The organism is Billgrantia kenyensis, from assembly GCF_013697085.1.
Lineage (GTDB): Bacteria > Pseudomonadota > Gammaproteobacteria > Pseudomonadales > Halomonadaceae > Halomonas > Halomonas kenyensis.
Map to the genome: position 1 here is coordinate 1 of NZ_JACEFT010000019.1, position 57,671 is coordinate 57,671.

Annotated in this window: 51 protein-coding genes and 1 tRNA gene (1 of these 52 running past the window's edge); 27 read left to right on the top strand and 25 right to left on the bottom strand. The window is 63.4% G+C overall.

Annotated features, from left to right (window positions below; translation table 11 throughout):
- Positions 1–272: 272 nt before the first annotated feature.
- Positions 273–1,298 (top strand): LacI family DNA-binding transcriptional regulator, encoded by a 1,026-nt coding sequence (locus H1D44_RS14210; protein ID WP_181515519.1) that lies wholly within the window; start codon positions 273–275, stop codon positions 1,296–1,298.
- Positions 1,299–1,324: 26 nt separating this feature from the next.
- Positions 1,325–2,338: a sugar kinase gene (locus H1D44_RS14215; RefSeq protein ID WP_181515520.1), complete on the top strand. Its 1,014-nt coding sequence runs from the start codon at positions 1,325–1,327 to the stop codon at positions 2,336–2,338.
- A gap of 62 nt (positions 2,339–2,400) precedes the next feature.
- Here H1D44_RS14215 and uxuA read toward each other — a convergent pair whose 3' ends face one another.
- The 15 genes from uxuA to H1D44_RS14290 all read right to left on the bottom strand — a co-directional run bounded on the left by uxuA (position 2,401) and on the right by H1D44_RS14290 (position 19,529).
- A complete protein-coding gene (uxuA, locus tag H1D44_RS14220) occupies positions 2,401–3,579 on the bottom strand; it encodes a mannonate dehydratase (protein ID WP_181515521.1) in 1,179 nt (392 codons plus the stop codon).
- Between the two features lie 177 nt (positions 3,580–3,756).
- Positions 3,757–5,232 (bottom strand): mannitol dehydrogenase family protein, encoded by a 1,476-nt coding sequence (locus tag H1D44_RS14225; protein ID WP_181515522.1) that lies wholly within the window; start codon positions 5,230–5,232, stop codon positions 3,757–3,759.
- Complete coding sequence (locus H1D44_RS14230; RefSeq protein ID WP_181515523.1) at positions 5,229–6,512, bottom strand: TRAP transporter large permease; 1,284 nt, start codon at positions 6,510–6,512, stop codon at positions 5,229–5,231. The genes H1D44_RS14225 and H1D44_RS14230 overlap by 4 nt, the downstream gene beginning before the upstream one ends.
- The gene (locus H1D44_RS14235; RefSeq protein WP_181515524.1) at positions 6,503–7,117 is read right to left on the bottom strand and encodes a TRAP transporter small permease; all 615 of its coding nucleotides are present in this window, start codon (positions 7,115–7,117) and stop codon (positions 6,503–6,505) included. The genes H1D44_RS14230 and H1D44_RS14235 overlap by 10 nt, the downstream gene beginning before the upstream one ends.
- A gap of 92 nt (positions 7,118–7,209) precedes the next feature.
- Positions 7,210–8,178: a TRAP transporter substrate-binding protein gene (locus tag H1D44_RS14240; RefSeq protein ID WP_181515525.1), complete on the bottom strand. Its 969-nt coding sequence runs from the start codon at positions 8,176–8,178 to the stop codon at positions 7,210–7,212.
- A 97-nt stretch (positions 8,179–8,275) separates the two neighbouring features.
- Positions 8,276–9,307 carry a zinc-binding alcohol dehydrogenase family protein gene (locus tag H1D44_RS14245; protein ID WP_181515526.1) on the bottom strand — a complete coding sequence of 344 codons (1,032 nt, stop codon included), beginning with the start codon at positions 9,305–9,307 and terminating at the stop codon, positions 8,276–8,278.
- A 13-nt stretch (positions 9,308–9,320) separates the two neighbouring features.
- Positions 9,321–10,532: a D-mannonate dehydratase ManD gene (manD, locus tag H1D44_RS14250; RefSeq protein ID WP_181515527.1), complete on the bottom strand. Its 1,212-nt coding sequence runs from the start codon at positions 10,530–10,532 to the stop codon at positions 9,321–9,323.
- A gap of 65 nt (positions 10,533–10,597) precedes the next feature.
- Positions 10,598–12,019, bottom strand: coding sequence for a glucuronate isomerase (gene uxaC, locus H1D44_RS14255; RefSeq protein WP_181515528.1), 1,422 nt, complete (start codon positions 12,017–12,019; stop codon positions 10,598–10,600).
- Positions 12,020–12,043: 24 nt separating this feature from the next.
- The gene (locus H1D44_RS14260) at positions 12,044–13,333 is read right to left on the bottom strand and encodes a TRAP transporter large permease (protein ID WP_181515529.1); all 1,290 of its coding nucleotides are present in this window, start codon (positions 13,331–13,333) and stop codon (positions 12,044–12,046) included.
- Complete coding sequence (locus tag H1D44_RS14265) at positions 13,330–13,821, bottom strand: TRAP transporter small permease (RefSeq protein ID WP_181515530.1); 492 nt, start codon at positions 13,819–13,821, stop codon at positions 13,330–13,332. The genes H1D44_RS14260 and H1D44_RS14265 overlap by 4 nt, the downstream gene beginning before the upstream one ends.
- A 98-nt stretch (positions 13,822–13,919) precedes the next feature.
- A complete protein-coding gene (locus tag H1D44_RS14270; RefSeq protein WP_181515531.1) occupies positions 13,920–14,879 on the bottom strand; it encodes a C4-dicarboxylate TRAP transporter substrate-binding protein in 960 nt (319 codons plus the stop codon).
- A 110-nt stretch (positions 14,880–14,989) separates the two neighbouring features.
- The gene (locus H1D44_RS14275) at positions 14,990–15,721 is read right to left on the bottom strand and encodes a GntR family transcriptional regulator (protein WP_181515532.1); all 732 of its coding nucleotides are present in this window, start codon (positions 15,719–15,721) and stop codon (positions 14,990–14,992) included.
- Between the two features lie 310 nt (positions 15,722–16,031).
- Complete coding sequence (locus H1D44_RS14280; protein WP_181515533.1) at positions 16,032–17,111, bottom strand: NAD(P)-dependent alcohol dehydrogenase; 1,080 nt, start codon at positions 17,109–17,111, stop codon at positions 16,032–16,034.
- A 122-nt stretch (positions 17,112–17,233) separates the two neighbouring features.
- Positions 17,234–17,800 carry an NnrU family protein gene (locus H1D44_RS14285; RefSeq protein ID WP_181515534.1) on the bottom strand — a complete coding sequence of 189 codons (567 nt, stop codon included), beginning with the start codon at positions 17,798–17,800 and terminating at the stop codon, positions 17,234–17,236.
- A 238-nt stretch (positions 17,801–18,038) separates the two neighbouring features.
- On the bottom strand, positions 18,039–19,529 hold the full coding sequence (locus H1D44_RS14290) for an FAD-dependent oxidoreductase (protein WP_181515535.1): 1,491 nt from the start codon (positions 19,527–19,529) through the stop codon (positions 18,039–18,041).
- Positions 19,530–19,760: 231 nt separating this feature from the next.
- Between H1D44_RS14290 and H1D44_RS14295 the strand changes: the two genes are divergently transcribed.
- Complete coding sequence (locus H1D44_RS14295) at positions 19,761–20,252, top strand: YciE/YciF ferroxidase family protein (protein ID WP_181515536.1); 492 nt, start codon at positions 19,761–19,763, stop codon at positions 20,250–20,252.
- A gap of 67 nt (positions 20,253–20,319) precedes the next feature.
- Here H1D44_RS14295 and H1D44_RS14300 read toward each other — a convergent pair whose 3' ends face one another.
- Positions 20,320–21,144 carry a class I SAM-dependent methyltransferase gene (locus H1D44_RS14300; protein ID WP_181515537.1) on the bottom strand — a complete coding sequence of 275 codons (825 nt, stop codon included), beginning with the start codon at positions 21,142–21,144 and terminating at the stop codon, positions 20,320–20,322.
- A 163-nt stretch (positions 21,145–21,307) separates the two neighbouring features.
- Between H1D44_RS14300 and H1D44_RS14305 the strand changes: the two genes are divergently transcribed.
- Positions 21,308–21,553, top strand: coding sequence for a hypothetical protein (locus tag H1D44_RS14305; protein WP_181515538.1), 246 nt, complete (start codon positions 21,308–21,310; stop codon positions 21,551–21,553).
- A 66-nt stretch (positions 21,554–21,619) separates the two neighbouring features.
- Positions 21,620–23,305 (top strand): ExeM/NucH family extracellular endonuclease, encoded by a 1,686-nt coding sequence (locus tag H1D44_RS14310; RefSeq protein ID WP_181515539.1) that lies wholly within the window; start codon positions 21,620–21,622, stop codon positions 23,303–23,305.
- Between the two features lie 367 nt (positions 23,306–23,672).
- Here H1D44_RS14310 and H1D44_RS14315 read toward each other — a convergent pair whose 3' ends face one another.
- The gene (locus H1D44_RS14315) at positions 23,673–23,843 is read right to left on the bottom strand and encodes an AbiEi antitoxin N-terminal domain-containing protein (protein WP_338073467.1); all 171 of its coding nucleotides are present in this window, start codon (positions 23,841–23,843) and stop codon (positions 23,673–23,675) included.
- A 245-nt stretch (positions 23,844–24,088) separates the two neighbouring features.
- Here H1D44_RS14315 and H1D44_RS14320 point away from each other — a divergent pair, with 245 nt between their 5' ends.
- From H1D44_RS14320 to H1D44_RS14330, 3 genes are read left to right on the top strand one after another with little or no spacing between them, the layout of a single operon-like run.
- Positions 24,089–24,616, top strand: coding sequence for a helix-turn-helix domain-containing protein (locus H1D44_RS14320; RefSeq protein WP_181515540.1), 528 nt, complete (start codon positions 24,089–24,091; stop codon positions 24,614–24,616).
- Positions 24,613–25,359: an AzlC family ABC transporter permease gene (locus tag H1D44_RS14325; RefSeq protein ID WP_181515541.1), complete on the top strand. Its 747-nt coding sequence runs from the start codon at positions 24,613–24,615 to the stop codon at positions 25,357–25,359. Before H1D44_RS14320 ends, H1D44_RS14325 begins: the two co-directional genes overlap by 4 nt.
- Positions 25,352–25,690 carry an AzlD domain-containing protein gene (locus H1D44_RS14330; protein WP_181515542.1) on the top strand — a complete coding sequence of 113 codons (339 nt, stop codon included), beginning with the start codon at positions 25,352–25,354 and terminating at the stop codon, positions 25,688–25,690. The genes H1D44_RS14325 and H1D44_RS14330 overlap by 8 nt, the downstream gene beginning before the upstream one ends.
- Before the next feature lie 143 nt (positions 25,691–25,833).
- On the opposite strand, the gene H1D44_RS14335 is transcribed toward H1D44_RS14330, so the two are convergent.
- The 8 genes from H1D44_RS14335 to H1D44_RS14370 form a co-directional block, all read right to left on the bottom strand.
- On the bottom strand, positions 25,834–26,070 hold the full coding sequence (locus tag H1D44_RS14335; protein ID WP_422671670.1) for a hypothetical protein: 237 nt from the start codon (positions 26,068–26,070) through the stop codon (positions 25,834–25,836).
- Positions 26,071–26,690: 620 nt separating this feature from the next.
- A complete protein-coding gene (locus tag H1D44_RS14340) occupies positions 26,691–29,894 on the bottom strand; it encodes a type I restriction endonuclease subunit R (protein ID WP_181515544.1) in 3,204 nt (1,067 codons plus the stop codon).
- Between the two features lie 337 nt (positions 29,895–30,231).
- Entirely contained in the window at positions 30,232–30,972 is a 741-nt protein-coding gene (locus tag H1D44_RS14345) for a DUF3800 domain-containing protein (RefSeq protein ID WP_181515545.1), read from the bottom strand.
- Positions 30,972–31,943, bottom strand: a complete 972-nt coding sequence (locus H1D44_RS14350; protein ID WP_181515546.1) for a GIY-YIG nuclease family protein — start codon at positions 31,941–31,943, stop codon at positions 30,972–30,974. Before H1D44_RS14350 ends, H1D44_RS14345 begins: the two co-directional genes overlap by 1 nt.
- A complete protein-coding gene (locus H1D44_RS14355; RefSeq protein ID WP_220128106.1) occupies positions 31,940–33,301 on the bottom strand; it encodes a restriction endonuclease subunit S in 1,362 nt (453 codons plus the stop codon). Before H1D44_RS14355 ends, H1D44_RS14350 begins: the two co-directional genes overlap by 4 nt.
- 198 nt (positions 33,302–33,499) lie before the next feature.
- Positions 33,500–34,420, bottom strand: a complete 921-nt coding sequence (locus H1D44_RS14360; RefSeq protein ID WP_181515548.1) for an Abi family protein — start codon at positions 34,418–34,420, stop codon at positions 33,500–33,502.
- Positions 34,421–34,576: 156 nt separating this feature from the next.
- Positions 34,577–36,556 carry a type I restriction-modification system subunit M gene (locus H1D44_RS14365; RefSeq protein WP_181515549.1) on the bottom strand — a complete coding sequence of 660 codons (1,980 nt, stop codon included), beginning with the start codon at positions 36,554–36,556 and terminating at the stop codon, positions 34,577–34,579.
- Between the two features lie 144 nt (positions 36,557–36,700).
- Positions 36,701–37,306, bottom strand: coding sequence for a hypothetical protein (locus H1D44_RS14370; protein ID WP_181515550.1), 606 nt, complete (start codon positions 37,304–37,306; stop codon positions 36,701–36,703).
- A gap of 145 nt (positions 37,307–37,451) precedes the next feature.
- On the opposite strand from H1D44_RS14370, the gene H1D44_RS14375 reads away from it, so the two are divergent.
- The 19 genes from H1D44_RS14375 to H1D44_RS14465 form a co-directional block, all read left to right on the top strand.
- Positions 37,452–37,528: transfer RNA gene (locus H1D44_RS14375), tRNA-Ile, on the top strand.
- Between the two features lie 631 nt (positions 37,529–38,159).
- Positions 38,160–39,158, top strand: a complete 999-nt coding sequence (locus H1D44_RS14380; RefSeq protein ID WP_181515551.1) for a TRAP transporter substrate-binding protein — start codon at positions 38,160–38,162, stop codon at positions 39,156–39,158.
- Positions 39,159–39,219: 61 nt separating this feature from the next.
- Positions 39,220–39,732, top strand: coding sequence for a TRAP transporter small permease (locus H1D44_RS14385; protein ID WP_181515552.1), 513 nt, complete (start codon positions 39,220–39,222; stop codon positions 39,730–39,732).
- A gap of 2 nt (positions 39,733–39,734) precedes the next feature.
- Complete coding sequence (locus H1D44_RS14390; RefSeq protein ID WP_181515553.1) at positions 39,735–41,003, top strand: TRAP transporter large permease; 1,269 nt, start codon at positions 39,735–39,737, stop codon at positions 41,001–41,003.
- A gap of 21 nt (positions 41,004–41,024) precedes the next feature.
- A complete protein-coding gene (locus tag H1D44_RS14395; protein WP_181515554.1) occupies positions 41,025–41,798 on the top strand; it encodes an SDR family oxidoreductase in 774 nt (257 codons plus the stop codon).
- Between the two features lie 19 nt (positions 41,799–41,817).
- Positions 41,818–42,753, top strand: coding sequence for a 3-hydroxyacyl-CoA dehydrogenase (locus H1D44_RS14400; RefSeq protein WP_181515555.1), 936 nt, complete (start codon positions 41,818–41,820; stop codon positions 42,751–42,753).
- A gap of 27 nt (positions 42,754–42,780) precedes the next feature.
- Complete coding sequence (gene kce, locus H1D44_RS14405) at positions 42,781–43,713, top strand: 3,5-dioxohexanoate:acetyl-CoA acetone transferase (protein WP_181515556.1); 933 nt, start codon at positions 42,781–42,783, stop codon at positions 43,711–43,713.
- An 87-nt stretch (positions 43,714–43,800) separates the two neighbouring features.
- The gene (locus H1D44_RS14410) at positions 43,801–44,826 is read left to right on the top strand and encodes a LacI family DNA-binding transcriptional regulator (protein ID WP_181515557.1); all 1,026 of its coding nucleotides are present in this window, start codon (positions 43,801–43,803) and stop codon (positions 44,824–44,826) included.
- 512 nt (positions 44,827–45,338) lie between these two features.
- Positions 45,339–46,112, top strand: a complete 774-nt coding sequence (locus H1D44_RS14415) for an ABC transporter ATP-binding protein (RefSeq protein ID WP_181515586.1) — start codon at positions 45,339–45,341, stop codon at positions 46,110–46,112.
- A gap of 46 nt (positions 46,113–46,158) precedes the next feature.
- Positions 46,159–46,923 (top strand): transporter substrate-binding domain-containing protein, encoded by a 765-nt coding sequence (locus H1D44_RS14420; protein WP_220128107.1) that lies wholly within the window; start codon positions 46,159–46,161, stop codon positions 46,921–46,923.
- Between the two features lie 60 nt (positions 46,924–46,983).
- Positions 46,984–47,682: an ABC transporter permease gene (locus H1D44_RS14425; protein WP_181515558.1), complete on the top strand. Its 699-nt coding sequence runs from the start codon at positions 46,984–46,986 to the stop codon at positions 47,680–47,682.
- Positions 47,679–48,359 carry an ABC transporter permease gene (locus H1D44_RS14430; RefSeq protein ID WP_181515559.1) on the top strand — a complete coding sequence of 227 codons (681 nt, stop codon included), beginning with the start codon at positions 47,679–47,681 and terminating at the stop codon, positions 48,357–48,359. Before H1D44_RS14425 ends, H1D44_RS14430 begins: the two co-directional genes overlap by 4 nt.
- 20 nt (positions 48,360–48,379) lie before the next feature.
- The gene (locus tag H1D44_RS14435; RefSeq protein ID WP_181515560.1) at positions 48,380–49,885 is read left to right on the top strand and encodes an aldehyde dehydrogenase family protein; all 1,506 of its coding nucleotides are present in this window, start codon (positions 48,380–48,382) and stop codon (positions 49,883–49,885) included.
- Positions 49,882–51,378, top strand: coding sequence for a M81 family metallopeptidase (locus H1D44_RS14440; RefSeq protein ID WP_181515561.1), 1,497 nt, complete (start codon positions 49,882–49,884; stop codon positions 51,376–51,378). Before H1D44_RS14435 ends, H1D44_RS14440 begins: the two co-directional genes overlap by 4 nt.
- A gap of 15 nt (positions 51,379–51,393) precedes the next feature.
- A complete protein-coding gene (locus H1D44_RS14445; protein WP_181515562.1) occupies positions 51,394–52,779 on the top strand; it encodes an aminotransferase in 1,386 nt (461 codons plus the stop codon).
- A gap of 30 nt (positions 52,780–52,809) precedes the next feature.
- Positions 52,810–54,318 (top strand): M81 family metallopeptidase, encoded by a 1,509-nt coding sequence (locus tag H1D44_RS14450; RefSeq protein WP_181515563.1) that lies wholly within the window; start codon positions 52,810–52,812, stop codon positions 54,316–54,318.
- Positions 54,315–55,181, top strand: a complete 867-nt coding sequence (locus H1D44_RS14455; RefSeq protein ID WP_181515564.1) for an SIS domain-containing protein — start codon at positions 54,315–54,317, stop codon at positions 55,179–55,181. The genes H1D44_RS14450 and H1D44_RS14455 overlap by 4 nt, the downstream gene beginning before the upstream one ends.
- A 9-nt stretch (positions 55,182–55,190) precedes the next feature.
- Complete coding sequence (locus tag H1D44_RS14460; protein WP_238984449.1) at positions 55,191–56,537, top strand: aspartate aminotransferase family protein; 1,347 nt, start codon at positions 55,191–55,193, stop codon at positions 56,535–56,537.
- Between the two features lie 329 nt (positions 56,538–56,866).
- Positions 56,867–57,671 carry the 5' portion of an EAL domain-containing protein gene (locus H1D44_RS14465; protein ID WP_181515565.1) on the top strand. 1,769 nt of this gene lie beyond the right edge of the window, so 805 of the gene's 2,574 nt are visible here — the first part of the coding sequence; its start codon is at positions 56,867–56,869; the stop codon falls past the right edge of the window.

Below are 57,671 nucleotides of genomic sequence, written 5' to 3' on the forward strand. Positions count from 1 at the left end.
CCCTTCGTCGCGCTGATCGCCCTGGCCTGTGTGCTGATGGCCTTCTTCCCGGTGCTGGTCACCGGCCTGCCGGCGGTACTGGTGGGCTACTGAGCCGCCCGCGCCAGCCCTCCGCAGCGCCCGCATCCCCTCGGATGCGGGCGCTTTTCTTTGGAGATATTGGCAGCGTGTGGAGGAAGCTACCTAATGCGGGCTTCGGCGGCACAGCGCCAAGTTGCCGTGGGACGTATTGCAACCTATGATGGGAACGTTCCCATTTCTCGAGACGCACGATGCCCCGTCGCGCCACCATCATCGAGGTCGCCCGTGAAGCCGGCGCTTCCAAGACCAGCGTATCGCGCTACTTTGCTGGCGAGCGCGACAAGCTCTCGCCGGCGCTGTGCGAGCGCATCGCCGCGGCCGCCCTGCGCCTCGATTATCGCCCCAACCAGATGGCCCGGGGTCTCAAGGGGGGCCACTCGCGCCTGATCGGCATGCTGGTGGCGGACATTCGCAACCCCTTCTCGGTGGCGGTGATGCACGGCGTGGAGCGCGCCTGCCGCGAGCAGGGCCTGGCACTGCTGGTATGCAACACCGACAACGACCCCGAGCTGGAGCGCACGCATCTAGCGCTGATGACCTCCTATCAGGTGGAAGGACTGATCATCAACGCGTCCGGCAGCCCCGACGCAGAACTTCAGGCGTTGACCGACCGCGGCCTGCCGCTGGTGCTGCTCGACCGCGAACTGGGCGCCGTGGAGGCCGATCTGGTGGGGCTCGACAACGCCAGGGCTATCGATCTGGCCCTCGACCACCTCGCCGAGCAGGGTTACGGCGAGCTGCTCTATCTCAGCGAGCCCCCCGAGCGGGCCAGCCCACGACGAGAGCGCCTGACGCGCTTTCAAGCGGGCCTGACGGCTCGCCGTCTGACAGGCGAGGCTTACACCATGAGCGGCAGCGACGAGGAGCTGGCGCGAAACATAGAGGCCTTTCTCACGCGTTCAGCCCCCAAGGGCTCGGGTGAGGTGCCGCGCGCCCTACTGTGTGCCAACGGTGCGGTCACCCTGGCCGCCACCCGCGCCCTGCTGCGGCTCGGCGCACGACTCGGCAAGACCGGGCTGATGGGCATCGACGAGCTCGACTGGTGTGCGCTGATCGACCCGGGCATCACCACCCTGGCGCAGCCCACCGAGGCGATTGGCCAGCAGGCCATCGCCAGCCTGCTGGCCAAGCCCGGCAACCAGGCCGACGCCAAGGCCAGGCAGCACCGATTCGAGCCCAGGGTGATAGCGCGGGGCTCCACGCGCCTCTCAGGCTGAACTCCCAAAGAACAAGCGAGATGCCCATGAGCCACTCAAATCCGGTTGCAAACCCTATCTCAAGAAACGCCCCCAGCCCCGAGATCCTCACCTTCGGCGAGGCGATGACCCTATTCGTCGCCGATGCCCCCGGCCACCTGGCTGAGGTGGAGCACTTCCAGCGCCGGATTGCCGGCGCCGACACCAACGTGGCCATCGGCCTCGCCCGGCTGGGTTTCCATGTCGGCTGGCTGAGCCGCGTGGGAGCCGACAGCTTCGGCGACTTCATCCGCCACACCCTGGAAGCCGAAGGGCTGGACTGTCGTCATCTTGGCGTCGACCCCACCCACCCTACCGGCCTGCTGTTCAAGGAACGTGCCCTGGGCGGCGCCGATCCGCGAGTGGAGTACTTCCGCCGTGGCAGTGCCGCCAGCCAGCTCTCGCCCTCCGACGCCGCCGAGGTGGACTTCACCGCCCTGCGCCACCTGCATGCCACCGGCATCCCCCCGGCGCTGTCGCCCAGCGCCCGCGAACTCTCCCGGCACATGCTGACTCAGGCCCGTCAGGTCGGCGCCAGCATCTCGTTCGATCCCAACCTGCGCCCCAGCCTGTGGAAGAGCGAGGCCGAGATGCGCGATACCCTCAACGACCTCGCCAGCCTCTCGGACTGGGTGCTGCCGGGGCTTGCCGAGGGGCGTCTGCTGACCGGTCAGGACACGCCCGAGGCCATCGCCGATTTCTATCTCGAGCGCGGCGCCTCGGCGGTGATCGTCAAGCTCGGCCCGCAAGGCAGCTTCTACCGCGGCAGTCTTGGCGGTGAGCTGGAGTCCTGCAGCGTGCCCGGTTTCGCGGTGGACGAGGTGGTGGATACGGTGGGCGCCGGCGACGGCTTCGCCGTGGGCGTGGTCAGCGCCCTGCTCGACGGTCGCTCCCCACGGGAAGCGGTGCGCCGCGGCAACCTGATCGGCTCGCTGGCGGTACAGGTGATAGGCGACATGGAGGGGCTGCCGAGCCACGAGCAGTTGACTGCACTCGAGGCCGAGCTGGACCAGGGCGCCTGATGGTGCCCTATTGCCCTTGCTGATAAAGCCGACCGGCTACGCTCAGCTCAGACCCGCTACGCTCAACGCAGCAAGCGGCGCACCGCCAACTCCACGCCGCGCAGCTCGGCGAGCCCTTTCATACGGCCATAGAGCGGATAGCCGGGGCGCGTGTCGCGGCGCTGGTCGTCGAGAATATGGTGGCCGTGATCCGGTCGCAGCGGCAGCCGCGGGCCACCTTCGCGCTCGCGGCGCCGCTCTTCCTCTACCAGCGCGGCAATCACCGCCACCATGTCGACGTCGCCGCCCAGGTGATGCGCCTCGTGGAAGGTACGCGGGTCGCCGGCCTCGCGCCGGGTCGAGCGCAGGTGGGCGAAGTAGATGCGCGGACCGAAGCGCTGCGCCATAGCGGCCAGATCGATATCCTCGCGCACGCCGTAGGAGCCGGTGCACAGGGTCAGGCCGTTGGCCTCGCTGGAGGCCACCTCGAGCAGCCACTGGGCATCCTCGGGGGTGGAAACCACCCGCGGCAGACCGAACAGCGGACGCGGCGGGTCGTCGGGATGAATCGCCAGTCGCACACCGGCCTCCTCGGCCACCGGCACGATGGCACGCAGGAAATACCCCAAGTTCTCGCGCAGGCGCTCGGCACCGATGCCGTCGTACTCGGCCAGCACTTCGCGGAACCGGGCCAGGGTATAGTGCTCCTCGGCCCCGGGCAGGCCAGCAATGACGTTGTTGACCAGCCGCTGGCGCGACACCTCGTCTAGCCCCTCCAGGTAGCGCCTGGCCTCGGTTCGTTCGGCCTCGCTGTACTCGGCCTCGGCGCCGGGGCGCTGCAGCAGGTAGAGATCGAAGGCAGCGAAGGCCGTCTGGTCGAAGCGCAGCGCCAGCCCGCCGTCCGCCAGGCGCCAGGCCAGGTCGGTGCGGGTCCAGTCGAGTACCGGCATGAAGTTGTAGCAGACGAGGTCGATGCCGCAGAACGCCAGATTGTGCAGGGTCTCCCCGTAGGCGGCGATGTAGCGCTCGCGCTCGGGCGTGCCCTGCTTGATCGCCTCGTGCACCGGCACGCTCTCCACCACCGACCAGGTCAGCCCCGCGGCCTCGATCTCTGCCTTGCGCTCGGCGATGGCCGCCAGGGGCCAGGCCGTGCCGTTGGGTATCTCGTGCAGCGCCGTGACGATGCCGGTGGCACCGGTCTGGCGAATCTCGTCGAGGGTGATCGGATCACTGGGACCGAACCAGCGCCAGGTTTGTTCCATAACGAACCTCTCCCTATGGAAACACTGCACAAATGCCTATACGAGCGAATCACTGCGTTGCGCGGTGCCGAAGCGTCGGACCGTCGGAATCCTCACATATACCCCATATGTTCCGGTTCCTGTGCTCCGTGCGCCTTGTGCTTCATCTCGCTCGGCGATTTGTTCAGCGTCTCCGTGTCAGGTGGGTGAATCGAGCTGCGCCAGCGCAGCGTCGAGGCCTAGCGTCGTCAGGCAGCGGTAGGCCGCTACCACCGCCGCCGTGAAGCCGGCGTGCTCGGCCAGCGCCGGTGGCACCACGGCGTCGAGCTCGAAAAAGGCCGGCACCAGACCCTCGACATCCTCGCCGTGGGCTTCGTGCAGCAGCCTGAAGGTGCCCGCCATGGGATCGTCGACGGCATGGGCAATGCCGTGCAGGTCGCTCCCGGCGGTATAGCGGATCCACGCCGCCATGCCCAGCGCGGTGCAGGGCACCTGCTCCCCCGCTTCGAGCCGCGCCAGGGCGCCGTGCAGCCAGCGCTGGGGCAGCTTCTGCGAGCCGTCCATGGCGATCTGCTGCAGGCGGTGGCGCAGACTGTCGTTGGCGAAGCGCACCAGCAGGGAGTCCGCGTACGCCGCCAGGTCGGTGCCCTCGGGCATTGCCAGGGTCGGCGCTGCCTCGCACAGCATGTAGCGACGCAGCAGCGCCACCAGATCGTCGCGGCTCACCGCGTCGAACACCGTCTCGATGTCATCCAGCGCGCCCAGGTAAGCGAGCAGCGAGTGGCTGCCGTTGAGCATGCGCAACTTCATGGTCTCGAACGGCGCCACGTCGGCGACCATCTCCACGCCTTCAGCCTCCCAGGCCGGTCGGCCGAGGGGGAAATCGTCCTCCACCACCCACTGCGAAAAGGCCTCGCCCACCACGGCGTTGGGATCCTCGACGCCCAGCTCGGCCAGGCGATCGAAGTCGGCCGCGGTCATGGCTGGCACGATGCGGTCGACCATGCTGCACGGGAACGCCACCTCGCGTTCGATCCAGGCAGCAAGCCCGGCGTCGCGACAGGCAGCGAGCTGCACCACCACCGCCCGCGTGCGCTGGCCGTTGTTCGGCATGTTGTCGCAGCACAGCACCGTGAACGGCGGGACGCCCGCGCTGCGCCGCCGGGCCAAGGCCTCAACCAGAATGCCCGGCGCGGTGCGCGGTGCCTGGGGATGGCCGATATCGTGGGCGATCAGCGGATCGTCGCGCAGCAGGGTGCCCTCGGCAGGGCTCAGGAAGTAGCCCTTCTCGGTCACCGTGAGGGTGACGATACGCGTCTCAGGCGAGGCCATACGCGCCAGCAGCGCCGCGAGATCGCGCCCCCACTCCCCCGCCAGGTCCCGGCCGGTGAACAGCGCCTGCTCGACCACGCCGATCTCGCGCAGTGTGGCGGTATCGCTGTCGGCAAATTCTGCTACATGGTAGCGGCAGCCGGCGTCGCGCAGGGCATCCACCAGCGCCACGCCGCCGCGCAGGTTGGCGCTGCACACACCCCAGGCACCGTCGCCGCTGCGCTGGCGGTAGCGCTCCAGGTAGACCGCCTGGTGAGCGCGGTGGAACGCCCCCAGCCCCAGGTGGACGATGCCGATGCAACCGGTCGGCGCGGCGGCGGGTATGCGTGTCACGTCGTTCATCTTGTCCCCATCAACAGGTCGGGAAGCCACAGCGAAATGGCCGGCGCATAGGCCACCAATAGCAGTACCAGAATGTTGCAGGCCAGAAACGGCAGGATGGCGCGGGCCACGGTGAGCATCTGCAGCTTGCCGATGCCCGAGACCACGAACAGGCACACACCCACCGGCGGCGTGGTCAGGCCGATCATCAGGTTGAGTACCGCCATCACCGCGAAGTGCACCGGGTCCATGCCGATACCGGTGGCCACGCCCAGCAGCGCCGGGAACAGGATGATCAGCGCGGCGATGGTCTCCATGAAGGCGCCGACGAACAGCAGGATCAGGTTGAGGATCAGGATCACCACGATGGGGTTGTCGCTGATCGCCATGATCAGGGCGGCGATGGTCTGGGGGATCTGCTGGCTGGTGAGGATCCAGCCGAACAGGTTGGCCAGGCCCACCAGCAGCAGCAGCGCCGACGAGGTCAGCACGGTGTCGGTGAGAATCGCCGGCAGCTTGCGCCAGGTCAGCCCCTTGTAGACGTACATGCCCACCACCAGCGCATAGAGGCTGGCGACGATGGAAGCCTCGGTAGGCGTGAAGAAGCCGCCGATGATGCCGTAGAGGATGATCACCGTCATCAGCAGCGCCCAGAAGGCGGTACGCCCCTCGCGCAGCAGCTCGCGCAGGGTGGCACGGCGCCCCTTGGGGTAGCCGCGCTTCACCGCCAGCAGATAGACGGTGATCATCATCGCCATGCCTAGCAGCAGGCCGGGTACGGCCCCGGCCAGGAACATGCGCCCCACCGAGACGCCGGCCAGCGAGCCAACGATGATCATCGGCACGCTGGGCGGGATGATCGGACCGATGGTCGACGAGGCGGCGGTAACCGCAGCGGCGAAGGGCTTGTCGTAGCCGGAGCGCGCCATGCCGGGGATCATCACCGAGCCGATGCTGGCGGCATCGGCCACCGCGGTACCCGAGATGCCGCCGAAGATCATCGAGCCGCCCACGTTGGCCAGGCCCAGCCCGCCGCGGATATGGCCGACCACGGCGTTGGAGAAGCGCACGATGTGCTCGGTGATGTTGCCCACGTTCATCAGGTTACCGGCCAGCACGAAGCCGGGAATGCACAGCAGCACGAAGGTATCGATGCCCGAATACATGCGCTGCGGCACGATGGTCAGCGAGATGCCTTCCAGCAGCAGGTAGGCGAGCGACGAGATGCCCAGCGCGAAGGCGATGGGCAGGCCCAGCACCAGCAGCAGCAAGAACACGCCGAACAGCACCATCACTTCCATGACGCGCCCTCCCGGTCACCCTCGGTGGATGGCCGCCACGCCGCCAGCATGCCTTCGCAGAAGCCGATGACGCTGTAGAACAGCACAAGGGCAAACAGCACCACGGTGGAGAAGAAGATGTAGAGCATGGGCAGCCTCAGGGTGGGCGAGGTCTGCCAGGCGCCGTTCTGGGCAAACTGCCACGCCGCCGGCAGCACCATCAGGGCGAAGCCGCCGATCAGCAGGCAGATCAGCGCCTGATAGACGGCGCGTGCACGCAGCCCCAGCAGGTGATGGAAGAGTTCGACGTTGACGTGGCGGTGACGGCGTATTGCCACCCCGGCCGCCAGCGCCACCATGTAGATGAAGAGATAGCGCGACAGCTCCTCGGTCCAGGACAGGGCGAACGGCAGAAACAGCCGGCCCGAAATCTGCAGCAGCACGGTCACGGCGATGCCGATGAGCGCCAGGTTGGCGAAGAGCATGAAGAGACGGTCCATCCAGCCGATGACGCGACCCACAAGCCCCTGGAAACCGGGCACGGCGGACAGCGCATCGAGACTGGCCACGACCTCCTGGCCGTCACCCGCCGCGTCGTCCTCGGCGCGCTGTGGGGAAATATCCATAGGCGTTCCTCGCTGGGGGTTCGCCAAATTCGGGTGGAATGGGCGGGTACGGGCCCCGTGAAAAGTGGGCGGGCCTGGCCCGCCCGGTCGGTTCACAGGTTCTGGATGGCGTCGAACAGCTCAAGCTGCTCGTCATCGAGGGCCGCTTCCACCGCCGGCCGCGCCTTCTCGGCGAAGGCCTCGGTGTCGACCTCGACGAACTCCATGCCGCGCTCCTGCAGGGCCTGCTCCAGGCGCTGCTGATCCTGCTCGAACAGCTCGGCCTGATAGTCCTGCATCTCGCGTGCCGCCTCGCGCACGATCTGCTGCAGCTCCTCCGGCATGCTCTCGAGCCGGTTGCGGCCGATCACCACGTAGATCCAGCTGCGCACGTGGCCGGTCAGGCTCACGTAGTCCTGCACCTCGTTGAAGCTGGCGCTCTCGATCAGGCTGAGCGGGTTCTCCTGGGCCTGAATGGTGTTCTGCTGCAGGGCGGTGAACACCTCGCTGAAGGCCATCGGCGTGGGGCGCGCACCCAGCGCCTCCCAGGTGCTGACGAACAGCGGCACGTTGGGTACCCGCAGGCGAATGCCGTCGAGGTCGTCGGGATGGCGGATCGGTCGGTTGGAGGTCAGCTCCCGCGGACCGCGCTCGAACCAGGCCAGCGGCACCAGGTTGGCGCGCTCGGCGATCTGCGCCTCGATCTGCTCGCCGATCTCGCTCTCCACCGCCTGGCGCAGATGCTCGGCGTCGCGGAAGGCATAGGGCACCGCCATCATCGCCGCCTTGGGCGCCCAGTTCTGCAGGCTCTCGCCGGTGATGGTCATGTCGGCGGTGCCGAGCTGGATACTGTTGATGACGTCCATCTCGTTGCCGAGCTGCTCGTTGGGATAGAGCAGCACCTCGATACGGCCGTCGGAGTTCTCCTCGACCAGCTCCTTGAAGCGTTCGGCGGCCTGATGCCAGATGTTCTGCTCATTGGCCAGGTGACCGAAGCGTAGCGTGACCTCGGCAGCCATAAGGGATTGGCTGCCGATGAGAGCCGCCCCGAGGACGGCGCCGGTGACGAGTCGTTTGAACATGGCGTAACTCCTTCTTCGTACTGGTTGTTATTGCTGTGTTGTTGTTGCTGTTATGAGGCATCGCGAGCTTGCGATGCCGCTGTCGCCGCGAGCTGGCTCAGGCGCCGGTATCGGCACCGATACAGATCAGCACCTTGCGAGCCCTTTCGGGATGGTGATCGAGCATGTGGATGGCACCGGGCATGTCGTCGAAGGGCAGGCGATGACTGACCAGCGCCAGCGGATCGAGACGCCCCGAGGCCATGCGCTCGAGCACCTCCGGAAATTTGCGGTTGTTGAGCCGCGAGCCGACCAGGGTCAGCTCCTTCTTGATCACCTCCAGCTGCACCAGATCGCTGGGGGTGGGATTGAAACCGAGCAGACCGATACGCCCCGCCGGCGAGGCGATGCGCAGCATCTGCGGGAGCAGCGCCGGCACGCAGGCGGCATCGGCGATCAGCGGCATGCCCTCGCCGCCGGTCAGCTCGCGAGCCGCGGCCTCGACATCCTCCTTGCCGTGCCACGTACGCGTGGCGCCGAGCTCCCGGGCCGTGGCCAGACGCTCTTCGATCAGGTCGATGACGGTGATGTCCTCGATGCCCAGGGCGCGAGCCATCTGCAAGATGGTCAGGCCGATCACCCCGGCACCGTAGATCAGCAGGCGGTCGCCGCGCAGCGGCTGCATTCGCTCCAGCACGTTGGCGGCGATGGAATAGGGCTCCACCAGTGCGCCGGCTTCCAGCCCCACGCCCTCGGGCAGCAGGTGGACGTTGGCCGCCGGCACGTTGACCCGCTCTTCGAAGCCGCCGTCGCGGTGCACGCCGATCACCTGCAGCGCGCTGCACACGTTGGGGCGGCCGATGCGGCACGGGTAGCAGCGCCCGCAGCTGACCACCGGATCGATGCACACCCGAGCACCGATCTCGATGCCCTCGACGCCCTCGCCCAGCGCCTCGACCGTGCCGGCGAACTCGTGTCCGGTAATGCGCGGGAAGCGCACGAAGGCGTTGTCGCCGTGGATGATGTGCATGTCGGAACCGCAGATCCCGGCGAAGGCTACCTTTACCAGCACTTCGCCGGCAGCGGCGCGGGGCGCCTTGGTCTCGACGACGGCGTAGTCCAGCGGGGCGTTGACCTGAAAGGCTTTCATCGGTGTGCTCTCCTCACCAGTGCCAGAGCGTGCCGTCTTCCAGCCGGTTGACCGGCAGGCTGGCGCGCTTGTAGGGGTACTGCTTGGCCAGGGCCTCGTCGATGTCGACGCCGTGCCCCGGCGCTTCGCCGACCAGGAAGTGGCCGTCCTCGAAGCGGTAGTCGTGGGGGAAGACGGCGTCGGTCTCCGCGGTGTGGGGCATGTGCTCCTGAATGCCGAAGTTTGGCACCCAGGTGTCGAAGTGGATTGCCGCGCCCAGGCACACCGGCGACAGGTCCGTCGGCCCGTGGAAGCCGGTGCGCACGTGATAGAGCGCGGCCAGGTCGGCGATGCGCCGCACGTGGGTGATACCGCCGCCGTGGGAGAGTGGCGTTCGCACGTAGTCGATCCACTGGTTCTCGAGCAGCTCGCGGTAGTCGTGGATCGAGTTGAACACCTCCCCCACCGCCAGTGGCGTGGTGGTGTGCTGGCGGATCAGACGGAAGCTCTCCTGGTTCTCGGCCGGTACGCAGTCCTCGAGCCAGAACAGGTGATAGGGCTCCACCGCCTTGCCCAGCCTCGCTGCCTCGATGGGGGTGAGGCGGTGGTGCACGTCGTGCAGCACGTGCAGCTCGTCGCCGAAGCGCTCGCGCACCGCGGCGAACAGCTTGGGCACGTGGTTGAGGTACTTCTCGGTGCTCCAGGCGTGCTCGGCGGGCAAGTCGGAGTCCGCCGGCTCGTAGCGCTCGCCCTCGCGCTTGGCCACGCCGTAGATCGTCGGGATGCCGGGCACGCCGGACTGCACGCGCACGGCGCGATAGCCGAGCTTGACGTGCTTCTCCACCTCGGCCAGGCAACCTTCGATGTCCTTGCCGGTGCAGTGGGCGTAGGTCATCACCCGCTCGCGGCTCTTGCCGCCGAGCAGCTGATACAGCGGCATGCCCGCCGCCTTGGCCTTGATGTCCCACAGCGCCAGGTCCACCGCCGACACCGCCGCCATGGTCACCGGCCCCCGACGCCAGTAGGCCCCGCGATAGAGGTAGTGCCAGATATCCTCGATGCGGCTGGCGTCGCGCCCGATCAGGGCCGGCAGCACGTGCTCCTCGAGGTAGGCCACCACCGCCATCTCGCGGCCGTTCAGGGTGGCGTCGCCAATGCCGTAGGTGCCCGACTCGGTGACAATCTTGAGGGTGACGAAGTTGCGCCCCGGCGAGGTGACGATAACGTAGGCGTCGCTGATTTTCATGGTTGTTCCGTCGCAGTCATGGGGATAAGGGCTTCGCATCAGGGGCTTGGCATCAGGGGCTCGGCTCATCGCTCGAAGAGATAGCGCTGCACGTTGTCGTAGCACACCGCCCGCACCAGCTCGCCGATACGGTCGAGATCCTTCGGCAGCTCGCCGCGCTGGATCTGTACCCCGAGCATCTGGCAGAAGATGCGGCGGAAGTAGTCATGGCGGGAGAACGACAGCAGGCTGCGCGAATCGGTGAGCATCCCGACGAAGTGGCGCAGCAGGCCGAAGTTCATCTGGGTGACGAGCTGGCGCTCGATGCCGTCGCGCTGGTCGTTGAACCACCAGGCGGCACCGAACTGCAGCTTGCCGGGAATGCCATCGCTGGCGAACGAACCGACCAGGCTCGCCAGCATCTCGTTGTCGCGGGGGTTGAGGTTGTAGACCACGGTACGCGGCAGCGCCCGCTCGCGGTCCAGCGCATCGAGAGTCGCCGCCAGCGGCTCAGCGTAGGTCACGTCCCCTATCGCATCGAAACCGCTGTTGGCGCCGATCTCGGCCAGGCCGCGCTGGCTCAGGCTGCGCAGCGCACCGAGGTGCAGCTGCATCACCCAGCCGCGGCGGGCGTACTCGCGCCCCAACCACAGCAGCACCGCAGTGGTGAAAGAAGCGCTCTCGTCGCTGCTCAGCGCTCTGCCCTGGCGGCGACGCTCGATCAGCCGGTCGAGTTCGGCCGTGCTCGGTGGCGTGACGAACACCGGCTTTTCCAGGCTGTGGTCGGAAAGGCAGCAGCCGTGGGCGGCGAAGTGCTCGAGGCGCTGGTAGAGCGCCGCCAGCAGGTCGTCGTAGCCGCGGATGGCCACCCCGCTGGCGCGCTCCAGTTCGCCGAGATAGTCGACGAAGCCGGCCTGCTCGATCTTGAGCACGGTATCGGCACGGAAGGTCGGCAACATGGCGGGGGCCGCCCCGCTCTCGGCATGGCGCCGGTGCAGCGCCAGATCGTCCACCGGGTCGTCGGTGGTGCACACGGTGCGAACGGCGAAACGCTCGAGGATGCCCTGGGCGCTCAGCTGTGGCGTGGCCAGGCGCTCGCGAGCGGTGGTCCAGATTTCCTCGGCGGTGGCGGGCGATAGCAGCGTGTTCTCGATGCCCAGCGGATGGCGCAGCTCCAGGTGGGTCCAGTGGTAGAGCGGGTTGCCGAGGCAGTGCGGCACCGTTTCGGCCCAGGCCTGGAAGCGCTCGCGATCGCTCGCCTCGCCGGTGATGCGCCGCTCGTCGATGCCGGCGATGCGCATCGCCCGCCACTTGTAATGGTCGCCCTTGAGCCACAGCTCGGTGAGGTTGTCGAAGCGCAGGTTGCCGGCGATCTCTTGCGGGCTCAGGTGCGAGTGGTAGTCGCAGATCGGCATGGCGGCGGCATGCTCGTGGTAGAGCCGACGCGCCGGCTCGCTCTCGAGCAGAAAATCCGGCCCTATGAAGTCGATGCGATCATTGAAGGTCATGACACGCTCCGTGTTTCAGCTTGCTCAGCCCATCAGCCAGTTGGGCAGGAACAGCACGATGTCGGGGAAGAAGATGATGCTTATCACCACCACGAACACCGCCAGGGCGAAGGGCAGCAGCTCGCGGCTGTAGTCGAAGAAGGAGCAGCGCAGGATGCCGCACACGGTGTACATCGAGATGCCCACCGGCGGGGTCATGCCACCGAAGGTCACCAGGGTCATCATCAGCAGGCCGAAGTGCACCGGGTCGATGCCGGCAGCTTTGATCACCGGCACCAGGATCGGCGTGAGCAGCATCACCACCACGGTGGCCTCGAGCAGCATGCCGAGCAGCACCAGCAGCACGGCCAGGGTCAGCAGCAGCGCGGTGGGACTGGCGAAGACGCCCAGCGTCAGCTCGGCGATGGTCTGCGGCACCCGCTCGAAGGAGACCACGTAGCCGATGATTCCCGAGAACATGATGATCAGCATGATCATGCCGATGTCGCGCACGCTGGCGTGCATCGCCGTGAGTATCTCTTGCAGGCCCATCTCGCGATGGATCACGCAGCCCACCAGCAGCGCATAGGCCACGGCGAAGGCCCCTGCTTCGGTGGGCGTGAACAAGCCGTAGCGAATGCCCACCAGCAGCCACACCGGAAACAGCAGCGCCCAGATACTGCTGCGCGCGGCGGCGAGCACCTCGCGCCCGCTCGGCGGCTTTTCGCGTACCGGCGCGTAGCCGCGCCGCTTGGCAACGAAAAAGGTCGTCACCATCAGCGCCACCATCAGCAGGAAGCCGGGCACCACGCCGGCGATGAACAGCCGGCCGATGGAGACCTCGCCCAGATAGCCGTAGAGGATCAGGCCGATGCTGGGCGGGATGGTGGCGGTGATCAGCCCGCCGATGGCCAGCACTGCGCCGGAAAAACCCGGGGTGTAGCCCTCCTGGATCATGCCCTTCCCCAGCACCCGCGACTGCATGGCGGCGTCGGCCACCGCCGAGCCCGACACGCCGCCCATCAGGGTGCTGAGCACGATGCTGGCCTGGGCCAGGCCGCCGCTCATCCAGCCGGCCAGCAGGGTGGAGAGCCGAATCAGCCGCGGCGTGATGCCGCTGGCGTTCATCAGGTGACCGATGAAGATGAAAAGCGGCACCGCCAGCAGCGGGAACGACTGAGTCGCCGAGACGATGCGCTGAACCCCGATGTTGGTCGGCAGGAAGGTGTCGGGCAGGAAGAAGTAGGTGAACCCGGCGATGCCGATGGCGAAGGCCACGGGCATGCCGATGGCCATCAGCAGCAGCCCCAGGCCCAGCAGCAGCGCGGCCGTCATGAGTGCTTCTCCACGATCTCGCTGTCCGGCGCCAGGCTCATCACGATGCCCTTGGCCGCTACGCGGCGCAGCAGCGAGACGATCATCAGGCTGGCCCCCACCGGCAGCGCCAGGGTGATGTAGCCGTAGCTCAGCCCGGCTACGCCCATCGGGCGCTGCCAGTTGGATAGCGCCAGGGGAAAGCCGTAACGCACCAGCAGGGCCAGAAAGCCCAGCATCAGCACCAGGCACAGTCCGGTGACCAGGCGCTGCAAGGGCAGCGGCAGCCTGATGGCCAGGGCATCGATGCGCACCTGGCCGCCGTGGCGCAGGGTGATGTCGGCACCCAGCACGGCGGTCCAGATAAACAGCAGCTGGGCCAGCTCGGCACCGCCGGCGAAGGGCTGGCCGATGGCGCGCGCCGTGGAGCTCGCCAGCAGCGTGAGGGACGTCGCGCCCAGCAGCACAACGGCGAGCCAGGCCTCGAGTCGGTCGTACCAGTACCACATGTCGAAGGTCCTCGGAGCCGGAGTGCCTCCGGCCGATTCCATGGAACGGCGTGCGAGTCGACCGCCCCTTGCCGCCGAGGCGACAAGGGGCGTCAGGCTCACTCTCCGGCGGTCAGCTGGTCGCGATACTGGCCGTAGCCGAGTTCGTCGTAGACGCCGCCGACGCGCTCGCGGAACAGCTCGACGTCCACCTCGGTAAAGGTCACCCCTTCCGCCTCCATGCGCTCGCGCACGGCGTCCTGAGCATCGGCGGTGGCCTGACTGGCCTCCTCGCCCGCGCGTTGGAGTTCCTCGTCGAGGATGGTGCGCAGCTCCTCGGGCAGCGACTGATACCACTGCTCGGAGGTGGCGATGCCGGTCATCAGGTGGATATGGCCGGTCAGGGCGATGTGGGTGATCACCTCGTGCAAGTTCTGGCCCTCGGCGGCGGTGAGCTGCGCCTCGGCGCCGTCGATCGCGCCGAGCTGCAACGCGGAGTAGACCTCCGACCAGGGCAGCGGCGTGGGGGTGGCGCCCATCGACTCGATGGTACGCAGCCACACCGGCGAGTTGATGGTGCGCACGCGCACGCCACGCAGGTCCTCGGGCGCCTCGACCAGCTTCTTGGTCAGCATGTGACGCGAGCCCTGGAACCAGTTGTAGTTGAGCAGGCGCAGGCCGCTGCTGTCGGCCAGCCCCTCGACCCACTCCTGGTAGAGCTCGGAGGAAGTAATCTGGTCGTAGTCGGTGTGATCCTCGACCAGGTAGGGCGCGCTGAGAATGCCCAGCTCCGGCTGGTACTCGGAGAGCCGCCCGGCGTCGATCAGGATGGCGATGTTGGCGCCGCTGCGGATCTGCTCGACCACGTCCTCGTCGGAGCCGAGCTGACTGTTGGGGAAGACGCGTACGGTCAGCTCGCCTTCCGAGCGCTGCGCAATCGCCTCACTGGCACTCTCCATCGCCTGCACGATGGGGTCCTGGGAGCTGAGGGCGGAAGAGAGGTTGAGCTGGTAGGCCGCCTGGGCGGCATTGCCGGCCAGCAGCAGTGCCAGCGCGGGAACGAGGGTCTGGACTTTCATGACGGGCTCCTGAGCCTTGTTATTACTGTGGTCTGGTCGTTTCGTTGGCTGTGTTTGCGTGTCGCAGCGCCGGCCAGGGGCGCTGCCTGTTCATTCCTTTTTCTGCCAGTTCATGTTTCTGCCAAGAGGGCCGCAACGGCGGTCGTCTCGAACATCGTCGGGAAACGCCGCTCCAGCTCAGGCAGGGAGAGCAGGATTTCTCGCTGGTGGGCGGCCATGGCCTGGGCGGCCTGCTCCGGTTGGCGTGCGGCGATGGCCGTTACCACGGCCTGGTGCTGATCGGTGAGCTTGGCGATCGGCGTCGAATCCGGGACGCTCAGATAGCGGACCCGGTCCAACTGCGCCTTGACGTCCTCGATCACCCGCCACGCCATGGTGTTGCCCACCTCGAGCGCCAGGGTGCGGTGAAAGGCTTCATCGAGCAGATAGAAGCGATCGTGGTCGGCGGGGTCGATACAGCCACGCTGGCGCTCGATCAGCTCGTTCAGCTCCCTCAGCACCGGGGCTGCCAGGCCCTTCTCGGCGGCCTCCCGGGCGATCGCCACCTCCACCGCCTCACGCAGGAAGCGCGCTTCCAGTACGGCCTGGCGCGAGATCCGCACCACGTAGGTGCCTCGCTGGGGACGCACTTCCACCAGCCCCGCCTCGGAGAGCCGAATGAAGGCTTCCCGCACCGGCTGGCGGCTGACGGCAAAGGCATCGGCGAGCTCCTTCTCGGACAGCGCCTGGCCGGGCTCCAGCACCATGCGAATGATCGACTGGCGCAATACCTGGTAGAGCCGCTGGCGCACCGAGTCGCTCTCGCGGGTCTCCTGCCATAGCGTTTGTAGGGTCTTGTTCATGGGGGTATCCCGAATCGCGTGCGAAAAGGCGCCACCGCCTCTGACACAACTAGTATGGTAGTCAGGCTAGAAAACAGAAAGCCACGCTCGACTAGACTTTGGTCGAGTTCGATGTTCGATGAGGGAAATGAGGAAGTGCGACAAGAGCACAGGAGCGGCCTTGCGCCACTACTTGCTCCCGCGATTGGCTGTGACCGCGATGCCAGTTGTCGACGGTCTGCTCAACCAGCCGCTGCCCGGCAAGCCGAGCAGCACTCGCACGGCATGGTCGCCTGCCGATCACGAAGGTCCTGCAGCCGGCTACACCGGGTTAGCTGGCCTCGATGGCCACCTTCAAGACGCCATCGCGCTGGTGCGAGAAGAGGTCGTAGGCGGCGACGATGTCTTCCAGCGCATAGCGATGGGTGACCATGGGACCGAGATCAAGGCGCTCGGTCTCGATCACCTGCATGAGTCGCCGCATGCGCTCCTTGCCGCCGGGGCAGAGCGAGGTGACGATCTTGTGATCGCCAAGGCCGGCACAGAAGGCCCCCAGCGGTATGCTGAGATCTTCGGAGTAGACCCCCAGGCTGGAGAGAGTTCCGCCCGGCTTGATGACCCGTAGCGCGGCTTCGAAGGTGGACTGCAGGCCGAGTGCCTCGATGGAGGCGTCCACCCCACGGCCGCCGGTCAGGCGCAGGATTTCCTCGACCACGTCGACCTTGCGGAAATCGAGGGTGATGTCGGCACCCATCTGGCGGGCCATGGCCAGGCGCTCATCGACACCGTCCACGGCAATGATCAAACCGGCGCCGCGCAGCCTGGCCCCGGCCGTGGCGCAAAGACCGATCGGCCCCTGGGCAAACACCGCCACGCTGTCACCGATCTTGATGCCGGCCGACTCGGCGCCGGCAAAGCCGGTGGACATGATGTCGGGGCACATCAGTACCTGCTCGTCGCTGAGGCCATCGGGCACCGGGGCCAGGTTGGCCTGGGCATCGGGAACCAGCAGGTACTCCGCCTGGGCGCCGTCGATGGTATTGCCGAAGCGCCAGCCGCCCATCGGCTTGTAACCGTGGGCATGGTGACCGCCATCCTGGGCGCTGCAGCCGTCCTGACAGGCGTAGGAGGTGAAACTCGGACAGATGGCACCGGCGATGACCCGCTGCCCTTCCTGGTAACCACGTACGTTGGCGCCGAGCTTCTCGATCACGCCGACCGGTTCGTGGCCGATGGTGAGACCACGCTCAACCGGATACTCGCCCTTGAGGATATGCACGTCGGTGCCGCAGATCGTGGTGGTTGTCACACGTACCAGGGCATCGTTGGGGCCGATGTCGGGTATCGGCTTGTCGTCGATCTCGATGCGCCCGGGTTCAACGAAGATGGCGGCTTTCATCATGGCAGGCATGGTCATTCCTCGGGTGGTCGTGGAACCGTCAACAGGTAATCCTTCCAGCTTCGACCAGGAGCGACCATGCTGCCTTGATGTAAATCAACGTCCTTTCCACTCGGACGTGACACGCCTCCGAATTACATGACCGGAACGCCGGTCACCCAGACATGCAGATGGAAGGCGAACAGGTAGTAGGCGATCAGCCCGCCCACCAGGGTGATCGCCGTGCCGGCAGGTCGCGGCGTGACGGCCGGCGCGGGCTGGCGACGCCGGGCGGCGCGGAAGTCGAGGATAGCCCAGAGCAGGAAGGCGCCGAAGAAGACGATATCGCCGAGGCGGCCATTGGCCAGCAGATGGGAGAAGGCCCACAGTTTCACCGCCAGCACCATGGGGTGCCCCAGCCTAGCCTTGATGTGGTTGTTGGGCACGTAGGCCGCCACCAGCAGGATGAAGGCGGGAATCATGAACAGCGCCACGGCATGACGCAGGCCCACCGGGGGAAACCAGACCCAGGTGGGGTCGAGACGCATGCGCCCGTAGCCCCAGATGGCCAGCGCCAGGCCAATGATGGCAACGACTGAGTAGAGCGCCTTCCAACGCATCTCTCCCAGGCGCTGGATCTGCTCGTTGCGCCAGTCTTCGGCAACGATGCGAACCGAGTGAACCCCTAGAAATATCACGAGGCCAAGAATCATCACGAACATGGAAAAGCTTCCTGTGCAGGCTGTATCGGGGCGGCAGGCCGAGGCGCGCCGGCGAGAAACAGTGTGCAGCTTAACCATACTGTCGGTTTACACCAACCACTATGGGTTGACGCAGGCCAGAGCCACCGCCGCCTCGCTTGCATGACGCCCCGCCTGGCCTACCCTCGGAGCCCCTCACGGGCACAGGGACTGCCATGTCGGCTTCCCCTCAGCTCCGCCCCGGGCCCGGTGCAGGGCATCAATCCAGGCCCTTCGGACGCGCCAGCGGGTGATAGGCAGGGCCTTCGATCACTTCCCCCGAGGTATCGAAGCGGCTGCCGTGGCAGGGGCAGTCCCAGGTCGATTCACTGGTGTTCCAGTGCACGATGCACTTCAAGTGCGGGCACACCGCGGAGAGCACCTTGAGCTCGCCCTCAGGCGTACGGTGAATGGCCAGTTTCTCGCCGTCGACGCTGGCGACCCGCCCTTGCCCAGGCTCGATGGCGGCGAAGTCATCGAGTTTCTCGGTGCCCAGGTAGTCCTTGACCATATGCTTGGTGACGATGACGTTCTCCCTGGCGTATTGCATCGCCGACTTGCCGGGCGTGATGCGCCGTGCACCGAAGCGAGCCTGCCAGGGGTTGTCATGGCCCAGAATCTGGTCGGAGATGAGGATGCCCGCCAGCGTGCCCCATACCAGGCCATCGGCGGCAAAGCCGGTAGCCATGTAGAGGTTGTCGTGGCCATGCATTCTACCGATGTAGGGCAGCCCGTCCGGTGAGCTGTACTGCTGGGCGGACCATTGGTGGGTGAACGCCTCCACATCGAAGCGGGACTCGAGGTACTCGCGCAGCATCTGGTAGTGATCGCCATGGTGCTCGCCGGTCTTGTGCTTCTCACCGACGACCACCAGGTAGCGATCCTCGCCGTGGCGATAGCTGCGCAGCGAATGCAAGGGGTCAAGCAGCCAGATGATACCCTCCGGATAATCGCCGCTGCGCAGCCTGGCGCCAAGGGCATATTCCCTCGACACCAGCATCCCCGCCTGAAGCAGGCTGATTCCCTTGGGCGTATGGGTGGCCTGGACGATGTGCTTCGCGGCCACGCAGGCGGTATCGGTCCAGACCAGACCCTTGTCGGCATCGATCTCCCGCACCGGGCTGTGCTGATGAATGACCACCCCCTCACCGAGCAGCGCATTGGCCAGCCCCTGTAGATAGTGCAGCGGGTTGAATTGAGCCTGGTTGGCGATACGGATGCCCCAGCTGTCGAAAGGCAGCCTCGGCCCCTCCGCCATCTCGGCATCGAGCCCGGCGCTGATCAGGGCATCGAGTTCATCGTTGAGGTTGTGCCTGGTGTGCTGACGGTCCTCGGTCAGGAGCCGATAAGCCGGCAGGCGCTGGAAGCGGCAATCGATGCCGAGCCGGTCGACCAGCGCCTCGATATGCGCCACGGCCTTGTCCCTGGCCTGCACCACCTCGGCCGCCACCTTGTCGCCCCACTTCTGCCGCAGCGGGGCCTGCCCCGACGCGAGCGTCGAATAGAGATTGCCGGTGGAGCCCCCCGTGACCCCGGCACCGACCGTCGCGGATTCAAGCACCATGACCTTGAGGCCAGCCTCGCCCAGGGCCAGCGCCGTGGTGAGGCCGGTAATCCCTGCCCCCAGGATGGCCACGTCGACTTCGGTATCCCCGTCCAGGGGCGCATATTCAGCCACCCCACGGCTGCCCAACGTCCATATCGATTCCATAACGACTCCTATCGTCAGCAAGACTGCCTGCCCACACAGTTATAGAAGCCTTGTCGAGCCCGCGCTAACCCTCCCCGGACCGCCACACGGCAGGAGTGCCAGTCCGAACGGGTTTCAAACCCACACAGAACGTCGCCATCCGGCAAAGTATGCGCCAACCCTCGCCTGCTACGTTAGAGAAGCCGTGAAATGAAAGATGGACCTGAAACTTGGCAGAGGAGGAACCTCATCATGGTCATAAAGGACCCTCAGGAGTTGTTCATGCGCCTGCTTTCCGAGGCCAACAACGCCGAAAAGCAGATGACCCGCGCACTGCCCAAGATGGCGCGTGCCGCCCACAACGAAAAGCTGGTCGAGGCCTTCCAGCACCATCTCGAAGAGACCCAGGGTCAGCTGGAGCGCATCGAGCAGGCCGCCGACTCGATTCCCGAGATTCGCATCAAGCGACTCAAGAGTCATGCGATGGAGAGCCTGATTCAGGAAGGGGAAGAGTTGATCGACTCCACCGAGAAGGGCCCGTTGCGCGACGCCGGCCTGATTGCCGCTGCCCAGAAAGTGGAGCATTTCGAGATCGCGGCCTACGGCACCCTGTGCGAACTGGCCGGGCAACTGGGCCACACCAAGGCCAAGGAGATCCTTGCCGAGACGCTGAAGGAAGAGAAGTCGACCGACGACAAGCTGAACAAGCTGGCCAAACAGGACGTGAACAAGCGGGCGGGGTAGCCCGCTCGGTGCCGATGGCAGGCCAAGGCCTGCCATCGGCTCAACTCAACGGAAAACGGCACAGGGCTCAAGCCTGATCCTGAGCGGGATCCTCCATGGCCAGCGCATGGTGCCGCTTGTCGAGGGGCTCGGCAGCGATTACATAGTCGGCACCGCAAGGCAGCCCCGCTTCGCTGCGGGCCAAGGGCAGCGCCTGCTCGCGCAGCGAATCGACGTGCTCACGCATGGCTGCAGCGAGCTTTTCATCCTTGAAGCCGTCGAGCTGGCGCAGGCAAAGGTCCAGCTGGGTATTGACGAAGCGCTCGCGGTAGCGAATCGGGAAATGGCGGATTTCGCAGACCCGGAAACCCGCCACACCCAGCTGTCGCTGGACCCAGTTCGCGGGGTATTCGCGGTAAGGGCGACCGCCGCCGATCAGTAGACAGGCATCGCGCAAGCGTCCGATCCGTTGCACGATACGCCCCTCCTCGGTGCCCGGGTCGTCGAGCACATAGGGCTCGGTGCCCACGATATAGAGCCGGTGCTTGACGTGAGGGCGCACGCGCTGCAGGACCCGCTCCTGCCAGTAGGGGGCGAATCCCTCGATCGCGCCAATGAAATAATCGAGCAACACCGTGTCGAAGCACTCGCCGTAGAGCAGATCATCCGACATCCAGTTGGCCACGATGACCCGATCCTGCTCGCGCAGCCCCTTGCCGGCGGCTTCCCTGGCCACCTTGGCCATCGACCCCGACGCCGTTACCGCCGTCCAGCGCTCCGTGTCCAGCCCGCAGACCCACTGCAGCGAATTACGTCCGGTGCCGGCATCCAGGAAGCTGCCCCAAGGGCGTTCGCCATGAAGAGACTCGATTGCTCGAAAGAGCGGAGAGACGGTTTTTTTGGCAGCGGTCATGTCAGGGCCCTGGTTCCGAGAATGGCCCATTCTACCCATGTGCCCTATCGCCGCCAAAGATGCTATGGCCAGGCCGGGAGGAGCCGCCAGGCTATGCAAATGACTCGCGAAGTTGGCGTCCTGTTGCTAAGGATGAAAGGAGCCCTCTTGTGGAGATCACCCGATGACCCAGCAGGAAAGAACCGTCATGGCCTTCGACGAGCAGGGCCGCGAGTACATGATCGACGTGTTCGTCAGTGTGCGCGACCTCAGTGAAATGCAGCACGCCGGCGCCACGCGAGATACGCCCGCCTTCCGCACCCGCGATGGCCACGAGGCCATCTACCTCGGCAACGGCGAGTTCATGGTCAAGGTGCCGGGAGAAGACGCCGGTGTGACGGTGAGGACCGACGACTCGGAGTTTGTCTAGGCGACCCGGCGTAGCCTTCACCTGCCTGTTATCCTTACGGGGCCCACCCGACACGGTAGCCATTTCATGCCGAAGCCCCGTTTTCTTTCTGCACTCGCCACCTGCCTGCTGGCCCTGCTGCTCTCCCCTGCAGCCACCGCCAGCTGCCCCGACCAGTCCAACGCCGACCTTGCCGCCATCAAGGGGCTTGGCAGCCAGCCGGCGCTGCCCGCCGACCGCGAGGTGATAACCGACGGAGTGGTGACCGGGGCCTTCCTCGGCCGCGACAGGCTCGACGGTTTCTATGTACAGCAGACGACGGACGATGGCCCCGTGGGCCTGTTCGTCTACATGCCCGGGGCCACGGGAAGCGACACCGAGCTCATCGCTCCGGGCGCGCACGTCCAGCTCCACGCCCGCACCGGCGAGTTCCGTGGCCAGGTCCAGCTGCAGCGGGTCGAGCGAGTCGAGCTCTGTGCCAGCGACCGCCTGCCGGCACCGAAGGCGGTGGAGTGGCCGCTCGCGGAGGAGCGGCTGGCACGTCTGGAGGGCGTGCTGCTGACGTTTCCCCAGGCGCTGACCGTGACCGGCAACTACGAGCTGGCCCGCTACGGCAGCCTCAGACTCGCCGCCGAGCGCCTGTTCCGGCCTACCAACGTGGCCGACTCACACCAGGATCGGTCGGTCCTGATACTCGACGACGGCAGCTATCGCGCCTTTCCCGAGCCTATTCCCTACCTCGACGCCGACGGCACACGCCGCGTCGGCAGCCAGGTCGAGGGGCTGACCGGCATACTCACCCATGCCTTCGACGCCTATCGCCTGCACCCCACCACCGAGCCTCACTTCGCGGAGGCCAACCCGCGCCCGGGCGCTCTGTCGCCCCCGGGCGAGCGGCTGCGTGTCGCCACCTTCAACGTCGAGAACTACTTCATCACGCTCGGCCAGCGCGGCGCCGCGGACGCCGACGAACTGGAGCGCCAGCGTGGCAAGCTCGCCGCAGCGGTAGAGGGCCTCCGGGCGGATATCCTGGCCTTGGTGGAAGTGGAGAACGACCCGGAGGCCCTCGCCGACCTGGTCGAGCAGCTCAGCGAGCGCACCGGGATTCGCTATCGCGCAGTGGGCGGCAGCGCCGACCGCGGCAGCGATGCCATCAAGCTTGCGCTGATCTATCGCCCGGATCGGGTCGAGGCGGTCAGCGAGCTACATGCCGACAACGACCGCGTCCACCACCGTCCCCCCCTGGCGGCCTTCTTTCGCAGCGTGAATGGCGGCCCGGCCTTCGGCGTGGCGACCGCCCACTTCAAGGCCAAGACAGGCTGCCCGTCGCAGGGCGACATCGACCGCGGCCAGGGCTGCTGGAACGAGCGCAGGGTAGGACAGGCCGAGGCCATGAACGATTTCCTGGCTCGCCTTGCGGCCGACGCAGGACACGAGCGCCTGCTGCTCACAGGGGACCTCAACGCCTACGGCGCCGAGGACCCGATACTCACCCTGACCGGCGCGGGCCTGGTCGACCTGATGGCTCGCGAGCTGCCGCCGGAGCGCCGCTACACCTATGTGTTCCGCGGCGAGGCGGGCTATCTGGACCACGCCATGGCCAGCCCCGAGCTGGCGGCGGCGGTCGTCGCGGTGCAGCCCTGGCCGATCAATGCCGACGAGCCGGCCTTGCTTGGCTACGACCGGCCGGAGAATGCGGCGCCCCACTTCCGCCCCGATCCCTTCCGCTCCTCGGATCACGACCCCATCGCCGTGGACCTGGAGTGGAGATAGCAGGATCCCGCCCCATGGGCAGCGCCTGACGCTGCCCTCTGCTTGTCCCCGTTGAGCAGCGCCAGTGAGGCGTGCTCAAGCTGGAGCTGACTGCAAAAAATATTTTAGTATACAATTTTATCTGCTGATGCATACATCAAGAATGATAAATACGATACAAATCCAAGAGCCATCGGATGTCCTCATGCCCCAGCAGCACGTCAACACCTCCATTTTCGATTTCCATGGAAAACCGAGCGTAGGCAAGGCGTTAGCTCTATCGCTTCAGCATGTGCTGGCAATGACGCCGGCGTCATCACCCCGCCCATCATCGTGGCGGGGGTGGTGGGCGGCCAGTTCGGCATCGCTGGAATCCTGGGCGCTCAGCTCAGGGCCGGGAGTTTCCCACACGACAGTAGGCACCGTACCCAACGCGCTGCAGCCAGCCACTGCTGGCCAGCTTGCGGGCCTGGTCCAAGGTGATCCCGTGAGAGGCTAGCCACTCGGTCGTCACAACGGCTCCATGCGGAAGCTTTTGCATCAGACGGTTTATTTTCACGCCAAAAATCGGCCCCTTTTTCCGGTTTCATAGACAATAGTAAACCATGAACGGTTTACTTATCTGCTCATAATAGGCCTTAACTGCCTATTCTGTAACATTTTTTAAACCATCTGATGTATCTCTGAATCCGCTGCACACGATCCAAGGGCCTTTGCATCAAGATGTGGCGAGGATGGTAGTTGACAGACGCCTGTTCCTTTTATAGAACGTTCGTTAAAAGGAACAACCTGAGGCCATCCGCTTTGGACAAGCTTTCCCTCGGCACCCTGGGCCAGCATCTGCAGACCCTGCGTCAGGCGCAGGGCTTGTCGCTATCGCAGCTGGCCGCGGCCGCCGGCATCGCCAAGTCGAACCTGTCTCGCCTCGAGCAGGGCAACGGCAATCCCACCCTGGATACCATCTGGCGTCTGGCGGTGCAGTTGAAGGTGCCCTTCGGCACGCTGGTCGCGCCCATCGCCGTGCCCCTGGGCGAGGACGGCGTAGAGGTCCGCCTGCTCGACCAGGGCAAGGACCACCCCCAGGTCGATGCCTACTGGATGCGCTGCGCACCCAATACCTTGCGGCGTGCCGAGCCCCACACCCCCGGCGCCCGTGAAACGCTCACCCTGATCAGCGGTATGCTGGAGGCCGGACCGGAAGGCGACACCCGCACGCTCTCGGCGGGTGAGTCCCTCACCTTCGCCGCGGACGGCCCCCACCTTTACCGCACCGGGGATAGCTGGGCCACGCTGCTGCTCAGCGTCGTCTATCACGAGGAGCAGAGCGCATGAACCTGCAAGCCGCCTCCTCACCCACCCGTGCCTGGCTGACCGGCATGAGCGAGGCCGTCCCGCTGCTCGGCGGCTATGTGCCGGTGGCCATCTCCTTCGGGCTGATCGCCACCCAGGCCGGCTTCAGCGCCTGGGAAGCCGTGGCGATCTCGACGCTGATCTATGCCGGCGCCTCGCAGTTCCTGTTCGTCGGCATGGTAGCCGCCGGCGCGCCGCTATGGCTGGTGGTGGCCATGACGCTGCTGATCAACCTGCGCCATGTGGTCTACGCCCCCAACCTGGCCCCCTGGCTGACGCCCAGCCGCCTGTGGCCCTGGCTGATGCACGGCCTCACCGACCAGATCTTCGCCCTGGCCCACGCCCGCCTGCCGCAGCTGCCCGCTGCCCAGCGCCTCGGCTGGTACACCGGCGCCGCCCTGCTGGCCTGGTTGAGCTGGATCGGCGGCACGGCGCTGGGCGCCCTGGCCGGGGGCGAGCTGGTCGCGCGCTGGGCCCTGATGGGTGAGATCCTGCCCTTCGCCCTGCCCGCGCTCTTCCTGGTGCTGGTGGCGCCGCGCTTCACTTCCCGCCGCTGGAGCCTGGCCCTGGGCCTCACCATTCTCAGCGCCCTGCTGCTGACGCTGCTGGGCCTGACCAACGTGGCGATTCCCCTCGCCGCCGTCTGTGGCGCGCTGTGCTTCCAACTCGTCAAGTTCGGCCAAACAGTGAAGAGAAAAGACGCGCAAGGAGAGCGCCATGAGTAATGCCCTGTGGATCGCCGTGCTCGCCTCGGCGGCAGGTACCCTGCTGATACGCCTGCTTCCGCTGCTGTGGATGCAGCGCCGCCTAGCGCGGCAAGCCAGCGACGACAGCCTCGAGGCCATGCCCCAGTGGCTGGGCCTGCTCGGCCCGGTGATGATCGCTGCCGTGTTCGGCGTGTCGCTGATGCCGGTGACCCCCGATGCCATCTCCTGGTTGGCCACCGCCATCGGCGTTCTCGCGACCCTGGCCGTGTGGTGGTACAAGCGCACCCTGGGCTGGCCGGTGGCCGCCGGCGTGGCGGCCTATGGAATGGTGATGATGCTGCTCGGGTGAGCCCTGTGATTCTTCGCCCTGCCCGCCGACCCTGAGGTGATCGTCCACGGCGTGGTGACCGGTGAGTTTCTCGACTGAGAACGGCTGAAGGGCTTCTACTTGCAGCAAACGACGGAGCATGGCCCCGTCGGCTGGAGTGGCAATCAGCGACGCCGGCGTCCCAGGTCGATGTCATCATGGGTGGTGGCCGCCCCGGCGGCAGCGCCCAGGCCGCCACCGATCACCGCCCCTCTGGTCACGCTGCCGCCTGTCATGGCGGCGGTGCCGGCGCCTGCGGCTGCCCCCAGGCCGGCACCACTCAGCGCTCGCTCGCTAGTGGTGGTACCACAGCCCGCAAGTCCCAGGGCCAGCACACCGGTCAACAGTCCGATAGATAGCATTCTCATGGCATTTCCCTCCCAACAGGGTCAATTACGACCCATCATCCAGTTTGATTTACTTGGCAACCAAGCAACCGCCCGGCTTCGGTATCCCCTCGACGCCTTGGCCGAAGCGCAAGTCGTCGAAACCGCGCAGCGCAGCATCAAATTGCATGTCATGGGGCCACTGGTTGCCGATGCGCTGTATCCCTTTATACCGCCCCGGGAGGAAGAGGGTTCATGGACCGGGCAACGATCCACACTCTTTGAGAATTTCAGGTACTTGAGTATCAAAATGACGACAGCTGATCGCACTCGGTGGCGAGCGGTGAGGTGGTGGCGAAACGGACTAGACGAGTCGACAACCCGCAATTGGACGCTGCATGAACCAGCAATTGGACGCTTACCAAACCAGCAATTGGACGGTGCTGAATACCGGCCACCATTGCGTGAGGTTGAAGGTGCCGGGCTGCTACGTCGTACCCATCGGCATGCTGTAGGGAGAAGAGCCCGGTAAGGCAATCTCAAGCGAGGCCGCGTTGCGCATGCTGACTGGGCAGGAGTCGTTAGCTGCTTCGGTAGCAGAGGATAGAAAATCACTCAGAGAATAATCGCCCTTCATGAACTAGCTGACCGAAACATCATCTCTTTACCTGCTCATTTCGAGCCTTCCTCCCCGCCAGCAGCTTCAGTATCAACAACGCGAACTGCCTCCCCGTCTCCTCATCCTCCAGCAGCGGAATGCTGAGCTTTTCGTGGTCGCTGAGGGCGTCGAGCACGGCGTCGGTGACCTTCTTCGGGAACAGGCCATGCATCACCTGGTCCTCGCTGTGGTTGCGGACCTGGGCCATCACTGCTTCGTCGCGTTCGATGCGGTCGGCAATGCCGTTGGCGAAGTGCAGCTTGTCGTCGTCGCTGACTTCGGCGCCGTAGAGGTCATTGAGCCGGTCGATGATCTCGGCCAGGCGTTGCTTCTCGGGGTCGTGTGGCTTACCGGAGCCCACATCGCTGACGGGCTTGAGCGGGCTACCCTCTGCGACTTCCAGGCGTAGGCGCTTCTCCTCTCGCTTGGTAAGCCGGTAGTGGGTCAGCTCCAACTCGCTGACGTCGATGGCCTCTTCCTCCAGCAACCGGTCGGTGCGCAGCAGCGGGTAGAGGTGGCGGGCATAGACGCATAGCTGCTCCAGCTCGGGGTCGTCGAAGGTGACGATCTGGCTGAGGAACTCGTAGGTGCGCACGAAGCTCTGCAGGTTCTTGCGGAACAGGTCGAGCTCGTCGCGGGTGGTACCGGCGTCCTTGAGCTCCTGCTCGGCACGCTTTAGGCCCTTGTCGTCTCCGTTCTGCTCTGCGGTGTGGCGGGCTTCCTTCCAGGTTTGCAGCTGCTCCAGGGTTAGCTGATAGCGCTGCTTGAAGCGATCCTGGGCGGGTCGGCAGTAATAGCTGAGGCTCGACGCCGGGGCCTTGGGGTCAAAGAAGGCCTTGGCAAAGGCTTCCACCTCGGGCCAGTGGTAGATGCCGCTGACGTCCAAACTGCGCTGCAGATCGTAGACCACGTTGGGATCGGATACGTCGGCCAACTCCGCCCTACGGTAATAAGGCGCGAAGGCGTCGAGAATCTCCTGTCCGTCGTTGTAGAAATCGAGGATGAAGGTCTGCTTGCCGGGGAACAGCCGGTTGAGCCGCGAGAGCGTCTGCACGCAGTCCACGCCCTGAAGCTTCTTGTCCACGTACATAGCGCAGAGCTTGGGCTGATCGAAGCCGGTCTGGAACTTGTTGGCGGCGATCATCACGTTGAAGTCGTCGGTGTCGAACGCCTCGGCGAGGTCGCGTCCCTTGAGCCCGGGGTTAAGCAGGCGGCTGGTCTCGGTGACCTCCTCGGAAATTACCTCATCGGCGGGCACGCTGCCGGAGAAGGCCACCATGGGGTGCACGTCGCCGTAGCCCTGGGCCTGGATGTAGGCCTGCATGGCGAGTTGGTAGCGCACCGCTTCCTGGCGACTTGCGGTGACCACCATGGCCTTGGCCTGGCCATCCAGCAGGTGGCGGACGTTGTCGCGGTAGTGCTCGACGATCACCTCCACCCGCTGGGCGATGTTGTAGGGGTGCAGGCGCACCCACTTGGCCAGGGTGCGCGAGGCCTTCTTGGAGTCGACTTCTTGATCCTCACCCTCGGGATGGGCGAGTTTCCAGGCGGTACTGTAGGTGACGTAGTTCTTGAGCACGTCGAGGATGAAGCCCTCCTCGATGGCCTGGCGCATGGAGTAGAGGTGGAAAGGCTCGGGCTTGTTGTCGGCGCTGGCCGGGAGGTCCGGATTCGGCGGGCGACCGAACAGCTCCAGGGTCTTGGCCTTGGGGGTGGCAGTAAAGGCGTAGTAGCTGATGCGCTCGCTGGGGCGCCGTGAGGCCACAGCGGCATCCAACATCACCTCGGCGCTGATTTCGCCTTCATTATCCTCTAGCGCCTCACCAGCCGCCGCCAGCAGCGCCTTGAGCTTGCTGGCCGAGCTGCCGGTCTGCGAGGAGTGAGCTTCGTCGGCAATTACCGCGTAGTTGCCCTCGGCCAATTGAGGTCGCTTGTCCAAGGCGTCGAACAGTGCCGGGAAGGTCTGAATGGTGACGATGATGATGCGGGTGTTGCTGGCCAGCGCCTCGGCGAGCTGTTCGGACTTGCTCTGGTTGCTAATGTCCCGGGTGATCGGGCAGACCACGCCATGGGCGTGCTCGAACTGATAGATGGTGTCCTGCAGCTGACTGTCGAGCACGGTGCGGTCGGTGACTACGATCACCGAATTGAATAGCTTCGTGCCGTCCTCCGCATAGAGGTTGGCCAGCTGGTGTGCAGCCCAGGCGATGGAGTTGGACTTGCCAGAGCCGGCACTGTGCTGCACCAGGTAGCGCCGCCCCGGCCCCTCGGCCAAGGTGGCCTGTACCAGGCGGTTGACCACCTCCCACTGATGATAACGCGGGAAGATCAGCGTCTCCTTGGTGGTACGCCGGCCGTGGAAGTCCTCGACGGTCTTCTGCTCCATATGCAGGAAGCGGCCGAGCACCTTCAGCCAGGCGTCCGGGGCGAACACCTGCTCCCACAGGTAGGCGGTGGCGTAGCGCTGCTCATCATCAGGCGGCGGATTGCCGGCACCGCCCTCCTCCGTGCCACGGTTGAAGGGCAGGAAATAGGTTTCCTTGCCGGCCAGCTTGGTGGTCATTGCCACCTCGGCCTGGCTCACCGCGAAATGCACCAGTGCGCCACGCTTGAAGGTCAGCAGCGGCTCCGGCTTGCGGGTGACGGGATCCTTGATTGGGCGGTCCTGGCGATACTGGCGCTTGGCGTTCTCCACCGTCTGCTTGAATTGGCTCTTGAGCTCGAGCGTCGCGGTGGGGATGCCGTTGACGAACAGCACCAGGTCCAGGCGGGGGTTGTAGCTCTCACCGCCCTTGCCCTTCTCTCGGGCATTGGGCGAGTAGGAGACCTCCGGCACCACCCGCAGGCGGTTGGCGCGGTAGCGTGCCAGGGTATCCGGGTTCATGCCGTGATCAGGCTGGAAACTGCACAGATCGAACTTCACCCCCGGCACCTTGAAGCCGTGGCGCAGCACCTCTAGGGTGCCGGCCCGCTCCAGCTCGCGCACCACCTTCTGAACGAATACCTGCTCGGAGGCCTGGGGGTTAGCCTTGCAGAACTTCTCCCAGCGCTCCGGCCAGGCCTCGCGCACGTAGCCGAGCAAGTCCTCGGTGTAGAGCGCCGAGGCCCGGTCATAGCCGCTGGCCGTACCTGCTTTCCAGCCCCCGGCCACCATGGCCTCGATGATGTCCTGCTGGAAGCGGGCTTCCCTGCTGTCCGCCATGTGTTCCCCTGCGTCTGGCGTAATTATGCGTAACAGCCTAGCGCTTCAGGGATGCAAGGAGAAGGCTACTTAGGCCGGTACCTCGTCCAGGGGGCGCTGCGCCCCCCATCGCCGGAAGAGCCCATTCCCATGCTATCGACGCCCGCTGGATCAGGCAGCAGCGCTGACCAGAAGAAAGTAACCCCCCAAGGGGCGCATCCATGAGAGGCGTGGGGGGTGTTGTTGACCAGCTAGTAGGCTGATTGCCATGGCTTGGCCAATCAGCTAACATACAAGCATGGATTGGGAATGCCCGATCGGCAAGGGGCCTCGGCGAATGCGTCGGGGCCTTTTGTTTTCAGGGATATACCTTCAACCCCCAGCCGCGGACCTGTCCAGCACGGCTACGCCGAAACTTGGCTTCCAAGATCTCGAAAGCCCGATTTGGTTGATCCGGGTTCAGCAGGTGGCGACCGATGGGACGCGCGACCATATCAGCCAGCTGCAAACCAGCCGAGTTCACCTTCTTGTTGGCCATGACGATATCCAGGGTATCTCCCAGCCCCTCTACCCGTGACTGATCCTTGATACGCCGGAATTCCAACTCCAGCGCTTGATCTTCTTGCAGCCCTCTCTGCTCGAAGACGACATGGGTCAGTTGACCTCGCTGCCGAAGCCCTTGCAGCTCCATGAAGACGCGCTCCAATCCGAACTCCATGGCGACATGGTATGGGTTTCCATCCACACCATGTCGCTGGGAGAATGCTTCTTTCATGATGCAAGTGGCCACTAAGATGAAGGGAGCCGTTTCGATGATCCTCGATAACTCCTCCATGAAGCGGTGTCTGACATTCGGGTTAAGAAGAATATCGAAAGGCTTTCTTGCTTTCCGGATCTCCGCCTCGTGGAGGACCACCATGTCATGACCGAAGTAGCGAAACTTCAGCTCCTGTATTTTCGGCACGATCTGTGTCAGGTAAGCTTGTTTGTGGATGATACAAAATGCCAACACGAACACTGGATAATCAGGATTGATGTTCTTCAGCCCATGATCACCACTCTCATCCACGTAAACAATATACTCTCCGAAATCACCCATCATTCAGCTCCATCCCTGCCCTCTTCTCCTTCTCCGCCAGCGGCAGCGGCAGCGCTGACCTGCTGATCCTGCCACTCGCCGTAGGTCATGCCGCTGCCTTCGCCCTTCCATGAGGTCCGTCCGTTGGCACTGCGGCCAGAGATGACCGCGGCGGCGGCACTGGGACTGCTGAAGCTCTGATCCTCGTTGAATACTCTGGGACCATCACCGTTCTCTGCCAGGACCCCGTCTTCGCAGAGCTGATTGTAGAGGCTCTGGTAGCCCCGCTCGGTGCCGACCCAGCGACCCCGAGCCAGGGAGCCCTTGAAGACGTAGAACTCGCCGTCGATCTCCTGGCCGGTGGCGCTGATGCCGTGCCGTGGCACCTCCAGAATGAAGCGGGGCGAGGCCTCTGGAACTGCCGCCGGCGCTGCTTCCGCCACCCGTGAGGGGCGCGAGGTCTCGCGCAGAAAATCGAACCCCAGCACCGGCAGTACGGTACGGATCTGCTCGACGAAGAACGCCATATCGGCGCGGTCCGACTCGGGCAGGTTGATGTAATCATGGGCGGTGCCGTTGATCAGCTTGCAGCGGCCGACCTGGCCGGCGTTCTGGATCAGCAGGCTCTCCAGGTACTTCACATGGGCTTTGGTGAGGTTCTGATCCTTGCTGGTGACCAGGCAGACCTTCTCCCAGAAATCCTTGCCACCCCCCGTGCCTGAAACAACCTCTGGGCGGTTGTGCTGCTTGAGGCGGGTGCCGACGTCGTCGCTCTCGCCTATATAGACCAGCGGGCGCAAGCTGTTCTCGGGGTCGGGACCAACCAGGAAGTAGATCCCGGTGCGGCCGCACTCCGGGCGCTGCACCAGCTCGCTAAGTTTCGTGCGCGGGCCAGTGAGCACGTGACCGGTCCAGTTCATGATCTCGGCGGTCAGCAGGCCGTTGGGCGTGCCGTCCACCAGGAATAGCCGGATGCTGCGTCCTTGCGTCATACCATCTCCGCTCGTGTGGCTTCAGTGGTGGCTGTTGAGCCCGCCGGTGGCTGCCAGCCGCGGACGTCAATCTTGCCGGTAACAGCAGCGGATATCAGGGCGGAGCGGCGTTCTTTTAACAAAGCTATGTTTTCATGGGACTCGACTAATAGCCCATCAACCTGATACGTGTGAGAAACTAGGTGCTTCACGATCTCTGACTGCTCATTTTCCGGGGGGAGATAAAGCCTTAACTGAGTAAAATCGCCACCTGAAAGATGTGTCTGGTTGAAGCCATCATCCTTGAAAAGAAGGCTCGGATGACGATCCAAGAGATAAAATAGGAAAAGGGGAGAAGCAGCGACAGGACGTATCCTGCAAACTCGTTGGTTTACTGCATATAGGTCCGACTGCTCGACAAGGAAAGTTCTGGCTAGAGCCCTTCCATTCGGAAGATCGCTCATCACCATCAGCACATCACCTTTGTTGGCTGGGGTAAGGTTCTTGGTGCACCTTTTCACCGAACTCCCATTTGTTGATACAAAACGTGAATTCACGCAAATATATTCGCCATCGGCATCTACAAATGGCTCATGGGCTTTTCCCTGTGAAAATTCGACAATGTCTCCTAGTCGCTTTAGCTCCCAATGCGCCGGCACCTCGCCCAGCCACTCCACTCCGGAGTCCTTCATCGGTACATCGGGATCCAGCCCCTTGGTGACGGCATGGGAGATCACTGCCTGGCGCTTCTCCTTGAGCAGCTCGATCAGCCGCTGCTGCTCTTCTACCAAGGCGTCGATGCGGGCGGTTTCGTTGTCAAGGAAACTCAATATCTGACGTTGCTCTGCTGTCGGAGGGAGAGGCAACGGACATGACATCACGTTACTGGATGAAATTGAGGCTAGGTTGGTGCTCTGCTTGGAGTACAGATAAAAGTAGGACCGGGCTGCACTGGAGCGAGTGAACATGGACAGCCAGTAGGGCAGCAAGTACTGGTTTGGGCGAATTGCAAAGACATGGTTCTGGTGAAGACAGTCAGCAATTTCCCCCTCCCAGACAGTCCCACGCCCAAGCTTGTCGTTGTCGCCGCCTTCGTTCATCAAAACATCGCCGGGCTGAAGGCGATAACGCTCAACCTCGGACAAGGCAACTGTCACAGTGTTGACCGACGATAGATCGACATGCCCATCCTGAACGTTAGCAACTCGCAGGTATGGGAGGTCAACCGTGGGCGTATCATCAGAGTAGCTTTTCCCCTTGGCCACCCCACCCTGGATGGTTGCATACCACCTTAACGGCCCGACCACCCAATGCACCGGCACCTCCCCCAGCCACTCGACGCCTGAGTCTTTGTACTCGGGATACCGTGGAAAGCTCATCCCTTCACTCCCTCTCTGCATTCATCACGGCCTCACGCCAGAAGGGCTCGGCAAGCCAACTGCCAGACACAAAAAACCCGCCAAATTGTGCGTCCGAGAGAGGCATGACGGGTGTGTCATCCGACATGTTGCGATGATGGGCCAGCCATCTCAACGGCCAGGATCGCTTGCTAAGCGAGTACAATATATGGCAAGAGCTCACGGCCGCGCTTCCTCTCTTGCGTGTGCAGCATCCAGCCAGAACGCCTGTTGCTCCCACTCGGGTGGAAAGCCCATGTGTGTCACATCCATGATGTGCTGCCCGAGTAGCGTACCTAGCCGTTGCTTCCAGTGATGGCCGGGGCTGATGAGGTCCAGGCAGTAGGCCAGCATCACCAAGGTGTTGTAGATCTTACGCGGCTCATCGGGATGGAAAAGCGGCACCAGTACAGCAGGTTTTCCGGTGGGTAGCTTCATGGTGACGGTAAAGCGACGGTTCCACACACGGCTATGGTGGGCGCACAAGTTGCGCACATAGGTAAGGTGACGAATAAAGGCCTTCAGTACGCTCTGGTCGAGCCGATAGGTCTTGGCAATGCTTGCCCGGTCACTGGGGCGTAATTGGGTAATCCAGCGCGATAGCAGCCCCATCGACATGACCTCACTCACTGCCCAGATCGGCGGTGTCTTGGGTTGCCGGTAGGTGCTTTGGTAGTGCTGGATAAAGATCTCATCGGAGCGTGCCACTTCTTTTTCCAGGCTCGCCAGGTGACGAGCGTGCCAGTCTCCTCGTGTGGCCAGTGCCGCGTCCAGGTAAGAGTGTGGCCCGTAGCGGTGGCCCATCTGGTAGGCCCATTGGGCACGTACGGAGACTTCTATCCGCTCAATGGCATCCAGAAGCAGTAACCGCAGCTCGCGATCGAAAACATACAGGTTGAGAACGTCGTTGAACCGAGTGCCGGGGCGAAACTGGTGAGTGTCGTGATCGACCTCAAAGGGCAGCCAGTAGGCGGTCAAGCGGTAGTAGTTGAGATGGCTTAGGTAGTGGTGCGCCTGCGCATCATCTTCTACCTGCATCCCGCGCGACTTGAGCAGGTCGATTTGCTGCTCGATGGTGGTGGCGGGCTTAATGAAGTCCATGCACACCCCGCACAAAAAAGTAACCCGCCGGTTTGAGGGTACTCCGGAGAGCATAGCCTTGGCGGGTATTGTTGCTACCCAGCATAGGGGCGAACGCCCACGGAGTCAATCTCGGGCCATTGGCCTTCACCCAGGCGACCAGGGGCTGGGGCGAGCTCATGCCGACAGCTCCTCGATCATCCGCTTGATGCGGTCGGTGCAGGCCTTGAGGTCGGCGTCGATCTCCTCCAGCGGACGCGGCGGGGTGAACTGATAGAAGTGCCTGTTGAAGGGGATCTCGAAGCCGACGATACCGATACGGCCGTCCAGCGGATCGCGCTTCTCCTCGTCGATCCAGGCGTCGGGCACGTGGGGTTTCACCTCGCGCTCGAAGTAGTCGAACACCGACTCGTCCAGCGGCACGTTCTCGTTGTCGCGCAGGCCGCTGTCAGGCTCGGGGCTGCCCTGCTTGTCGAGACAGATGTCGGCTTCGGGATCACGCACGGAGAGGGCGTTGAGGATCGCCTTCTGCCCCGGGGCGCCAACCTTCAAGCCTGCCGCCTTGAGTGCAGCCTTCATTGCCTTGGTGAAGGCGTCGCGGTTGGTGAAGCGATGCGCCGGGTCCAAGGTGGCGCAGGCGGCCTTGATCGCCTCACGCTCGCCCTCCGCCAGCTTCTGGAGCGGCTTCTCGTCATCGAGCTTCTCCAGGCGCTCGGGACTGGCCTGGAAGTTGAGTCGCAGCGGGCGCTCCACGGTGATGCGCCGGTAGCCGAAGGCCTCCACCGGGAAGAGCTTGCTCTCCTCGCCCTCCTGGCAGGCGCCATAGAGGCGCACGATCTCCTCGATGTCGCGGTCGGTGATGAACTGACGCTTGCTGCCCAGCGACTTGCGCATCTTGCTGGCCCGGCCAGTGGCGTTGATCAGCTGTACCTTACCGCGGCGCTCGGCTGGCTTGTGGTTGGAGAGGACCCACACATAGGTGGCGATACCGGTGTTGTAGAAGAGGTCGGTGGGCAGGCCGACGATGGCCTCCACCAGATCGTGCTGCAGCAGATAGCGGCGGATCTCGGACTCCCCGCTGCCGGCGCCGCCGGTGAACAAGGGCGAGCCGTTGAGGATGATGCCGATGCGCGAGCCGCCCTCCTGGCGGGAGCGCATCTTGCTCACCAAATGCATCAGAAACAGCAGCGAGCCGTCGGAGACCCGCGGCAGGCCGGGGCCGAAACGGCCTTCGTAGCCACGCTGCTTGTGCTCGTCGGTGATCGCCTTCTGCACCTTCTTCCACTCCACGCCGAAGGGCGGATTGGAGAGCATGAAGTCGAAGTGCTCGCCGGGGAGCTGGTCGTCGGAGAGGGTGTTGCCGAGCTTGATCTGCTCCACCGCCTGGCCCTTGATCAGCATATCGGCCTTGCAGATAGCGTAGGACTCGGGGTTGAGCTCCTGGCCGTGCAGCGAGACGGTCACCCCCTGGCTGACCTCCTGGATGTACTCGTCGCTCTCGGAGAGGAAGCCGCCGGTGCCGGCGGTCGGATCGTAGACGGTGACGATGCCGTGGGGGCGAAGCTTGTCGTCCTGGCCGGTGAGCACCAGCGAGGTGGTCAGGTGGACGATGTCGCGCGGGGTGAAGTGCTCCCCCGCCGTCTCGTTGGAGCTCTCGGCGAACTTGCGGATCAGCTCCTCGAACACCAGGCCCATGCCGTAGTTGGAAAGCCGCTGCGGGCTCATGTCGATGGCGGCGAAGCGCTGCACCACCTGGTAGAGCAGATTGCTTCCGGCCAGCTGCTGGACGAAGCCCTCGAACTCGAAGTGCTCGAAGATCTCCCGGGCGTCCTGGCTAAACGACTGCACGTAGCTCATCAGGTCGTCGCCGGTCTGGGTCTCGGAGAGGCTGCCCAGGGTCAGCGGCGAGGCGTTGAAGAAGGGCTGCTCCGCCGCGCGCAGCAGCAGCTTCTCGCGCACGGCATCGGGCTTGACCTGGTGCTCCCGGGCAGCACTCAGCACATCTCCCTTGGTGGGCTCCAGCACGCACTCCAGGCGCCGCAGCAGAGTGAACGGGAGGATGATGCGGCCATACTGTGACTGCTTGAAATCGCCGCGCAGCAGATCCGCTACGGACCAGATGAAGGCCGCCAGCTGAGAGTGACTCTCCGTGTTCAAGATACTTCCCCGCTTACGTAACTGGTATGTGACTGTTGATCGCCATCATACACAGCGAAGGGGAGTGAGGGGCAGTGCAATCCAGAGCCGAGGGACCACACTTGAAGGGTGAGCCCAAGCGCTCCGTCACAGGCGACCAAGGGATTATGAGCCCCCTGCTTTCACCAGCAGTGCATCGAGCCTGACCGGCACCTCGTCGCCGATCTGTTCATAGCCGAGCAGCAACATCACCGAGCGCAGTGTCGGGTCTGCCATCAGCGCCTGGCCATCCAGCGCCACTCGCTCGGCGTTGGTGACCTTGACCTGGCCGCTGCCGGTCTTGGTAAAGCGTACGGGCAAGGACTCCTCGCGCACGGCGTTGCCTGAGCGCACCTTCATCGTCAGGGTTTCCACCAAGGACTCCCCTACGGCGAGTCGTTCCAGCCGCTCGGGCGGAAACTGGGTGGTCAACGTGGCCATCGGGCGCTCGGTAATGCCGGAAAGCCAGGGCGGTAGCGGCCCCAGGCGCTCCACCACATCGCTCTGGTTGAGCCGCAGCGGCAGCTGCAGTGTGCCGCTTTCATCGGCATTGCCGCTCAGCCGGCGCACCTCGTGCTGGCGCGGAATGGGGCCATCGGGCCCAATCTGCATCACCGTGGCCGACACCCGCGAGTGCTCGGGGTCGAGCTCCCAGGCCACCAGCGGCAGGGAGGCCAGCAGGGCCGAGGCGCCCAGGGCCAACAGGGAGAACGAAGCGAAAAGGCGTTTCATGAGCGGTGTGTCTCCTGGAGCGGAAGGCTCTCCCAAGAAGACACGTCAAACGCAGGGAAGTGCCCCTCACAACGCCAGGCCATTTGCCATCGACAGGCTCTGGCCTCGCTCGGCAGCTTTCGCTATCATACGGCGGCGCAATGCAGGGCCTATAGCTCAGTTGGTTAGAGCAGGGGACTCATAATCCCTTGGTCGCTGGTTCGAGTCCAGCTGGGCCCACCACACTCTCCCTCTAGTTAGATCCCAAGACATACCAGTAGCCGCGCTACTAGCGGTCAATGGCATGGTCATAGCATCAAGAGTCGCCTGATGGGAGTTGTTTACTCCTACCTGAAATATTCCTGCCGTTGCAGATTTCGCCATTCGAATTGCAGGAGCGCCTCCGCAAGGCCGTGAGGCGGGCTCTAACCGCCATTCGTAAGACAGCCCAACCAAGATCCCCCAGGCATTTCATGCACATCAGCAAACTCGTCCGGTCACGGCTTGAGGGATAAAGCCTGCTCGGCTGCCGCCTGGAAAAATGAGCGCTTGGAAGGCGAGAGGAATAACCTCCCAAAAGCCTCTGGCCAGCGTGAAAAGCCCTGGATCGCTTGGCTGCTCTGCTGATCCAGACTCAGAATGTGAATACGTATTCCACACTTATACTAAAGTATATTTACAACAAATTCATAGACTTGAATGGAAACATGAAAGGACAGATCACGCCATGACTCGCATACGTATGCATTATGATCTAGAACTATCGCTGGGCTTGGCCTCTTGGACGGAAACAGACTGCTGAGCCCCTCGATACAGATGACAGACACAATGACAACGCGCCCAGCGCCAACGCTGGCTTGATCAGGAGTTTTTCATGAACCGCTTGCAGACCAAGAGCCTCCCCCTCACCTCCTTGGCAGCCGCCGTCGCCTTGGCCACATCCACAGCCGCCCTTGCCCAGCCAGAGCGAGTCATCGATGTCAGCCTTCCGCTGGGTCCGGAATCCCAGCAAGGCGTTGGCGTTCTCAAATTCGGAGAGGAGCTGGAGCGTCTCTCTGATGGCCGCCTTGCCATCGAGCCTCATTACGACAACGCACTTGGCGCCGAACGAGAAGTCGTGGAAGGCATGGGCTTTGGCATCATTGACGCCGGCATTTCCTCCACGGGCCCGATGGGGGGCTTCGTCGACCAGTTCATGCTCTTCGACCTGCCTTACGTATTCGACAACCACGAGCATGCCTATGCCTTCCTGGACAGCGAGCATGGTGAATATCTCGCCCAGCTGGCCGAAGAACACATGAACGTCAAGTTCCTGGCATGGATGGAGAACGGCTTCCGACATAACACGAATTCGGTGCGCCCTCTCGAACATCCCAGCGATCTTCGGGGAATCAACCACCGCACCCAGGAGAGCCGCGTCCAGGTCGACACTTGGGAAGCGCTGGGCGCCAATGCCACACCCATGGCCTGGACCGAGGTCTACACCGCGCTTCAGCAAGGCGTAATGGACAGCCAGGAGAACCCTCTGCCCACCATCTACGATGTGAACTTCTATGAAGTTCAGGATTACCTGAATATAACCCAGCATGTCTACTCGCCGGCTCCGCTAATGATGAGCCTGGACCTCTTCAACTCATTCAGCGAAGAAGATCAGGCCATCATCATGGAGGCTGCGCAGATAGCGCTTCCGGTCCAGCGAGAAGCCAGCCAGGAACTGGAGGAGCGCTACGTCGTACAGCTCGAAGAGCTGGGCATGACCGTTACGCATCCCGATCTCGACCCCTTCCGCGAGGCCGTCGCCCCCGTCATCGAAAAGTGGGCCCCCACCGTCGGTGAAGACCTCGTCGACGCTGCACTCAACTTCGAGTACTGATCCCACGATGCCCGCAGGTGGTGAGGCTTCCTGCGGGCATCTCCTGATGCATGAGGCAGCCATGAAGACCTATCTAATGCTGACCAATAGAGCCATCGAACACTTCAATCGATTGATTGGCTGGGTGCTCGCCGGTCTCTTGTTGATGATGACCATCCTCATTTTCTGGCAGGTGTTCGCACGATTCGTGGTGGGCCGACCGCTCTATTTTTCCGATGAGATTGCTCGTTTTTCCATGATATGGCTGACCTTCCTGGGAGCCGGTTATGCCTATCGCAAGGGAGCTCTGATCTCAGTCGACATCTTGCTGGAATATGCCGGCAAGAAGCTGTCTTGCCTGCTGCGTATCGCCATCATTCTTTGTTCGGCCCTGTTCGCCTTGATCATGATCACGTACGGCTATGAGCTGATGGACCGAGTCTCCAGCCAGACCGCACCCAGCACCCGCATTTCGATGATGTGGCCCTACATGGCCGTCCCTGCAGGGGGAGTGGTCATCCTGATCAACAGTATTGGGCTGCTACTGGATGAGGCGCTCGGCGTACCTTACGAGCCCAAGCAGGAGACGAGCTGATCATGGCCATACTGCTGTTTTTATTGCTAATCTCTCTTTTCCTCATTGGCGTACCCATCGCCTTCTCTCTCGGCCTGGCCTCCGCCGTGACCGTTTGGCATGGCGACCTGATGCCCATGGTGGTCGTCGCACAGCAGCTCATCGCCTCGGTAAATTCCTTCCCCTTGATGGCGATTCCATTCTTCATCCTGGCGGGGTACTTGATGCAAGGCGGCGGTATCTCCGAGCGCCTGGTCGACTTCTCCAATACACTAGTTGGAAGTATGACGGGCGGCCTGGCGATGGTCGCGATCGTTACTTCGCTGTTCTTCGCTGCCATCTCCGGCTCGGGAGCTGCAACCACCGCTGCCATCGGCTCCATCCTGATTCCTGCAATGCTGGCGAAGGGTTACCCCGGCGGCTATGCCTCTGCTAACCAGGCCGCCTCGGGTGCTCTCGGGGTCATCATTCCACCCAGCATACCGCTGATACTCTACGGTATCGCCGCCAACGTCTCGGTAGGCGATATGTTCATCGCCGGTATCCTGCCAGGCATCCTGGTCACCCTCAGCCTTCTGGTGTTTGCCTACTTTTTCGCCAAGGCCAACGGCCTGGGGGGCAACGAGAAAAGCTCCTGGGCCGATGTTCTTCGTGCCGGACGTAAGGCCATCCTGGCCATCCTCATGCCGGTGATCATATTGGGGGGCATCTACGGCGGCATCTTTACACCGACCGAAGCTGCGGTAATCGCGGTGGTGTACTCCTTCCTGGTCGGCTTCGTCATCTACCGGGAGATCAAGCTGAGCAGCCTGGTCGATATCCTCAAGCAATCGGCCGTTACAACCGCCGTGGTTCTCAGCATCATTGCCGCTGCAGGCCTTTATGGACGCATTCTTCAGCGCCTGAGAGTACCTAACACGATCTCTGAATACGTCATGTCGACCATCGACAGCCCGCTGCTATTCATCATTCTGGCCAATATCCTCCTACTGATGGCCGGCATGTTCATCGAGGCGGCTGCCGCCATCCTGATTTTCGTACCGATTCTGCTGCCGATTGCCATCGGCTTTGGTTTCGACCCGGTTCATTTCGGCATCATCATGGTGGTCAACCTTGCCATGGGCATGTTCACCCCACCGGTGGGGCTCAACCTCTTCGTCGCCTCCCAGATCAGCCACATCGGTATCGCCCGCCTTTCCTGGGCCGTTCTGCCCTTCGTCGGGATTGTGCTCATCAACCTGCTGCTTATCAGCCTGCTTCCCTTCCTTTCCACCTGGCTGCCATCGCTGTAAACCATTCAAGGAGAGAAACGTATGAACGTCGTTGAACGCCTGGTGCCACGTCATGACCTGAGAGTCCTGATCACCGCTGGCGCAAACGGTATTGGCCTAGCCATTGCCAAGGCCTTTCTGGATGCCGGCGCACGCGTGCATGTCTGCGATATCGACGCCAAGGCACTGACCGCCCTGCCCGAAGGTATCACCCATACGCAGGCCGATGTCAGCCAGGAAGCCGACGTCGACCGGCTTTTCGAAGAGGCCGCCTCCTTGGGTGGGCTCGACGTGGTGGTCAACAATGCTGGGATTGCCGGCCCTACCGCGGGCATTGACGAGATCGATGACGAGAGCTGGACACGCACCATCGACATCAACCTCAATGGGCAGTACCGCGTTGCTCACCGCGCCGCCCCTCTCCTGCGCAAGAGCCAAGGACTGCTAATCAACCTGGCGTCGGTCGCCGGCCGCCTGGGCTTCGCCTATCGCACCCCCTATTCCGCCAGCAAATGGGCCGTGGTTGGCCTGACCAAGAGCCTGGCTTGTGAACTTGGCCCTGAAGGAGTTCGGGTCAATGCCATCTTGCCTGGCATCGTGAGCGGGCCGCGCATCGAAAAAGTCATTGAGGATCGCGCTGCCAAGCGCGGCATCAGCTACGCCGAGATGGAGCAGGAAAACCTGGCCAAGGTTTCCATGCGTCGGATGGTGGAGCCCACCGACATCGCAGCAATGGCACTTTTCCTGTCAGCGCCAGGCGGCGCCAATATCTCAGGCCAGGCGCTGAGCGTTTGCGCCAACGTCGAATCCCTGTAAGCGGCAGAGGAGTCACCGTATGACAGCTCGCATAGGTATCGTCGGTGCCGGCCTGATCGGCCGTGCCTGGGCCATCGTCTTTGCCAGGGCCGGCATGACCGTATCCCTCTACGATGTGGATTCCAGCGCCCTGGATAAGGCCTGGGAGGCCATCCGCCAGTCCCTTGCCGACCTCAAGCAGGCTGGCCTGATCGAGGACGTGAAGGCCCCGTTGGCGCTAATCCAAACGGAGAGCAATCTGCAACGCGCCATGGCGGATGTCGAATACATTCAGGAGTGCGGCCCTGAGAACGTCGAAGCCAAGCGCGACATCTACTCTGCTCTGGAGGCGGTGGTGGCCAGGGATACCGTCTTGGCCAGCTCCACCTCGGGCATCGCCGCATCCCGGTTCACGGACCACCTGCGCCACCCGGAACGCTGTCTGGTCGCCCACCCGGTCAACCCACCCTATCTGGTCCCGCTGGTGGAAGTCGCTCCCGCCCCCGCCACCTCGGAGGCAGCAGTGAACCGCTCCATGCACCTCATGGAGCAGGCCCAGCAGGCTCCCATACTGGTGCGCAAGGAAATCCAGGGGTTCATCCTCAACCGTCTACAAGGCGCCCTGCTCAACGAGGCGCTGCGCCTGTTTCGAGACGGCTACGTTTCCGCCGAGGATCTCGACAAGACCGTCAAGCACGGGCTGGGACTGCGCTGGTCCTTCATGGGTCCCTTTGAAACCATCGACCTCAATGCACCATCCGGCGTTGCCGACTATGGCCAGCGCTATGGCCCCCTTTACCGTGAGGTCGACCGCCAGCGTGGTGATGATGACCCCTGGGACAGCGCGACGCTCGCCGCACTGGACAAGGAGCGGCGTGAACGACTGCCGAGCCAAGGACTCGCCGAGCGACAAGCCTGGCGCGACCGTCGCCTCATGGCGTTGATGGCGCATCAGCGCAGCGTTACCTCTTCCTGACCCCGTCGACCGTAGGAGCTATATTCCATGGCTAGCAACCGCAAAGTCATCATCACCTGTGCCGTGACCGGAGCCATCCACACTCCCTCCATGTCACCGCACCTGCCGGTTACCCCGGAGGAGATCGCCGAGGCAGCTATCGCTGCAGCAGAGGCAGGCGCCGCCATCCTTCACCTCCACGCCCGGGATCCCGAGAATGGCAAGCCCACCCAGGATCCTGCCGTGTTCGAACGATTCCTGCCGCGCATCAAGGGATCTACCGATGCGGTCATCAACCTCACCACCGGCGGCAGCCCACACATGACCGTGGAGGAGCGCATGCGCCCAGCCATGGAATTCAAGCCGGAGCTGGCTTCAATGAACATGGGGTCGATCAACTTTGGCCTATTTCCCATGCTCAACCGCTATGACAGCTTTCAGCACGGATGGGAGCGCGAACACTTGGAAAACAGTCGCGATCTGGTGTTCAAGAACACCTTTGCCGACATCGAGACCGCCATGACGCTTGGCGGCAAGAACGGCACGCGCTTCGAGTGTGAATGCTACGATATCGGCCACCTCTACAGTCTGCGTAATGTGATGGATCGCGGCATCGTCGGGGGACGCATCTTCGTGCAGAGCGTATTCGGCATTCTGGGTGGTATCGGTCCCCACCCGGAAGACGTGATGCACATGCGCCGCACTGCCAACCGACTGTTTGGCGATGATTACGAATGGTCCGTGCTCGGCGCCGGAAGCAGTCAGATGCGCATTGCGGCACAGGCGGCTGCCATGGGTGGGCATGTTCGCGTGGGGCTTGAGGACTCGTTATGGCTCTCCCGGGGCAAGCTGGCCGAAAGCAATGCCAGCCAAGTCGCAAAAGTGCGTGAAATTCTGGAAGGCCTCTCGCTGGAGATAGCGACTCCCGAAGAGGCCCGTGAGATGCTGCAGTTGAAAGGCGCCGACAAGGTCGGCTTCTAAGGAGAAATGCAGGCTGGGGCAAGCCACGCTATTCGAATAGCTCCATTACGCTGGTGTGTTCTGCCCGGCCCTGTCAGAGAGTGATGCATGAAAAGGAAATCCGTAACCTCCCGTGATGTGGCCAAGCTGGCTGGAGTGTCACAGTCAGCGGTGAGTCGCAGTTTTTCATCCGATGCCAAGGTGGCGGAAAAAACGCGCAAGAAAGTGATGGAGGCGGCACGAGAGCTGGGATATCGCCCCAACTCGATCGCTCGCTCGCTGATCACCCGATCCAGCCGCACCATTGCTGTGGTCACTTACAGTGTCGAGAACCCTTTTTATGCCTTCATGCTGGAAAAGGCATCACGGTTCTTTCAGCAGCAGGGATATCACCTGCTGCTGTTTTTCGCCCCCTCAGATAGGGGTTTCGACACGGTAATCGACGATATCATTCGAAGCCAGGTTGAAGGCGTGCTGATGCTGGCCATCACTCTCGACAACGCTCAGGCCCAGGAAGTGGCGGACTTCGGAATTCCTGTGGTAATCATCAACCGTACCGTGAACTATGCAGGAATCAGCCAGGTCGGTAGCGACAACTTCAGTGGAGGGTACTGGGCCGGACGCTACCTCGCCTCCCTGGGCCACCAACGCATCGCCTACCTCTCAGGGTTACCTGACTCTTCTACCGACCAACAGCGACACGCCGGCTTTATCGAAGGGCTTGCCACCGAGGGTGTCGACTGCCATGCGCTGGAAGTGGGCAACTACCGCTATTCGGATGCCTGTGATGCCACGCGGCGCCTTTTTGCGGCCCAATCACCGCCGGATGCACTGTTCTGTGCAAACGACGTAATGGCGATTGCTGCGATGGAAACCATGCGCCACGAGTTCGGCCTCACGGTGCCGGACGATGTCTCGGTGATCGGTTTCGACGATGTGCCGATGGCCAGGTGGCCCAGCCATTCTCTGACAACCCTGCAACAGCCCGTCGATCAGATGATCCTGAAAGCCACGGAGCTGCTGATGGCACAGATCCACCAGACAGACACCACACCGGAGCAAATCACGCTCTCGGTCACGCCAATGCTACGCAACAGCACCCGGCGCCCAGCGCGCTACCCCGAGGACAATTAAGAGATGTTGTAGCGTGCACATCATAATTGCCCCATGGGTATGGCGGTGAAGGGCGCAGCAGCATTACCAGATCGTACAGGACACCCTCGGGCGAGCTGCTAGGCTGCTGATCCCAAAGCACTGCACCTTATCCTGTATTTCGAATATTTCTCCTATATTTCAGAGGTTTATTCACAAACAAACTCATGGTCTCTTGGTCGCTGGTTCGAGTCCAGCTGGGCCCACCACACTCCCTTCCCTCTTCTTTTCTGCACAATGTCGCCTGACTGGCGGCAGGCCTGTCATGTCCTGTACCAGCAGTTGGGCTTAGCCTTCGCTACCTCCCCTTGAGAGCTCACGGATATTGCCTGTCTTGCAGCGGAGCAGTAGTGCAGCACCGCTATCAGCTTCGTATGGGTTGGAACGAGCCAGAAAAAAACATTTGTTTTTTTCTCTATCGTGAGAAACAATTGTGCCAGGATGGCGCTTTGGACATTCAGCGTCTAGGGGAGAACAACAAGATGGAGCATCCCATGGCGGAAACCGCGGCATCGCTTGCCCTGGATATTCGTGGCATCGAGAAGAGTTTTGGAGAATTGCAGGTGTTGCGCGGCGTCGATCTGTCGGCGAAGCGAGGGGATGTGGTCTCGATCATCGGCTCGTCGGGATCGGGGAAGTCCACCTTCCTGCGCTGCCTGAACCTGCTGGAGCGGCCCGACGCAGGATCCATACGGGTGGCCGGGGAAGAGGTCGGCTTGCGTCCTGGCAAACAGGGCCTGGAGCCTACCGACAGGCGACAGCTGCGCCGCATCCGGTCCGAACTCGGGATGGTGTTCCAGGACTTCAACTTGTGGACGCATTTCACCATTCTGCAAAACCTCATCGAAGCCCCCATGCGCGTGCAGGGGCTGAGCCGGGCCGAAGCCATCGAAAGGGCCGAAGCCCTCCTCGACAAGGTCGGGTTGACTGACAAGCGTGACAGCTACCCCGCCCAGCTCTCCGGTGGCCAACAGCAACGTGCCGCCATCGCCCGCGCTCTGGCCATGGAACCCGCGGCACTTCTCTTTGACGAGCCCACGTCAGCCCTTGACCCCGAACTGGTGGGGGAAGTACTTCGCGTCATGCAACTGCTGGCCGAAGAAGGCTGCACCATGATCGTGGTCACGCATGAGATGCGCTTCGCACGCGAAGTCTCTTCCCACGTCATGTTCTTTCACGAGGGACGTGTCGAGGAGCAAGGGCCACCCGAGCAAGTGTTCGGCAACCCCAATTCGGAGCGCTGCCGACAGTTCCTGTCCCGGCTGTAATAGCCGTTACCTAAGTAATAACAAATCCAATCAGGAGGGTATTCCAATGCAAACCAAGCTGCTTTCCCTGAGCATCATAGCCGGTTCCATGGTGGTCAGCGCTGCACAGGCCGACACCATTCGCATTGCCACCGAGGGGGCCTACCCCCCGTTCAACTACATCGATGAGAGCGGAGAACTGAAGGGCTTCGATGTCGACATTGCCAAAGCGTTATGCGAGGAAATGCAGGCAGATTGTGAAATCATCGCCCAGGCTTGGGACGGCATCATTCCTGGGTTGGTCACGGGCCGTTACGATGCCATCGTGGCTTCCATGTCGATAACCGAGAGGCGCAAGGAGGCGGTCAATTTTACCCGGCCCTACTATCAGGTCGGTGCCGCCTTGGTAGCGCCCGTCGACAGCGATATCGCCTTCGAGCCGGGCAGGCTGGACGGCAAGGTCATCGGCGTTCAGCGTGCCACTACCTACGCCAACCTGCTGGCAGGGGAGTATCCCGAGGCCACGGTCAACAACTACGACACGGTGGAAAACCACAACCTCGACCTCCAGTCCGGACGCCTCGATGGTGTCGTCGGCCAGGCTGTGCTCATGCAGGAGTGGATCAACGAGCATGGCAAGGGCGCCTATGAGATCAAGGGTGAGCCGGTGCTTGATGTGGACTACATCGGTGAAGGGGCCGGCATTGCCGTCAACAAGAACAACCCCGAATTGCTCGAGCGACTCGATACGGCGCTTGCCACGATTTTGGAGAATGGTGTCTACGACGACATCAGCGCGAGCTACTTCCCCTTCTCCATTCGTCCGCAATGATAGCCATGTCGCCCGGGGAGCGGATCATTTCCCCGGGCGACAGAAGAATCGGGTAGCCCCATGTTCGACTTGTTCGGTTTTGGACACCTGCTGCTGCAAGGCACGTGGGTGACGGTTCAGCTCGCTCTGATTTCGCTGGTCCTTGGGCTAGGCTTCAGCCTGCTGGGGGCAGCGATGAAACTCTCGGATTTTCGCCTGCTGCGCTTTGCTGCCGGCGTCTATACAACGCTGTTTCGCGGCATTCCCGAGCTGGTGGTCATACTCTTTATCTATTTTGGTGGCGTGGTGATCGTCAACGCCGTGGCGCGCCAACTGGGCTATGACCGATATATTGATGTCTCGGCTTTCGCGGCCGGCGTTGCCGCCCTCTCCCTCACCTTTGGTGCCTACGGCACGGAAATTCTGCGCGGTGCCATCCTGGCAGTGCCGAAGGGCCAGGTGGAGGCTGCCCGTGCCTGCGGCATGACCTCGTTGACCATAGGCTGGCGCATCGTCCTGCCCCAAGTATGGCGGTACGCCCTGCCTGGGCTTGGCAATACTTTCCTCATCATCCTCAAGGAAACGGCGCTGGTCTCGGTCATCGGACTGGATGAACTAATGCGCCGTACCGAAGTGGCAGTGGGATACACCAAGCAGCCCTTCACCTTCTTTCTTACCGCCGCGCTCATCTATCTGGGCCTCACGGCTATTGTCATGCTGGTTCAGCGCAAGCTGGAGCAGCGAGCCAACCGCGGCGTGATAGCCAGGAGTGCCGTATGAACGTCTCGCTGATGATCGAAAGCCTCCCCGCCCTGCTGCAGGGGGTCTGGGTCACCCTGGAACTGGTGGTAGCGGCGTTGCTGATCGGGTTCTGCATCGCTTTGCCCACGGCACTGGCAAGGCTTCACGGCAACGCCCTGCTCCGCTCCATCGCCGTAAGCTACATCTTTTTCTTTCGCGGCACGCCGCTGCTGGTGCAGATATTTCTCGTCTATTACGGGCTCTCGCAGTTCGACTTCGTGCGCGAAAGCGCTCTGTGGCCCATCCTGCGTCAGCCCTACTGGTGTGCCCTGATCGCCTTCTCTCTCAATACCGGGGCCTACACGGCGGAGGTCATTCGTGGCGGCATCCAGGCGGTGCCATCCGGCCAGATCGAAGCAGCAAGGGCCTGCGGCATGACGCCTACGACTACCTTCGTGCGGATCGTCTGGCCTCAAGCGCTGCGACATTCACTTCCCGCCTATGGCAATGAAATGATCCTGATGGTGAAGGCGAGTTCACTGGCTTCCACAGTGACCCTGCTGGATATCACCGGTGTTGCTCGCAACCTGGTCGCCGAGACCTACATGCCGATCGAGATCCTGTCGATGGCAGCACTCATCTATCTGGCGATGACATTCACCCTTGGCCAGGGCGTGCTGGCCATGGAGCGCAGGTTGGCCGCCGGCCGCTCATGAGACAGGAAAGAAGGCAAACCATGACCACTTCCGTTAGTGATACCTCTCTCAGCGAATGGCAAGCACGTGTCGGACAGCTCGAGTTCGAGCGTGATGCCTTCATCGACGGTGGCTTCGTGCCGTCAAACTCCGGACGACGCTTCGCCTCCTCCAACCCGGCCACTGGCGAAGTTCTGGTCGAGGTGGCTCGCTGTGATGGAGAAGATGTCGATGCTGCCGTAGCGGCGGCTCGCCGGGCCTTTCAGCAAGGCGACTGGTCACAGGCTTCCCCGGCACGGCGCAGGGACGTGCTGCTCAAGATCGCCGATATGCTTCAGGCCGAGGCGGATGCGTTCGCCCTCACGGAAACCCTGGATGTCGGCAAGCCGATCCGTGACAGTCTCACGGTAGATGTGCCGGCGGCGGAACGCTGCCTGCGCTGGTATGCCGAGGCCATCGATAAGGTCTACGGCGAGGTGGCCCCGACCGCTACCGGCACGCTTGCCACTGTGCGACGCGTTCCGGTCGGGGTGGTAGCCGCGGTGGTTCCCTGGAATTTTCCGCTGGTCATGGCGATGACCAAGCTGGCACCCGCCCTGGCGGCGGGAAACAGCGTCGTGATCAAGCCCGCCGAGCAGTCGCCCCTCTCTCTGCTGCGTTTCGCTCGTCTGGCCCAGCGCGCAGGGCTGCCGAAGGGCGTGCTCAATGTGGTGCCCGGCTTCGGCGAGGAGGCCGGCCAGGCACTTGGCCTGCACCCCGACGTACAGGCACTCAGTTTTACCGGCTCGACGGCGGTAGGCAAGGCGTTCCTGCGCTACGCCGGCGACTCCAACATGAAGAAGGTATCGCTTGAGTGCGGCGGCAAGTCAGCCAACATCGTGCTTGATGACTGCCCCGATATCGACGCCGCTGCCCGCGCGAGCGCCGCGGCGATCTTCTTCAATCAAGGCGAAATCTGCAATGCCGGTTCCCGCTTGATCGTCCAAAGCGGGATCAGGGAGCGCTTCCTCGAAGCACTGCTCGAGGCTGCCAGGGATTTCGCGCCTGGCAATCCACTCGATCCGGACACGCGCATGGGAGCGCTGATCTCGCCCGAGCACTGTCGTACGGTTTCGGGTTACGTCGATCGCGCCCGCCATCAGGGCGCCCGTGTGCTGATCGGGGGCGAACCCCTGACCGGCCTGACAGCAGAAACCTTCTACCCTCCCACCGTCCTCGATGAGGTTTCCAATCGCATGGAGATTGCCAGCGAGGAGATTTTCGGCCCTGTGCTGTGCGTGTTGACGGTGGAAACCGCCGAGGAGGCGGTGCAACTTGCCAACGACAGTCGCTATGGTCTGGCCGCGGCGGTATGGACTCGTGACCTCTCCACCGCATTCCGCATGGAGCAGGCTCTGGAAGCCGGCACCGTCTGGATCAATGCGATCCGTGCCGGCGACATGAGCGTGCCCTTCGGCGGCATGAAGGAGTCGGGGCTCGGCCGCGACAAGTCGCTGCATGCCTTCGACAACGTGACTCACCTGAAGTCCACTTGGGTGGCACTATGAGCCGGCAAGCCAGACGCGTGGCTATTGGCTGCGTGATGCATGAGACCAACAGCTTCAACCGGCGCGCCACCCGGCTGGAGGATTTCGGTACGCGCTACCTGCTGCGCGGCGAGGAGCTGTGGGACTTGGCGCACACCAATACCGAGATTGCCGGCTTCCTCGATGAGGCTCGGCAGCAGGGCTGGCAGACGGTGCCCCTGGTGGCCGCGACCTGCGCCCCTTCGGGGCCGCTGGCTCAGGAAGCGTGGAGCGAATTGCTGGCAGACCTGCTTGCCAGGCTGATGGCCGCAGCGCCTGTGGATGGCGTACTTCTCGGGCTGCATGGGGCCATGATGACCGAGAGCGAACCGGACGCCGAAGCCGTTCTGCTGGAGTCGATCCGGAACGCGGTAGGAGAAAACACTCCCATCGTGGCCACCCTGGACATGCATGCCAACGTCTCACCACGCATGGTGGCGGCAAGCGATGCTCTGGTTGCCTATCGCAGCTACCCACATGTCGACCAGTTCGATACGGGGCGGCGGGGCGCGCAGCTGCTGGCCGAGCGGCTTGAGGGCGCCACCTTCACCAGCGCGCTGCGCCAACCGGCTCTGCTGGATACGGCAGCACATGGCCGCACCTCGCCCCCAGGACCGATGAATGAGTTGCTGGCTGAGGCGGAGGCTTTCGAAGCGGAGCCCGGCATCGCCTGTGTCAGCCTGCAGATCGGTTTTCCCTGGAGCGATTTTCCCTATGCCGGGCCAAGCGTCGTGGTCAGTGGCAGCGACCCGCAGCGCTGTGCAGCCGTCGCCGACTTTTTCTCCCGTCGTTACGAAGCGCTCATTCACACCGTCGAACTTGACTACCCCGATGCCAAACAGGCGGTGGCCGAGGCCATGCGCGCTCCCGGAGAAGGCCCCGTGGTGCTGGCTGATTTTGCCGACAACCCCTCGGGGGGCGCTTATGGTGATTCGCCGATGCTGCTCCGCGCGTTGGTCGAAGCCAAGGCCACCCGTACCGTGTTCGCCACGCTGTGCGATGAGTGCAGCGTGGCCAGGGCCGAGGCACTGGGGGTGGGGGCACATGGCACGTTCACGCTGGGCGGCCGCTGGGCACCTGAGCTAACCCCGCCGATGGAAGTCGAAGCCGAAGTCGTGTGTCTCTCGGATGGCCTCTTCACTTGTGAAGGCCCGATGTGGACCGGTACGAGACAGTCACTGGGACCGAGCGCTCGGCTTCGTATCGGCGGTGTAGATGACATCGACGTCATCGTGACCAGTCGGGCTCTCGCCGTCACCGACCGCAACCTGCTCAGGCTCTTCGGTATCGAGCCCGCCAACGTGCGCCTGCTCGCACTCAAGAGCCGCAATCACTGCCGCGCCGCCTTCGCACCGCTGGCACAAAGTTACCAATTGGTGGACGCCGGTGGGATTGCCTCGATGCGTCTCGCCAGCCTGCCCTACCGGCAGTTACGGCGTCCGGTCTGGCCGCTTGACCCCATCGATCACGAATAACAACGAGGAAACCCCATGAATATGCCTTTTGCCGCCAGCGAAGCACTCAGGCAGCAAGACCTGGACCACCACCTTCACCCCTTTACCGATCACCGTCAGCTGGCCGCAGAGGGTGGGCCGCGCATCATCACTCATGGCGAAGGCGTATGGCTATGGGACACGCAGGGACGGAAGCTGCTCGACGGCATGGCCGGGCTATGGTGTGTCAATGTGGGCTATGGCCGCCATGAGCTAGGACGGGTGGCGCAGCGTCAGATAAACCGATTGCCCTACTACAATACGTTCTTCCAGACCAGCCACGAACCTGTCATTGAGCTCTCGGCCAAGCTGACCGGCCTCCTTCCCGAAGGGCTAGAGCATGTCTTTTTTGCCAACTCCGGCTCGGAGGCGAACGACACCGCTTTACGACTGGTGCGCCACTATTGGCAAGCGCTGGGGCAACCCGAGCGCCGTGTGATTGTCAGTCGCCGCCACGCTTACCATGGCAGCACTATCGCGGCGGCCAGCCTGGGCGGAATGAGCAGCATGCATGACATCCCGGGCGTTCCGATTCCCGACGTGGTCCATGTCGGGGCTCCCTACGCCTGGGAGAGCGGCAAGGCGATGGAGCAGGAGCACTTCGCCGAAGTGGCGGCACGTTGGGTGGAAGAGGCGATTCTTGCTGCCGGTCCGGAACGGGTTGCCGCCTTCATTGGCGAGCCCGTCATGGGGGCCGGCGGCGTGATTGTTCCGCCGGCCGGTTACTGGCAACGTGTGCAGGACATATGCCGGCGCTACGACATCCTGCTGATCTGCGATGAAGTGGTTTGCGGCTTCGGTAGAACCGGTAACTGGTTCGGTGCCCAGACTTTCGACATTCGCCCCGATATCGTGACCATGGCCAAGGGACTCTCTTCCGGCTACCAGCCGATCTCCGCCGTGGCGGTAGGCGAGCGAGTGGTCGCGCCCTTGCTCGAACGCCCCGGCCGCTTCCCCCATGGGTTTACCTATTCGGGGCACCCGGTCGCCGCGGCTGTAGCGCTGGAAAATCTCAACATCATCGAGCGCGAGGGCCTGGTCGAGCATGTACACGACACGGTAGGGCCTGCGCTGGCCACCGGGCTCGGCCGGCTGGCTGACCATGCGCTGGTCGGCGAAGTCAGGACGCTGGGCGCCATGGCTGCCGTGGAGCTCAACCCCGAAAATATGCCGGGAACCCGTGACCTGCCATCCGGTACCCTGGCGACGCGAGTACGCAACCTCTGCTTCGAACACGGGCTGGTCACCCGGGCAGTGCGGGATGGCCTGGTCTTTGCTCCCCCGCTGGTGATCACCACAGACGAGATCGCCACACTCGTCGATATTTTATCGAGCTGCCTGGATGAAGTGGCGGCACAGGTCGCTGAGCCGGCACATGCATGAGCCCATGGGACATGAAAAAGGAGCGGAGCAATGATAATTGGCGTTGCGCGTCTCTGGCATGAGGCCAACTCCTTTTCGTCGACGCGGGTCGGCCGTGAAGAGTTCCTGGCCCGTGAATGGCTTAAAGGCAGTGCCGCCATCGCGCACTACCGCGACACCTCCACGGAGCTGGGTGGTGCGATTGAGTGGGCAGCAGGGCGGGACGATGTCACCCTGGTTGTTTCACGCTGTGCCTCGGCGCCACCGGGCGGCCCGGTAGAGCAGGCCCTGCTTGACGCCATCATCGATGAAATCGTCAGCGATCCTAATTTCGACTCGGTGGATGGACTCTACTTGTCTCTCCATGGAGCCTGTAGCGGTACCGGGGATCTTGCGCCTGAGACGACCCTGCTGCAGCGGCTTAGGCAGCGGTTTCCCACCCTGCCCATCGCCGCCTCGTTCGATATGCACTGCTGCCCGACCGAGACCCTGGTCTCGGCCCTGAACGTGGCAACCGTCTATCGCACTTATCCGCATGTCGATATGGACCGAGCCGCCAAGCGCGCCCTCGACCTCTTGGCCATGAACGTGATGAGAGGCGTGCGCAGCCGGGTCCTCATGCACCGGATCGGGCGGGTACTACCCAGCTTCAACATGCGCACCGATGGTGACGGGCCAATGGCGGACATAGAAGCAGAGGCGCTGGCACTGGAACGCAAAGAGGGTGACGCGATCCTGGGCGTTTATCCCTATGCCAGCTTTGCCTATGCCGACTTGCCGGCAACCGATGCCGGCGCCCTGGTGACGACCACCGACGACGCCCGTGCCCAGCGGGTCGGCAATGCGCTTGCCCAGTACATGTTCTGCCGGCGTGCCGCATTTTGCCCGGCCCTGCCCTCGGCCGATGAGTGCCTGGCACGACAGCCTTGGTGCTCCGGGCGGCGAGTCGCCGTGCTCGACCCGGCTGACAACCCGCTCTCGGGCGGTATGGCCGATACCCCCGGGCTGCTCGCGGCCGCCCTGCGGCACGAACTGCCGCCAGGCTCGGTGCTGGCATTCTTCCATGACCCCGCCCTCGTTGCCCATCTTCACGAGCAGGGCGAAGGCACCCGGTTGAGCGTGACGCTGGGCGGACGCCACGATCGCCGCTTCGGCGAACCGGTGACTTGCCAGGTTGAGGTCGCTCTCCTGACGGCAGGCCGCTTCGTCAACAGTGGCCCCATGGAGCGAGGCGTGACCGTCGACCTGGGGCCCACCGCGGTCATCCGCACCGGCCCACTCAGCATCATCGTGACGTCGGTGTGCCAATCGCCCAACGACGCGGAGTATTTCCGCCTGCACGGTATGGATCCCGAAGAGATTCCCCTGCTGCTGGCGAAGGCCAAGAACCATTTTCGCGCCGCCCTGGGCAGCGCCTTCGACGAGATCCATCAGGTCGAAGTGGCAGGCCCGGCCATGGCGGATACCGCTGCCTTGCCGTATCGCAACCTGCCTCCGGCTCGTTTCGAGCTGGGAGAGCCGCTAGATACCACTACCAGCCGTACACGGAGCGAAGCGTGACACTCGAAGAACTGCAGGAACGAATGCTCGTCGAGATTCCAGCCATGCCGCGGCGGCTGACCGATGGGGCGCGTTACGTGCTCGACAACCCCGACGATGTGGTGATCTTCTCCATGCGCGACCTGGCGGGACGCGCCGGGGTGTCTCCAGCAACCCTGGTCAGGCTATCGCGACACCTGGGCTTCGCCAACTGGTCGGACATTCGCATGATTCATGCCGCTCACCTGCGTACGATGCCTGCCGCCTATGCGCGCAAGGCGTCCGCCGTACTGGCGCGGGAGGGCGAGAGCGAGCTATTGGCGGAAGCCTTCAAGTCGCACCTGGCCAATCTCGAACATACGGCATCGGTCAACTCGGCCGAGAGCTTTCATGAAGCGGCAGAACGCCTGGCTCGCGCCAACAGGGTCTACATTTCCGCTTTCATGAGCTGCCGAGGGCCGGGCCATACCTTCGCCTATCTCTGCCGCATGCTGCGCGACAATGTTTTTTTGCTGGGCAGTGAAGCCACCTCGCTGGTGACCGAGCTGTCGACGCTGCGTAGCGACGACGTGGTGCTGTCGATCAACTTCCAACCCTACAGCCGTGAGATCAACCATATCGCGGACACCGTCAAGCGTTCCGGGGCAGGCCTGATCTGCCTGTCGGACAGCCGGGGAACGCCGTTGACTCCCCACGCGGACACCGTGCTGCTCTTCTCACCCGAGAGTCCTTCCTTCTTCCCCTCGATCACCGCCGCGAATGCACTGGTCGAGAGCCTGGTGGTGGCGTTGCTGGCACATCTCGGCGATACGGCCTCGGAGCGTATCGCCCGGATCGAGCACGAACTATACGCCTCCGGCACCTACAACCACTTGAATGGATAGGGAATCGACGTGTTGACCTCAGCTTCCACCAGTCATGTCTTCCACCGGTTGGCTAACTCCGTTCCCCCGCTGGCCGTGGGTGCCTCGGGCATCGAGATCGTCGATTCGACGGGTAAACGCTACCTTGATGCCAGCGGAGGTGCCGCCGTGTCCTGCATCGGCCATGGCGAACCGCGCGTGGTCGAGGCCATTCGCCAGCAGGCCGCCGCACTGGACTACGCCCACAACGTATCCTTCACCAGCGAAGCGGCAGAAGAGCTGGCGGCTTTTCTGTGTCGCGCCACCCCGCTTGCCCTGGAAAAAGTGCAGTTCGTCGGCAGCGGCAGCGAGGCCGTTGAAGCCGCACTCAAGCTGGCACGACAGTTCCACATCGAGCGTGGTGACGCCGGTCGGCATGTCGTGATCTCACGCCTGCAGAGCTATCACGGTAATACGCTTGGAGCGCTGGCACGCGGAGGGAACGTTGCTCGCAGTCGGCCCTATGCGCCCATGATGGTCGAGTCGCCGCGTATCGAGCCCTGTTTCGAGTACCATCATCGCCGGCCGGATGAATCGCCCCTGGCCTATGGTCAGCGTGCCGCCGATGCGCTGGAGGAGGAGATCCTGAGAATTGGCTCGGACAAGGTCGCCGCCTTCATCGCTGAAACCGTGGTAGGTGCCACCAGTGGTGCCGTCCCACCTGCTCCAGGCTACTTCCAGCGCATCCGCGAGATCTGTGATCGCTATGGAATACTGCTGATCCTCGATGAAGTCATGTGTGGCGCCAGTCGCACGGGTCCCTTTCTCGCTTGTGAAACGGAAGGCATTCAGCCGGATATCGTCACCCTGGCCAAGGGGCTTGGCGGCGGCTACCAGTCGATTGCAGCTGTGATGTGCACCCGGCAAGTTCATCAGGCCTTTGCGGAAGGCAGCGGCAGGTTCGTGCATGGCCATACTTTCATGGCTCATCCAGTGGCCTGCGCCGCGGCTCTGGCAGTGCAGAAGGTGATCCAACAAGATGGACTCGCTCTCAACGTCGCACGTCAGGGAGAAACCCTGCACCATCTTCTCGAGGCTCGGCTCGGCCACCATCCCCATGTGGGCGACATACGTGGCCGTGGGTTGCTGCAGGCGATTGAGATGGTCGCCGACCGGAGTAGCAAGCAACCCTTTCCCAGTGCACGCGGACTTGCAGCAGCCGTGGACAGCGAATGCCGGGCCAGGGGGCTGATGGTCTACCCCGGCACGGGAACCGTGGATGGGGTGGCTGGCGACCATATCCTGCTAGCGCCTCCTTACAACGTCAGTCGTGAAGCGCTTCACCAGATTGTCGACCGGCTGGGTGACGCCGTGGAGACCGTGCTCGGCCGGACATGAGCGGCGCGACTGAAAAAAGCTGACCTTCCTGTCCCCACCGCTCTACGCTGCCCCCTGCGAGTGACCTCGAAGGGTCATGCCGACGACGCTTCCTTCCCCCGGGAAGAGAGGCTTTCGGTTCGAGCGCCTCTAGATACCCAACGAGGCGGTAGAGCGGCTCATGTGTCCCACAGGTAGAACCTGATTGTGAAAGGGGTTCCGGCTGATGGAGATCGATTGTCCTTTGGCCCCCATGGCCGGGTTGCCTGACCCGCTCCATTCCTGCACCATCGTGCTAACGTCCCTTAAGCCTCCTAACGGTCGGAGGAATGCGGCATGGAGGCATATGCGTGAACGACGATCTTCCCATGCTGGAGGCTCAGCACAAGATTCATGAGCTGATCGCCCGGCAGGCCCCGCTGGAGCAGACCCTGGATGCCATCGCCTACTGGATCGGCTTTCTGCTTCCCGATGCCGTCGTCGCCTTCATGCGCTTCGACCCTGTACGCTGTTCCCTCAGCCTGTATCCGAGCCGGCGCTTCTCGGATCGCTACTTCCAACGCCTGCAGGATGTCCCCATCGGCGCAGAAGTCGCCTCTTTCGGCACCGCTGCTTATTTCCGACGCCCGGTGATTACCGAAGACATCCAGACGGATCGGCGCTGGGAGGACTTCCGTACCGAAGCGCTTGCCGAAGGCCTGCACGCCTGCTGGTCCAGCCCTGTGCTAACGACTCAGGGCGAGCTGCTAGGCACGTTCGGTACCTATTATCGGGAGCCCAGGGCACCCTCTGAACTGAGCAAACGGCGCCTGCGCCAAGCCGCGGCACTTGTCGCCCTGGCCATCATCAAGGATCGTGACAGCCACCGGCACCGCACCTTGGCCGAGTGGCATCGCTCCCTGTTCGTGAATCATCCTGACGGCGTTTACGAGTTCGATCTCGATGGACGCTTCCAGCGCTGCAACAAGGCGCTGGAGCGGATTTCCGGCTACCCGGAGCAGGCTTTCATAGGCCGTCACTTCAGTGAATTCATCGACCCGGGCTATCGTGAGCTGACGCAAGCGGCCTTCGATGCCGCCATGGGCGGCGACTCCCGCCACTACGAATCGGTGGGGATCAATCCTGACGGCCAGGCCTTTCACCTGGAGGTCACGA

Bases quoted from the DNA above. Each gene is read 5' to 3' on its own strand.
- H1D44_RS14210 (WP_181515519.1), top strand. From the start codon at position 273: ATGCCCCGTCGCGCCACCATCATCGAGGTCGCCCGTGAAGCCGGCGCT.
- H1D44_RS14215 (WP_181515520.1), top strand. From the start codon at position 1,325: ATGAGCCACTCAAATCCGGTTGCAAACCCTATCTCAAGAAACGCCCCC.
- uxuA (WP_181515521.1), bottom strand. From the start codon at position 3,579: ATGGAACAAACCTGGCGCTGGTTCGGTCCCAGTGATCCGATCACCCTC.
- H1D44_RS14225 (WP_181515522.1), bottom strand. From the start codon at position 5,232: ATGAACGACGTGACACGCATACCCGCCGCCGCGCCGACCGGTTGCATC.
- H1D44_RS14230 (WP_181515523.1), bottom strand. From the start codon at position 6,512: ATGGAAGTGATGGTGCTGTTCGGCGTGTTCTTGCTGCTGCTGGTGCTG.
- H1D44_RS14235 (WP_181515524.1), bottom strand. From the start codon at position 7,117: ATGGATATTTCCCCACAGCGCGCCGAGGACGACGCGGCGGGTGACGGC.
- H1D44_RS14240 (WP_181515525.1), bottom strand. From the start codon at position 8,178: ATGTTCAAACGACTCGTCACCGGCGCCGTCCTCGGGGCGGCTCTCATC.
- H1D44_RS14245 (WP_181515526.1), bottom strand. From the start codon at position 9,307: ATGAAAGCCTTTCAGGTCAACGCCCCGCTGGACTACGCCGTCGTCGAG.
- manD (WP_181515527.1), bottom strand. From the start codon at position 10,532: ATGAAAATCAGCGACGCCTACGTTATCGTCACCTCGCCGGGGCGCAAC.
- uxaC (WP_181515528.1), bottom strand. From the start codon at position 12,019: ATGACCTTCAATGATCGCATCGACTTCATAGGGCCGGATTTTCTGCTC.
- H1D44_RS14260 (WP_181515529.1), bottom strand. From the start codon at position 13,333: ATGACGGCCGCGCTGCTGCTGGGCCTGGGGCTGCTGCTGATGGCCATC.
- H1D44_RS14265 (WP_181515530.1), bottom strand. From the start codon at position 13,821: ATGTGGTACTGGTACGACCGACTCGAGGCCTGGCTCGCCGTTGTGCTG.
- H1D44_RS14270 (WP_181515531.1), bottom strand. From the start codon at position 14,879: ATGAAAGTCCAGACCCTCGTTCCCGCGCTGGCACTGCTGCTGGCCGGC.
- H1D44_RS14275 (WP_181515532.1), bottom strand. From the start codon at position 15,721: ATGAACAAGACCCTACAAACGCTATGGCAGGAGACCCGCGAGAGCGAC.
- H1D44_RS14280 (WP_181515533.1), bottom strand. From the start codon at position 17,111: ATGCCTGCCATGATGAAAGCCGCCATCTTCGTTGAACCCGGGCGCATC.
- H1D44_RS14285 (WP_181515534.1), bottom strand. From the start codon at position 17,800: ATGTTCGTGATGATTCTTGGCCTCGTGATATTTCTAGGGGTTCACTCG.
- H1D44_RS14290 (WP_181515535.1), bottom strand. From the start codon at position 19,529: ATGGAATCGATATGGACGTTGGGCAGCCGTGGGGTGGCTGAATATGCG.
- H1D44_RS14295 (WP_181515536.1), top strand. From the start codon at position 19,761: ATGGTCATAAAGGACCCTCAGGAGTTGTTCATGCGCCTGCTTTCCGAG.
- H1D44_RS14300 (WP_181515537.1), bottom strand. From the start codon at position 21,144: ATGACCGCTGCCAAAAAAACCGTCTCTCCGCTCTTTCGAGCAATCGAG.
- H1D44_RS14305 (WP_181515538.1), top strand. From the start codon at position 21,308: ATGACCCAGCAGGAAAGAACCGTCATGGCCTTCGACGAGCAGGGCCGC.
- H1D44_RS14310 (WP_181515539.1), top strand. From the start codon at position 21,620: ATGCCGAAGCCCCGTTTTCTTTCTGCACTCGCCACCTGCCTGCTGGCC.
- H1D44_RS14325 (WP_181515541.1), top strand. From the start codon at position 24,613: ATGAACCTGCAAGCCGCCTCCTCACCCACCCGTGCCTGGCTGACCGGC.
- H1D44_RS14330 (WP_181515542.1), top strand. From the start codon at position 25,352: ATGAGTAATGCCCTGTGGATCGCCGTGCTCGCCTCGGCGGCAGGTACC.
- H1D44_RS14335 (WP_422671670.1), bottom strand. From the start codon at position 26,070: ATGCTATCTATCGGACTGTTGACCGGTGTGCTGGCCCTGGGACTTGCG.
- H1D44_RS14340 (WP_181515544.1), bottom strand. From the start codon at position 29,894: ATGGCGGACAGCAGGGAAGCCCGCTTCCAGCAGGACATCATCGAGGCC.
- H1D44_RS14345 (WP_181515545.1), bottom strand. From the start codon at position 30,972: ATGGGTGATTTCGGAGAGTATATTGTTTACGTGGATGAGAGTGGTGAT.
- H1D44_RS14350 (WP_181515546.1), bottom strand. From the start codon at position 31,943: ATGACGCAAGGACGCAGCATCCGGCTATTCCTGGTGGACGGCACGCCC.
- H1D44_RS14355 (WP_220128106.1), bottom strand. From the start codon at position 33,301: ATGAGCTTTCCACGGTATCCCGAGTACAAAGACTCAGGCGTCGAGTGG.
- H1D44_RS14360 (WP_181515548.1), bottom strand. From the start codon at position 34,420: ATGGACTTCATTAAGCCCGCCACCACCATCGAGCAGCAAATCGACCTG.
- H1D44_RS14370 (WP_181515550.1), bottom strand. From the start codon at position 37,306: ATGAAACGCCTTTTCGCTTCGTTCTCCCTGTTGGCCCTGGGCGCCTCG.
- H1D44_RS14380 (WP_181515551.1), top strand. From the start codon at position 38,160: ATGAACCGCTTGCAGACCAAGAGCCTCCCCCTCACCTCCTTGGCAGCC.
- H1D44_RS14385 (WP_181515552.1), top strand. From the start codon at position 39,220: ATGAAGACCTATCTAATGCTGACCAATAGAGCCATCGAACACTTCAAT.
- H1D44_RS14390 (WP_181515553.1), top strand. From the start codon at position 39,735: ATGGCCATACTGCTGTTTTTATTGCTAATCTCTCTTTTCCTCATTGGC.
- H1D44_RS14395 (WP_181515554.1), top strand. From the start codon at position 41,025: ATGAACGTCGTTGAACGCCTGGTGCCACGTCATGACCTGAGAGTCCTG.
- H1D44_RS14400 (WP_181515555.1), top strand. From the start codon at position 41,818: ATGACAGCTCGCATAGGTATCGTCGGTGCCGGCCTGATCGGCCGTGCC.
- kce (WP_181515556.1), top strand. From the start codon at position 42,781: ATGGCTAGCAACCGCAAAGTCATCATCACCTGTGCCGTGACCGGAGCC.
- H1D44_RS14410 (WP_181515557.1), top strand. From the start codon at position 43,801: ATGAAAAGGAAATCCGTAACCTCCCGTGATGTGGCCAAGCTGGCTGGA.
- H1D44_RS14415 (WP_181515586.1), top strand. From the start codon at position 45,339: ATGGCGGAAACCGCGGCATCGCTTGCCCTGGATATTCGTGGCATCGAG.
- H1D44_RS14420 (WP_220128107.1), top strand. From the start codon at position 46,159: ATGCAAACCAAGCTGCTTTCCCTGAGCATCATAGCCGGTTCCATGGTG.
- H1D44_RS14425 (WP_181515558.1), top strand. From the start codon at position 46,984: ATGTTCGACTTGTTCGGTTTTGGACACCTGCTGCTGCAAGGCACGTGG.
- H1D44_RS14430 (WP_181515559.1), top strand. From the start codon at position 47,679: ATGAACGTCTCGCTGATGATCGAAAGCCTCCCCGCCCTGCTGCAGGGG.
- H1D44_RS14435 (WP_181515560.1), top strand. From the start codon at position 48,380: ATGACCACTTCCGTTAGTGATACCTCTCTCAGCGAATGGCAAGCACGT.
- H1D44_RS14440 (WP_181515561.1), top strand. From the start codon at position 49,882: ATGAGCCGGCAAGCCAGACGCGTGGCTATTGGCTGCGTGATGCATGAG.
- H1D44_RS14445 (WP_181515562.1), top strand. From the start codon at position 51,394: ATGAATATGCCTTTTGCCGCCAGCGAAGCACTCAGGCAGCAAGACCTG.
- H1D44_RS14450 (WP_181515563.1), top strand. From the start codon at position 52,810: ATGATAATTGGCGTTGCGCGTCTCTGGCATGAGGCCAACTCCTTTTCG.